Origin of the sequence: Bartonella sp. TS82HLJMH (genome assembly GCF_042193495.1) — a bacterium.
GTDB classification, from domain to species: domain Bacteria; phylum Pseudomonadota; class Alphaproteobacteria; order Rhizobiales; family Rhizobiaceae; genus Bartonella; species Bartonella grahamii.
Genome location: NZ_JBHILU010000012.1, coordinates 1 through 57671, shown reverse-complemented (window position 1 = coordinate 57671; position 57671 = coordinate 1). Strand labels below are relative to the sequence as shown.

The following is a 57671-nucleotide window of genomic DNA, read 5'->3' as shown; positions in this document are numbered from 1 at the left end:
CAGAAAAACGATGTATTGTACCATCATCGAGATTCCATGCCACAACCCCCGTACAAACCCCATCCGTCATGATAAGATCGAGTGCAAAATATTCAATAAAAAATTGCGCATTATGCTTTAAGCTTTGTCCATAAAGCGTATGCAAAATGGCATGGCCTGTACGGTCAGCTGCTGCACAAGTACGTTGAACAGGTGGACCTTCACCAAATTGTGTCGTATGTCCACCAAAAGGACGTTGATAAATTTTGCCTTCTTGCGTCCGCGAAAAAGGAACACCATAATGTTCTAATTCGTAGACAGCAGCAGGAGCATTACGCACCAAATACTCCATTGCATCGGTATCACCCAACCAATCAGAACCTTTCACGGTATCATATAAATGCCACTGCCAATTGTCAGGTCCCATATTTGAAAGCGATGCAGCAATCCCCCCTTGTGCTGCAACCGTGTGTGAGCGAGTTGGAAAAACCTTCGTAATACAAGCTGTTTTTAATCCTTGTTCCGCCATGCCAAGTGTTGCACGTAATCCTGCACCACCTGCCCCAACAACAACAACATCAAATTTATGATCTACAGTGCGATAAGGGGCGTTACCTGCTTTAGCACCCAGAGATGATCCTGTACCCGCCATACTTGTTTAACCCCCTAATGCAATTTTCAAAAGAGAAAAAATAATGACACCACCTATGAGAAAACAAAATGAAATATTTAAAGTCAAAAAGAATATCCGGAAACCTTCACGTGGAATATAATCTTCAATCACCACCTGCATACCAAGCTTCATATGATAAAGGACTGAAAAAGTCATTAATCCCATCAAAATAGCCACAACAGGATGTGCAAGCCGTGCACGCACAATACTATAATCCTTACCTACAAGCGAAAGAATAAGAACAATAAAAAATATCAAAAGCGGCAGATTGATAAGCCCAGTCAAACGCTGTAGCCAAAAATGCTCTGTTCCTTCATGAGCACTCCCACGCCCCCGTACTTTTCCAAGTTCCGTTCGAAAGTCTTTTTTCATATCTCTTTTCACCCCCAGCTAAACAACGCTATATCCAATAATCCAAATTACAACAGTAACAATAAGAGAGATAAACACTGTCGCCCAAGCAGTAACTGTTGCCTTTTCTTTTGCCAAAAGGCAAGGCATCATATCCCAAACAATGTGGCGAATACCACCAACCATGTGATGAACCCCTGCCAAAGTATAAAGAAACAAGATAAACAATCCAAACCAAGAACTATAAATCTCGTGAACCGTTCTGAATGTCTCCTCCCCACACGCAATAGCAATTAACCAAACAGCAAGAAAGACCATTCCAACATAAAGTGCCATACCCGTAACGCGATGCGCAATGGACATAGCCATAGTAATCGTCCAACGATAAATACTTATATGAGGGGAACGAGGGCGCTCTTTTATCCTAGTTATTTCTGTCATAAAATATCCTGACCTGGTTTTTACTGCAACCGCAATGAACGAGAAAGTCCGCATAAAACGACTAAATATATTATCTCGTTTTTACTTGTTTGGCATCTCAAGATACCAATATTACAGGTCGGTTGTCTCAAATAACGGATTAAAGGTCACGCATAAAAAAACCGATTACTCCACGGATATAATCCGCAAAACTCGCTTTAAACTAATACAATTTTATCTTCACGTCAAAGGTCTAACATCTTTTCTCAAATATAAATAGGCATTTTTTCAGATTAAACTTATCTTTTTGATTATCCACAATATATGCAATGATATCTAAATTCACCCGTTGTTAAGAATAAAAAGAGGAAAAAATTGATAGGTTAAACATTTTTATGTCCCCTTCAAGCCTTTTAAAAAGACAAAACGAATCACTAAAGACACAAAAAAGCGGCATAAAAGCCGCTTTTGCATAAAGTTTAGCCGATATAATCTTTACTCAGCAACTTGCTTGTCAACATCTGTGCTTATAGCTGCTGCTTCTACTTTCTCAACAATCCTTTCAGCTTTTTTTCGATAATCTCTCTTTTCAGCGATACGCGCAGCTTTACCTCTCAAACTACGAAGATAATAGAGTTTTGCACGGCGCACTTTACCACGGCGCACCAGCTCAACACCTTCAATCAACGGAGAATAAACAGGAAACACCCGCTCCACCCCTTCACCATAAGAAATTTTGCGTACTGTAAAGGTCTCATTCAACCCACCGCCTGAACGCGCAATACAAACACCTTCGTAAGCCTGAACACGCGTCCGCGTACCTTCCGTCACACGCACCATGACACGGACTGTATCTCCTGGCTGAAAGGCTGGAAATTGGCGTTTTTCTTCAATTTTTGCACATTGTTCAGCTTCAAGTTGTGCGATAATATTCATTTCTTCTATCCTTCATGTTCTTTATCGAACAGTCAGAGCGCTCAACTCTTACCCAAAAAGCCTTTATTAAGAATAAGGAGCTCTTTAGGCTATGCCTTACACAGGAGCGAATACACCATTCCTTCATTTTAATTTTGGAACTACAGAAAACCTTTTATAAAAAACTCTCTAAAAAGAGAGCCATGCAATACACCACCTTATCATATGAATCAAGTTTTCTGATGACTTTTATCATAACGCGCATAAAGATCAGGGCGACGTTGACGTGTTAACAATTCGGCTTGACTTTGACGCCAATCTGCAATCGCTTTGTGATGACCTGAGAGCAACACAGGCGGGATACCCCGCCCTTCGAAAATAGAAGGGCGTGTATATTGCGGATGTTCCAGCAAGCCATTTTCAAAACTTTCACTCTTTACAGAAGCTGCATTCCCCATCACTCCAGGCAGAAGACGTATAATAGCATCTAAGATAACCAATGCGGCTGTTTCACCCCCTGAAAGAATATAATCACCAATAGAGACTTCTTCTAATTCTCGTGCTTCTATCACTCGCTCATCAACCCCTTCAAAACGTCCGCAAACTAACGTTACACCCGTATCACGAGCCAAGCTATGCGCATAAGCTTGGTCAAAAGGGCGCCCACGTGGACTCATCAACAATCTTGGTGAATCCTGTGGACAAAAATCAAGAGCAGCCGCCAATACATCCGCCCGCATTACCATACCAGCCCCCCCACCAGCAGGTGTATCATCAACGCTATGGTGTTTGTCCAAAGCAAAATCCCTAATCTGTACCGTCTCCAGTGACCAAATTCCGCGCTCTAAAGCTTGCCCTGCTAAAGAATACCCTAAAAAACCAGGAAACATTTCAGGATAAAGGGTTAAAACGCGCGCCTGAAACTTCATTTTATTTCTCATCCTTATTTTCTTAAACAGACTCTTAATAGCACAGACAAACCATTTAACGCTATAGCGTTAATATGAATCTCCTTGATCTGCGCCATATTCAATACGATCCTTCTAAATACTTGCACTAACAAAGACTCTAAAAATTCAGGATTATCTCAAGATAAAGTGCTTACAACATCTGCTCAAAAGTGCATTTTTAATATTTCCACACTTTCCACCCTTTATTGACGAAATTCATCGGTTATTTTTTATCTTCATCTTTATTTAGATTCCAGCTATTTCCTTTTTATCATTGTCTCCCCTATCACTTAAACCAGCTGCCATGGGATCAACAACAAGAAAACCAGAATCCATACAAATTTCTGGTACCGCTGCCTTACTAAAGGGAATAAGAACTCTTTTACCCGTATTCAAACGCATTTCAAGCAAATCACCAGCCCCGAAATTAAAGAAACCACACACTTCACCTACGACTTTTCCCCCACAATCTTGAACACGCAAGCCTATTAAGTCAACTTGATAAAACTCATCCTCCCTCAAATCATCAATTAATTGATCACGCATCACATAAAGGCGAATACCTTTTAAAGACTCAGCAATAACACGATTTTCTACCCCTTTAAAACGTACAATCGCCTTATTTTTTTGTATGCGAAGAGTTACAATTTCATAAGAATGCCCCATATCATCATAAAGAGTACTGTAGGACTTGAAGCGCTGTGGCTCAGCACTTAGAATTTTAACAAAAACATCTCCTTTTATACCATGAGGCATACCAATAATAGCAAGATAGACTTTATTTTTAAGCTTTTCTTTATTATACTTCATGCAAAAATACTATCTCTCAAAAATGAGCCCTTCAATCTTATAGTTTTCTATTCAATCTTGTTGCCATATGAGACAATCTTCTAAAAGACCTTTTTTGGTAACAAAAACAAATTAATAAAGGAGAACGTCCTATGGCAAATATTATGCTATTTTACAAAGATATCACACCAATCAACAAAATTTCCCATAAAAATCTAAAATTTGCTCCTCCAAGTGATATGTCTTTTGCCAAGGATACTCACTGGGTTCCTTTAGCAAGTACTGAATATTTTCAAGCAGCCCTAGACTATCCTATTTTATTTATGTGCGCCGAAGATGAACAAAAAAAACGGCACTACACATCCGCAGCTCTCGTCGGTCTTTCTAATGACGAAAATGACTATATAGCTTCTGATAAAAGTTGGAAAACCAATACTTATGTCCCTGCTTTTGTCCGTCGCTATCCTTTTGTTCTAGCACAAATTAGCAATGAAAAAGAACTTTCTGTTTGCTTTGATCAACAGTCAGGTATGTTTAATGAAGTTGCAGGAACAGAACTTTTTAATTCCGACGGCTCTATTTCTCCTTTTATGGAAGAACGTATTCGTTTTCTTGAAAGTTTTAAAATCGCTATGGAGAAAACCTCTGAGTTTATTGATGCTCTTGTGGAAATGGATCTTCTAAGCCAAAAATCCATCAATGTGAAAAACGATAAAGGACTCTCAGCGCAATTGGAACATTTTTGGGTTGTTGATGAAGAAAAATTGAATAAATTATCAGCAAGCCAACTTGCCAAACTTCATAAAAATGGCTTTTTAGGATTAATTTTTGCGCATTTGATGTCAACGCACAATCTCTTAAAAATACTCTCTCTCAAAGGTGAAAAGCAACTTATCAATCGTGAAGAGCAACTCCAAAACAAGAATGGTCATTCTAACGATGAAAAATCTAAAAAGAAAGAAACTCTCAACTAGATAATGCCTATCAAAAACGACAAGAGAAAAGATGAAAATATTCCTCTCATTCCAGCTGACCATGCGATTTTAAACGCAAGGAAAAATTGGTTAGAGTGTCTCGTCCAAACACGTCGTATGTCGGCACAAACAGTGCAAGCCTATGAACGTGATACGCGGCAATTTTTGTCTTTTCTCTGTCAACACTTAAGCCATACACCAACCCTTAGAGATCTTGCTCATTTACGCATCAGTGACTTGCGTGCTTATCTTGCTTATCGGCGTACAAACAATGTAAGTGCTCGCTCTTTAAGCCGCGGAGTGGCAGGCATACGTTCTTTTTTCAAGTACCTATCACGTGAAGGAATCGTCAATGTTCCTGCGGCTCAACTTATCCGAAGCCCCAAACATCCAAAATCGCTCCCAAAACCTTTAGCGATCAAATCAGCACTTCACATAGTCAAACAAGAAAACCAGCTAGAAAATGAACCTTGGATTAGCGCTCGTAATGCCGCTGTCCTCATGCTTCTCTATGGCTGTGGGATGCGAATATCAGAAGCCTTAAGCCTCACACCAGAACAATTTTCTGATCCTGAAAAAACAAGTTTATTTATAACAGGAAAAGGCGGAAAAACACGCCTTGTTCCTCTCATCAAGATTGTTTACGAAGCTGTACAAAATTATCTCAAATGTTGCCCATATCCTTTAGTGGATAACCAACCCATATTTCGCGGGGCACGAGGCGGTCCCCTACAACCCGCCATTATTCAGAAAACTGTACGCAACTTACGAGCAAGCCTTGGTTTACCAGAAACTGCAACGCCTCACACACTGCGCCATTCTTTTGCCACCCATCTTTTATCACGGGGGGGAGATTTGCGCACGATTCAAGAACTTCTTGGGCACGCTAGTCTTTCCACCACACAAATCTATACCCATGTCGACACAGATCATTTGTTAAAAATTTATCAAAAGGCCCATCCCCGTTCCTAAAAAACGTCTCATTAAAAAAATTAAAGAGTTTCAACCTCAAGTGCCAAAGCATGGACACAAGTAGCTAACTCTTCTTGTAAAACTTTATAAATCGCGCGATGTATTTCTACGCGTGTCATATTAGAAAAAGAAGAAGATAGAATTTTCACTCGAAAATGTGTTTCTCCTTTACCATCAAAAGCATGTTCATTATGAGGATGCCCCTCATGAAGATAACTTTCGTTAATCACTTCAAGCTTTTGCGGATGAAAAGCATCCTGAAGCTTTCTCTTGATTATTGTTTCTATAAACATTTTTCATTCCTCAAACAAAATGAACGTGCAAAAACACACATTTTTCATAATAAAATAAGTGTGAAAACAAATTTTTCAAAAGTCAATTCTTGTAAAATTAATCAATTTTGCATAAACCAAGAGTATGACAATAACATCTAAATTATTCGATTCAATTCGCATAAGCTCAAATAAAAAACAAAAAGCTGAGCCAGAAGCGCAGCAGTGTCAGTGGGAAGGTTGTGAAAAAACAGGGTCCCATAAAGCACCAGCAGGTCGAAATCACGAAGGACAATATCTATATTTTTGTATTGAACACGTACGCGCCTATAATAAAAATTTTAATTATTTCTCTGGTCTTAGCAATAAAGATATCGCAAAATTTCAAAAGGATGCTCTCACAGGGCATCGTCCGACATGGCCTACAGATCTGAGCAATGGTACATCGAAAAAAACAGCCGCTAATTATGCAAAGATTCGCTCTGGAACAGCTGCCTATCAAAATCGCATACGCGATCCCTTCACGCTTTTTACTGAGCGGCATTCAAATTTCTCACGAAAATTAAAGCCCTTAGAAGCAAAAGCTTTTGATACACTGGGACTACAGTCAAACGCTTCAGCAGAAGACATCAAAATGAAATATAAAGAGTTGGTAAAAAAGCACCATCCTGATTCCAATGGTGGTAATCGTGCTTCGGAAGAGCGCTTTCGTGATGTTTTACATGCTTATAATTTGCTAAAAAAGTCTGGTTTGTGCTAAAAACATGTACTTGTATGAGCCCATTTTCATTTAGACCATCATTATTTGCGCAAGATATTATTTTTTTACAAAACATTATAGAATACGTAAAAATCTTCCTTCACATCTAAGGCTCTCATTATAGAGCATTGCATAAATGCTCTAACTCTTGTATCGTTTTCTAATGAATAAATAGCGTCCCTCCCTTCCAAAAACACAATGACAAATTTTACCGTTGAAAATTTACCCGATATTACACTTTGTGCTCGCGATCTATTTCATATTGAAACAGATATGGAAATCCCTGCTTTTAGCACAAAAAGTTCCCATGTTCCTGATATCGATCCTGATTATCTTTTTGATCAGCAAACAACTTTAGCGATTCTCGCAGGTTTTACCTTTAACCGTCGTGTAATGGTTTCTGGTTATCACGGTACAGGGAAATCAACGCATATTGAACAAGTTGCTGCACGTCTCAACTGGCCTTGTCTTCGCATTAATCTCGATAGTCATGTAAGTCGTATTGATCTTGTAGGAAAAGACGCTATCATTTTAAAAGATGGCTTACAAATAACTGAATTTAAAGAAGGCATTTTGCCATGGGCTTATCAAAATAATATTGCTCTTGTTTTCGACGAATATGACGCTGGGCGTCCCGATGTTATGTTTGTCATCCAACGCGTTCTTGAAACCTCTGGAAAACTAAGCTTACTTGATCAAAGCCGTGTCATCTCTCCACATCCAGCCTTTCGTCTTTTTGCAACAGCAAACACCATTGGTCTTGGTGATACAACCGGTCTCTATCATGGTACCCAACAGATCAATCAAGCTCAAATGGACCGCTGGTCTATTGTTACGATACTCAATTATTTACCCCATGATAAAGAGGTTAATATCATTTGTTCAAAGGTCAAGTCTTTTCAAACGGCTGAGGGGAAAAAGACAATTTCACAAATGGTTCATGTTGCTGATATGGTACGCCGATCTTTTATCAATGGAGATCTTTCAACTGTCATGAGTCCACGTACCGTCATTACTTGGGCAGAAAATACAACAATTTTTCAAGATGTCGGCTTTGCCTTCCGATTAACCTTTCTCAATAAATGTGATGAACTCGAACGTGCCACTGTTGCAGAATTTTATCAACGCGCCTTTGGACAAGAACTTCCCGAATCACTCGTTCATGGTGTTTCGCCTTAAGGAATCTGTCACTCATGGCTACCGACATTGGCGACAACAAAAATCTGGCAAAGGACTCTTCCAACAACACTCTTAATGCTGAAGCTTTTAAAAAAGCACTTTCCACCTGTATGCGTGCAATTGCAGGCACAAACAACCTTGAAGTTTCCTTTAGTCATAACCGACCATCTTTAAGCGAAAGTTGTGCGCGTTTACCAGAATTACCTCAATACGCAACGAATAAAGACATCACCATTACCCGCGGATTAGGTGATTCCATGGCTCTACGCAAAGCATGGCATGATAACCATATTCACATGCAATTTGCTCCACTAGAATCAGAAGCACGTGCTGTCTTTGATGCCCTCGAACAAACACGTGTTGAAGCAATTGGCACTTTAGCCATGGAGGGACTTGCAAAAAATCTTGATATCATGCTCGCCGATAAATACAAAAGAGCCCATTATCATAAAATTAGCAACCAAAGTGAAGCCCCCATCCAAGAAGCGATTGCACTTTTATTGCGTGAAAAAATAACAAAGCGCACAGCTCCAAAAGAAGCAGGTCCTGTCTTAGAATTGTGGCGTCAAGAACTCGAACAAAAAGCAGCAGCAGAACTCAATGAACTCCCACATCATATTTACAACCAACAAGCTTTTGCACAGATTGTTCGCCAAATGCTTGCTACACTCAAAATGACAGTGCAACAAGCTAAAGCTTCTAACAGTGAAAACAATAAAAAATTAAAAAACGAATGTGAACCTCAAGACCAAGCAGAAGAAGAGAGTAAAAACAAAAAACACGCTCAAAGTGAAGAACAAACCAGCACTGAACAAGAAAGTGATGTGCAAGACGACGGAAAAACACAAGCGACACAATCAAACAACAATGATCAAGCTGACGGCGAGCAAAAAAATGGACCTTGGCAAGAAAAGCCAAGCAGACCCAAACGCCTTTTTTCCGATTCGGAACAAATGGAAAGACTTGGTGATTATAAAATCTTCACTCGTCAATTTGATGAAATTTTGGAAGCAACAGATTTTTGTTCTGAAAACGAGTTGGATCACTTACGCCGTTATCTTGATAAGCAAATCAATCATCTTCAAAACATCGTTGGCCGTTTAGCAAACCGTCTCCAGCGCCGCTTGATGGCGCAACAAAATCGCAACTGGAGCTTTGACCTTGAAGAAGGATATCTTGATACAGCACGGCTTCCACGTTTAATTATTGATCCCATGCAACCCCTTTCTTTTAAAATGGAAAGCAACACCCAATTTCAGGACACGGTTGTTTCACTCCTCATTGATAATTCGGGCTCAATGCGCGGACGCCCCATTAGCGTCGCCGCAAGTTGTGCTGATATTTTGGCACAAACTCTTGAACGTTGTGGTGTCAAAGTTGAAATTTTAGGTTTTACCACTAAAACTTGGAAAGGAGGAAAATCGCGCGAACAATGGCTTACCCAAAACAAACTCCGTAATCCTGGACGCCTCAATGATTTATGCCATATCATCTATAAAAGTGCTGATACCCCATGGCGTCGCGCACGACGCAATTTAGGTTTAATGATGCAAGAAGGATTATTAAAAGAAAACATCGACGGAGAAGCTTTAATTTGGGCTCATCAACGCCTTTTATCACGGCGAGAACAACGTCGCATCCTCATGGTCATTTCTGATGGTGCTCCTGTTGACGATTCGACACTATCGGTCAACGCCAGCAATTATTTAGAAAAACACTTACGCGCAGTGATTCAAGAAATCCAAACACATTCCCCCATTGAACTCATTGCCATTGGAATTGGTCATGACGTCACACGTTATTATCAGCGTGCTGTAACAATTATGAATGCTGAAGAACTCGCTGACGCCATAACAAAACAATTAGAAATACTTTTTAGTGATAAAATGCCTCATATTCATAAGAAATAAATCTACCTTGAAACAGCCAACAGTTACATCTTAAAAAATTATCTCTATCATTAAACCATCGGAATTTGATGACTAACAACCTGAGAAGATAATCCCACAAATTGAATATCGAACTTTAAAGAAGCTTCTACTTTACTGGATGCATTATAAATTCTAAAAGAAATGCTCCAACCATCTTCAAAAATTATAATGAGTTTGTTTTTACTTTCTGGTTTTAGTGCAACTGATAAAATTTTGCTTGGAATTTTTCATTTACGACCATATCCCAGAGTGCCATTCAAATTAAAAGACTGAATAATAACCCATTTTTGTTTAGATCTTGTAACTATCATAATCTTATAAAAATCATAAGAACCTATAACATACTGAAACAATAGCTTCACAAATTTATCTTGATAATCTAAACAAAGCCTTTGAAGTTCTTTAGAAAAAGCTTCTAGGATTGGAAGATAAACTCTGCTGTCTTTATCCTCTATATCTCTAAAGAACATTTTCTTGTCTCTGAGCTCTGCTAAATAATCAAAAATAGGTCTAACTTCATTGAAATAAAGGCTGCTACAAGAATAACCTGTCCATTCTTTACCAAAATCTATTTTACCGGAAAGGCGAGGATGTTTGATAGCGCTATGATTATGTTTTGCAGAAATACCAATAGGATTTTCAGGAACTTTTAAAATAATATCACGGACATCTCCTTTGATCCCAACAGAATCTTCCTGAAGAACAATAGTTTTCGTGTTTCTAATATTTTTATCATGTAACTGTAAGAAAACAGCTGCTTCAATAGAAGCAAGATTTAAAAGCCTTTTTTCAGTATCATTAAATAAATTATAAAAAGACTCCGCTATTTGAAAGGACGAATTAAACTCTATAGAAGCTTTTGTTGCTTTTTTAAACCCCATGGCCAAAGCATATTCAAAGGCTTTTCCATTTTCTACCTGATTCATACAATTTCCTAAAGATCCTTACTCAAAATTACGAGTTCATTTGATTTTTTATTGTTTCCCATACCGTAAGTCCATTCAGGATTAAGTATTGTATGTCCTTTATAAAGTTCTCTAACTTCCACACAATCATTATAAGATAAAACCCATCTGTGATGCTTTCTCAAAAGTTCAGCAAGAAATTGATGATCAAAAGAATTATGTTTATCGCCTTTTTGACCATAAAGTTTTTGATTAATAAGATACGGAGGATCACAATAAAGAAAATCGTTAAAGTGTTTAGGAATACTTTCTGTAAAATCTCTGTGTCCCACTGTGAAATTTTCAATCTTAAAATCTTTAAGCCGTTCAATAGAACGATAATTGAATCGAGGGTGTCCTGGAGACATACCGCCAGAAAGTGTTGTTCCGGAAAAAGAAGAGCGATTAAGAACAAAAAAAACGGCAGCAATCTCTAATTGATTTTTAATATTCCCAAAAGTTTTTTGGAGATTATAAAACATTACGGGAGTCATATCTTCATATTCTCTCACTTTTTCTGCAAGAGCTGAAGCATCTTTCAAAAGCATCTGCCAAAAAATAACAAGCGGCTTAAAAGCATCATAAGCATAAACCTTTGTTCCTCTTTTTGCTAAGGTTGATTCAATTGACCCCCCTCCTACAAAAGGAGAACATAAAGCTTTTTTTTCCTTATATAGTTATTAATAATCATAGGAACAGGACGACTTTATCCCTCCCGGATAACGAAGAGATGATTTTACAATAGGCAACTCCCTAGTCTCTCTCTGTTTTTTCGAGGAAGTTAATAAAAAATTATCCAATAAAGCCTTTGTATGATCTCTTTGATTTATCATTTTGTTCATGTTATCAGCTCCAAGTATCGCATTTTCTAACCTACAATTATCTAAAATAAATACTCGAAGCGTTTGCCAAATTCTACAGAGATCGCATTTTAACAAATTGTAAATTCATTAACATATCTGCACAAACATTTGTTACTAAAATAATGATAAATACCAGTATAGCCAAATTTTAAAACTGTCAAAAAGGACCTGATACCATTGGTAATTTATTTTTCTATTTATATACTACCCAAATGTATATCGAAATGTTTTTCCTTTATAAGAACCAAGTTTCTTATAGCTCAAATAATCATAAGTAAAAAATCACAATTCTTAACAAGACATTTTTTTGCCTTTACTTTATAAGAACTTTATTATCTGTTTTTAATACTGATAAGATGCTCTTATCTCATACTGAATCAGTCAAAACTATCTCCTTACACATCATAAGCATAGATGATGTATGGATAAATACAACTTGAGAAAAGAAGCAAAATCCCTTTTTTGAATCCACTCAAATTCTGTTCTTAGAAGACATAACGCACAACCTTCTCTGCTTTAGCAAAACAAAAGGACAAAGATCATTATTTGTTACAAACAAAAGAAGAATCATCCTTTGAATGACTTTGATAAAGAGGAAGCTTTACAATATTAAGAATTGTTCCATAGGGAATCAACATAAACAGGCTCATAACAATTTTTACCGAAAAATCACCAAAAGCAAGCGAGAGCCAAACTGGCATGCCTATCCCTCCCAAAACAGTACTCTCCACCAGTGAACTATCAGCATAGCCTGTTATCTTATCAAGAACAGCAAAAGAGCTAGAAAAAGCAAGAGCAAAAAACAGCACTGTATCCAAAGCCGAACCAACCAACGCTGCTGCTAAAGGTGCTTTCCACCATGTTTTACGTCGCAAAGGAGTAAAAACAACAATATCAAGGAGTTGCCCAAATAAAAATGCAAAACTAGAAGCAAGTGCAAGCCGTGGTGTCGCCAATATCCAAGAAACAAAGATACCCGCAAAAAAACCAGCATAAACCACACGCCGCGCAGCAGATGGACCATAAAAACGATTGGTCAAATCATTGATCAGAAAAGCAAATGGATAGGTAAAAGCCCCATAAGTCAACAGCTCATTCAAATCAAACCAGTAGACAGGGTATTGAACAAAAATATTAGAAGCAGTGACAGCAAGGCACATTGCTAAAATAGAAAAAACAATATACCTCTTTTTTTGCTGTTCTCGTAAAGGACTGCTTGAGAGCATTTTTTAAACCTATGATACGGAACCAATAAAATAAAACGATCAACCTGAAAAAACTTAACTTTTAGAACAGAAAACCGGAACAAAAGCGTCAATAAACCAAAAAGAATGGCGCTAACGATTACGCTGCTTGTTCAGCCTTTTGCTCACCTTCTTGCTCAGCTTTTTTCTTAATGATTTGTCGTTTTAGCAAACGCGCACGTTGCGACAACTCTTTATCGTCTGCTTTGACCAAAAAACCATCAAGTCCACCACGATGCTCAACAGAACGCAACGCACTTGCTGAAATGCGCAAGCGATAACTTTGCTGCAACACTTCTGAAATCAATGTCACATTGCAAAGATTTGGTAAAAAACGACGCCGAGTCTTATTATTCGCATGGCTAACATTATTACCATACAGAACCGTCTTCCCTGTCAATTCACATGCACGAGACATAAACTTCACCCTTAAACTCTAAGAAACTTTCAAATCCCCATACCCAAAGGACACAATGAACGCAAAACACGCACAATGCAACCTTGAACGGGCATCATTGGGAAGTCTCTTTCTAATAGGGGGTCGACAACAAAAGGTCAAGTCTTTTATAAAACCTTTTTCATATCTTACTGGCTCATTCTTCATCTTTTTCCTCAATAAGGCGTGCAAATTCCACCAAAAAGCGTACAAAATGTTTTTTTTAAATACATACCATGTTAGAATAAAAATCTATTGTCCCGAAAGGAAGCATAAATCATGAGCAAAAAAGAGCCCCCCATGACAAAGCTTCAGGAAGATTCTTGCTGTTTTTCTTCTTTTTTGTTTGGGACTTTATGTATTTGTTTTTTTCTTCTCTTCAGTGCATTAGGTATATGGCAAGTACAACGGTTAAACTGGAAAACAAATCTCATCACCAGTGCCAATCAGCGCATTCATTTGCCCCCCATAAAAGCCCCCCCAAAAAATCAATGGTCAGATGTTACTTTTGAAAAAAACGAATATCAACCTGTTGTTACCACAGGAAAATTTTTAACAGATAAAAATATTTTAGTCACTGCTGCCGCTCAAAATACTACAGGCTATTGGGTTTTGACTCCTTTACAAACGGCTGATAATACACTGATCTTTATCAACCGTGGCTTTATCCCCATGGATGAACGTAACAATTTTCAAAACTCAGAGCAATCGCATACAAATGCCTCATCTCAGCAAAATTCGACCACAGACACAGAACAAACAACAATTATAGGTTTATTACGCATGAGTGAAAAAAATGGTTTTTTTCCGCGTAAAAATAATCCTGACAAAAATTTATGGTATACGCGCGATCTCCCCGCTATGGCACAAAAACTTGGTTTATCCACTGTTGCCCCCTATTTCATTGATGCCAGAAAAACATCTCCACAAGCAAACCTTCCCGTCGTTGGTCTTACGATTGTCCATTTTCGAAATAATCATCTCGTTTATGCAATCACGTGGTTTATTTTAGCTGCTGGTGTGTTAGGAGCTTTTCTTTTTCTGCTACGGCAAAAAAACTAAAAAAAGACCTCTTCCATCTCAAGTAACAGAAATTTTTAGAATCTTGGAAACTGATAAAGAGAACAGAATCTACTAACTTGCGCCTTTGTTAAATAGAGATCATAGGCATACAATGGACTTTATACCATCCACAAAAGATTTACGCGACACTCTTCAAAAAACCATCATAAAACGAGGGATGATTCATTAAAAATGTAATGCCCAAAAATGTGAAACAATGCATTATCTCCACTCTTAAAAAAAATTCATTCTAAAAAAACATTGTCATAAACGCTTTTGAAAAACATACAGCCAAATTTAAAAATGATAGGAAAGATAGGCACTCATTTTTGCCTTTATAATTTTATATTCTTGCTTCATTAGATTGTTTCCCATTTCAGAGATCACTCCAATTGATATACGCAATACTTTCGCCTTCATCTAGTATAAAAGCTAATATAGCAGAGAACATACGGATGCATTTTTTGTTTCAAAATTGCTATGAAGATGAGATGTTGAGTTACTAAGCAACAAAAAAACATTTAATGTCTCAATGATACTTTTACACCTACCACCACACCTCAAATGAGAGTGTTTTTACAGGATAATAAAAAAGGTGAGTCATCCTATATTCTAAAAAGACAGTTTATCCTTTCAGTGTATTTTGCTAAAGGCTTATGCTATAAATGTATAAGCGTGTTTTACTAGAATTTTAACTTTTTCATTTTTAAGGCTTCTGTTATGGGTGTTGTTGCCAAAAATTTTCCCATACCTGATCTTCATCGGGTTCGTCGTGTTCTCTTTTCTGTGTCTGATAAAACGGGTGTAGTTGCTTTTGCACAAGCCCTCCATGCTACTTACAATGTTGAATTGATTTCAACAGGGGGAACAGCCAAAACCCTCATAGCAGCTGGTTTACCCGTAAAAGATGTTGCTGAAGTTACCGGATTTCCTGAGATAATGGATGGGCGTGTAAAAACACTCCATCCTTTGATTCATGGTGCTTTGTTAGGGGTAAGAGAAGATCCTAGCCATAGGGAAGCTATGGAAAAGAACAGCATTAATGGAATTGATCTTTTGGTGGTGAATCTTTATCCTTTTGAAGAGACGATCTTATCGGGAGCCGATGGGCAAACGATTCTTGAAAATATTGATATCGGTGGACCAGCGATGATTCGCGCCGGGGCAAAGAATTATGCTTATACTGGTGTTGTAACAGCGATAAAGGATTATGATTCGATTCTAGCTGAATTAAAGCAGCATAATGGATGTTTAAGCTTATCTATGCGTCGTCAGCTAGCAATGCACGCTTATGCACACACCGCTGCTTATGATACGGCAATAGCATCGTGGTTTGCGCGGGATTTAAAAATTGAAATTCCATCGTGGCAGAGTTTTTCTGGTCATCTTGAAAATGTTATGCGCTATGGAGAAAATCCACATCAACAAGCAGCATTTTATCGCAATAATGAAAAACGTTTTGGTATTGCAACAGCAAAACTTTTACAAGGCAAAGCGCTTTCTTATAACAATCTGAATGATACAGATGCAGCCTTTGAGCTTGTGGCAGAATTTGATCCGCAAAAAACCGCTGCTGTCGCTCTTATTAAACATGCCAATCCTTGTGGTGTTGCGGAGGGAAAAAATTTGAAAGAAGCTTATTTGAAAGCTCTTATGTGTGATAATGTATCGGCATTTGGTGGAATTGTTGCTTTAAATCAAACCCTTGATGAGGAATGTGCTGAAGAGATTGTTAAAATTTTCACAGAAGTGATTATTGCTCCTGATGCCACAATGGCGGCACGTGAAATTATTGCCAAGAAAAAAAATCTTCGTTTGCTCATTACAGGTGGAGTTCCTGATCCACGCTGTGGAGGACTTCTTGCGAAAACACTTGCAGGAGGCATTTTAGTGCAATCGCGTGATAACGTGGTGGTTGATGATCTTAAATTGCAAGTAGTGACAAAGCGGGCACCAACTCAAGATGAAATGCGTGATCTTCAGTTTGCTTTTCGTGTAGCAAAACACGTTAAATCAAATGCTATTGTATACGCGAAAAATAGCGCAACAGTTGGAATTGGAGCCGGACAAATGAGCCGCATCGATTCAGCAAAAATTGCTGCAAGTAAAGCAGCAGAAAGTGCGCAAAGAGCAGGCTTAACAGAAACTCTCACAAAAGGATCGGTTGTTGCATCAGATGCATTTTTTCCTTTTGCAGATGGTTTATTAGCAGCAGCTGAAGCAGGAGCAACAGCAGTTATTCAACCAGGAGGCTCCATGCGTGATGAAGAAGTTATCACTGCTGCTGATGCGCAGGGTTTAGCGATGGTTTTCACAGGAACACGACACTTCCGCCATTAATAATTTTGCTGATTCTCTCTATTATATGAGACAAATGTTTCAAGGAATTGTTCATAATCATCGTATGACTATTGATAACTGTTGAAATGGAAGCAGTTATTCAATCCAAAGAATCTATTCGGGAAGAAGTTTATCACCACAGAAAATACACATAATTTAACCATTGTTTAGGGATAAGATACTGTTGTTGTTAATATTTTTAATTGTTTCCCTTTCACATGAGAAAAATATTAAAAGGATATTATCTTGTATGTAGATGCATACCTGTTATGATATTATAACACAACTATTTTTAGTAATATGCTCTATTCTTAAACCAAAGAGTGAAATGAAAAGTTTGAGTAGAGGATATGAATATTCTACGTTTTTATAGTAATTGGCGCCGTTATCGTCGAACCGTTAATGCATTAAGTTGTCTTTCAACATATGAACTCAGCGATCTTGGAATTTGTCGCGGTGATATTGATTCGATTGCACGACGTTATTCGCGTAAATCTTTATAAAAGTTGTTTGAAGCATTTGAGAGAGTGCTTTGCTATAAAAAAGCGCGCATTTTGTGGTTTTTTATTATGACTTCATTTTTAGTAAATAACAAAGAGTAGAAGGGGTATTTTTCTCGGGCGTTGCTATATATTGTTTCTCGAATTCTCAGTACTTATATGATGTACAACATTTGATTTATAATGATAATTTAGCGTTATTCATATTGAATTAGAATCCCGAATACCATAAGATTCTCTCATTTAAAATCTATGTATGTTGAATCAACCAAAACTATTCGCTTGCACGTTACAAGCGGAGGATTCTGTGTAAATAAAAGCTATTAAGAAAAGGCTAAAAATGCCTCTTATGAATCATCTCTAATGCCAAGAACTGTTACAAACATTGGACACTAATAAATAGTGTGATGGTGCCGGATTTCTCCTTCATAAGCGTAAATATGGGAGTGCTTCATGGGTTTACCGTTATACCCATCACGGGCATCGTCGCGAAATAGGTTTGGAAGTGTTAAGGGATTTTTCTTTAATATAAGTCCGTGAATATGCAATAAATAGCGCTCTGTTTTTCGTGAGGAACGTAACCCTATAATGCAACTCTCTCAGAGATAAATATTAATCCCAACAGCACACTTAAGAACTTATAGAAGATAAGCAACAGCTTTATTTTCTCTCCACATCTTTAAAGAATGAAGATCATTAACCAGTACTCATCTGTCAACAATGGTCTATCAAAAACTCTTTTTTCGAGAGCCAATCCCTCTTAGCATCACCTCATGAGATTCTACGAGCAAACCTTGCCTAAAAACATCCAACCTATACTCTAATAAAATGCTTCATGTATAAAATTTATATGATCTTCAAATTTTGAGAATATTACCACAATAAACGATGATGTTTTGCGACACGCAAAATAAAACGCAATATACTATGGATTGGAATAATGTTCTGATTTTTTATCAAACGCTTTACGGATAAAACGCCAACGAACTTTTTCCTGAAATGCAGGACGAAAATATAAAACAATCTGTTGTGTCCGCTGTGGACCTGTTAATTCTGCAAAATCAATCGAATCTTCAAGACAAATATCTGCGTCAGGCGATACAAAATACCATACTTGTTCGCTCTTCACGTTCTCGTTCTTTGCAGCTAAATACACACGTTTGCCATCATAGTTAACTTCAACTTGTGGATGAAGATGAAACCGAACAGCAACATGATCTTGTTCATTTTGCACACTCTTGTGCCTCTTTCCCACTTTATTTGGCATAAAAAAGCGATCAAAACCTTCGATCATATCTCCATTTTTCGCCAAAATAAGACCACGCTCATGAATAAGATTAAAGGGTCGCACATAACCATTATGACTCGCAATAAAACCCGTCTTCTCTGCATCCTCTATACGACGCACTTGAACATCTGTTGGTCCATCAAACAAAAATGGCGCGCCATTTTTCTTTTTCTGATAAAAAGCACCCACTGAACAATCATTAAGCGTAGCTGTTGAATGTGCTGCAGTAACACGCCCTAAATGTCGATAATCTTCCCGACCATCAGGATTAACACCGGTATTGATAATAAAACGGTGCCCTTGTGAAGACATTTCAAAAGACAAACACCCCGAACAGGCCTGCTGTGCTACAAAGCGGGGTGGAAACTTTCCTGTATCTGCAAGCACTGTTGTTTGATTGGCTTTTAAGCGCTGAAATCCTGAATAACGGGCATAACTAAAAGGATGCCCTCCTGTTTCATCAAGCTCCAAAAGGGACGATAACCGTTCCGACACAAGGGGACCAACCCCATTAAAATGGGCCAACGTTTGATCCTCATGGATAAAGAATCGTAAAGCTGGCAACATACGCTCAACAGAATCAATCAAAATACGTGGTGCTGTTTCGTTGCTACGCATAAAAAGATACCGTAACGACAATAAATCCGATAACAAATTCAGCAAAATAACAGGACTACGGGAAATATGCCCACCATCAACTAGGATTTGACGGGAAAGCTCTTTTATAAGTGTGGTTTGTACCTTTTTTTTCACTGCCACAGAAACAGGCAAAGCTAGAGATGCGAACGTCAAAGCCGCTGCTGCTTGTAAACGTTGGTCATCATGCTCCATACTGCAAATTGTTACGCGCAAATAACGAAATTGCAAACCAAGCGCACGTAAAAAGCGTTTTTCAAACCGCTCACTTGCTCCTTCTAACAACATTTTCGAATGACAAATCCATGAAATCAAGCGCCGCGCCACAACAGGACTACTCCAAGCAAGCCCTTTTACCTTCTTGCCAGCATGGTCAAACCAATCTTCTAAAAGGGAGCGTGCATGTGCAGAAGCTAAATCACTTCCTGCTGCCTCCATATGGCGCAACCAATGAAAATCATGTAGAGCCGCTTCCCATTCCAGCGTTGGTGGAACCAATGAAAACGGCGAAACAGCACCAGAATGAACAATGTGACCAGCAAAAGCAAAACGACCATGGTAAAATTCATGCGCCATCATAGGATCAGCCACATGCAAATCCATGGGATGCGCTAAAATTTTATGAGGACGAAACCCTGAAAACCGCCAACGAAACAATGGTCCAACCCATAAACGCCGCATAACATTCTGTATCGTATCGATACAGGCCGCCACTTTTACCTGAGGAGCTTTTACCGCAACCGCCAAAATTTCATCTCCATTTATGCTGAATCAAATACAATTTCGACCATTTTTGTAAATGAAGCGTTAATTAAGCAATTTTTCGTAAGCGCGCAGCAAAAAAACCATCCATTCCTAAAAATGCGGTTTTCTCAGCATCAAAATTTTTATGACAAAAATCCGCAGGCGTTGTCCGTAACATCCCCTCACAAAGCAAATGTTCCAGTGCTCCTATTTCCTCTGGATAAATAGGGTCTAAAACAATGTCATTGCGTGTCGATAAAATTTTTTCAATAAGATCTTCACCTTCTTCTCTTGCCAATGAACAATTGGAAAAAACAATCCGCCCCCCCACCTTCACCAAAGAAATTGCTGCGACAAGCAAATCATATTGCAACGCCGCTAACTTGACGATATCATCCCTCGATTTCGTCCATAAAATATCTGGGTGACGACGGATTGTCCCTGTAGAGGAACAAGGAGCATCGAGAAGAACGGCATCAAAAAGCTGTGTGGGATAGAAATTTCTCACATCGCCCTGCCAAATGTGAACTGAAAAATGAAGCCGTTCCATATTTTCTTTTAAACGCTTTACGCGGTTAGCAGAAAGCTCAATTGCTGTCACCTCTGCCCCCTGCAAAGCCAATTGTGCTGTTTTCCCCCCAGGGCTCGCACAAAGATCAGCAACGCGTTTACCCTCAATACTCTCAAGTAAACAAGCAGGCAAAGCTGCTGCAAAATCTTGAACCCACCAAGACCCTTCACGATAGCCTGGTAAATCAGAAACAGAACACTCCAGACGATTCAATCGAACAGAACCATTGGGCAATACCACACCACCAAGCCTTTCAGCCCATCCACCACTATCAGATTTCACTGTCAAATCGAAAGGAGGTTCCACACTTTGAATTGCGATAATCTGATGTGCCTTTTCTGTTCCATAAGTTGATATTAAAAGCTGTCCAAACCACGCTGGAACACCTTCAATGGTAGGAACTTGTTGGCGTAAAGGCTCTGCCTCACGCACAACATTGCGCAAAAGAGCATTCACCACCCCTGAAAAACGGCGCATACGAGGATCAAGTTTCGCCACACGCACAGCTAAATCAATAGCCGCATGATCGGGAATATCCAGATAAAGAATTTGTGCAACACTGATATGCAAAAGATGCTGAAGTGAAAGTGCTTGTGAAGGCAAAGAACGCGCCAAAAAGCGTGAGAGAGACGCCATAATCTGCCCTCGATGACGCAATGAAGCTGTTAAAATAGCCCGACATAACAAACGATCTCGTTGTGAAAGTTTTAAATATTGTGGATGTCCGTGTTCATTATCTGTCAAACCAGAAAGAGGCGTGTGCTTATCAACTACCGCCCCTAAAAGACGTACACACACCTGCCGAACAGCTAATCCTGGAACATTTTTTTCAGACACATGCCCCGCTTTTTTGTGTTTCAAAACACCACCTTTATATCACAGTTTTCTCAAGAGCTCCCTCAATAATTCTATGAACGAGATCTTTTTGAATTTTCATAACGAAGCCAAGAAGGACGTTTTGTAACACGCTGAAAAGAACTGTTTTCTTGCTCACCTAATACATGAGCCTGACCACTATGAAAATCTCCATAATTCATCCCGCTGCTTTTTTCATGTATAGCGTCTTCTTTATTCCATCCCACACTTTTTGTAAGAGCCCCTTTCATCTCTTCTGCTTGCCGATAAAGAGCAGCAATACGATTCGCAGTTGCTGGATGTGTCGAAAAAAGACTATCCGCTCCCTCACCGCTCAAAGGATTAATAATAAACAGATGCGCGGTTGCTGGATTATGCTCTGCTTCTTCATTATATACCCCACGTCCCCCATCAGCAATCTTACGCAATGCCGAAGCCAACCATAAAGGATTACCACATATTTCAGCCCCTCTCCGATCCGCAGCATATTCACGTGTACGACTAATCGCCATTTGCACCAGCATCGCTGCAAAAGGTGCCACAAGCAGTGCAATAAATCCTCCAATTGCCCCAGCGCCATGAGAATCTTCTGAAGAGTTACGCGGTCCTCCCATAAAGAAAGCAAAATTACCAAGCATTGAAATTGCCCCTGCAATCGTTGCTGTTAGAGTCATTGTTAAGGTATCACGATGCTCAATGTGTGCGAGCTCATGCGCCATAACGCCGGCAATTTCCTCTGAACTCAACCGCTCTAACAATCCAGTACTTGCAGCAACAGCAGCATTTTGCGGATTACGTCCCGTCGCAAAAGCATTTGGCTGTGCATTCTCAATAACATAAACCTTTGGTTGAGGAAGAGAAGCCCTTTGCGCTAAATCGCTTACAATCTTATAATAAACTGGTGCTGAATGCTGATCAACTTCACGCGCCCCGTACATGCGTAAAACGATTTTATCCGAATTCCAATAAGAAAAAAAGTTTAAACCACTTGCCATCAAAAGAGCAATGACCATGCCACCACCCCCTCCAACAAGATAACCAACTCCCATAAAGAGAGCAGTTAAAAAAGCCAAAAGCATAGCTGTACGCATTATATTCATTACTCAAAAAACTCCATGATAAAAGTCAATCAATACTATATGATGGTGTTTTCTTTCTGCTTCTTCAATGGAATAGGTGTAAAATGAATAAAAAAGATGAGAAAACAAGCAAAAAAAATGCAACTGTCATTAAACAGCAATCTCTTTCTCCCGCAGCACAACGCGCCCTTAAAGAAGCTAAAGAAAGACGAAAACGCGCAACAAAAAAAGAACAACCTTTAGAAAACGGCGGACGCGGCGGCAAAGATCCTTCCCGCTATGGAGACTGGGAAATTAAAGGCCGCGCTATTGACTTTTAAAACTATTGATTTTTAAAAAACCAGCGCTGTTTAAACAAGCAGCTTTTTAAAGAAAATCCGTTTTTGTCTATCAAAAACGGATAATATTTACTTTTCTAAGCTTTTAAAGACACGTCGATTAAACAATCACGCTTCTTATGCTGAGGCAGATTCTGCTTCCGCCGCTGCCGCTGCTTCTTCTGCCGCTTGCTTTGCTGCTGCTATACGTTCTTGTGCTTTTTTACCCGGTTCACCTTTATGTGGATTATTACGGGTTGGACGCTTTTTCAAGCCAGCTGCATCTAAAAACCGCAAAACGCGATCTGTTGGTTGTGCCCCTTGCCCAAGCCAATATTGGATACGCTCTTCATTAAGTTTTACCCTCGGTCCATCTTTAGGCAACATTGGATCCCATGCACCAACACGTTCAAGAAACCGCCCATCGCGCGGACTACGAACATCTGCAACGACGATATGATAGTAAGGACGTTTTTTTGAACCTCCACGGGACAAACGAATTTTCAATGCCATATTTTATCTCCTATTGTCAGCTCTGGCTTTCGTTTAAATTAACTTTTTTTGTTTTTTGCTCTTCAGCAATAACTTCATGATGATGCACAACTTCTTTAATAATAAACTTTAAAAATCTTTCAGCAAAATCAGGATCAAGATGACTATCTATAGCCAATTGCCGCAAACGCGCTACCTGATACTGCTCGCGCAGAGGATCTACTTTAGGCAAATCATAACGCGCTTTTAAGCGCCCAACAGCTTTTGTACAACGAAAACGCTCTGCTAAAATATGAATCAAAGTTGCATCAAAATTATCAATAGATGCTCGTAAATGTGCCAATTCGTTTAATACTGTTTCCTGCATCATATTCCTTTCCCTCTTTACATCTTATTTTTTCTTAGGATGCTGAGGAAATTTTCCCCTATCGGCCATGCCATTGGAAAAACTAGGAAATGTAGGTCCACGCTTAGGAAGTCCGGGCAATAGCTTCCCTCCATTACCATTTTCAATTTGCTTTTGAAGTGTTGAGAATTGCTTTGGATCCAATCCCGACAAATCAGGCATAGCTGGAGAATTCCCCCCCAAATTTCCCACACCACCAAAACCCATTTTGGAACCAAGTCCTCCCAACATTTTTCCCATCAAACCACTTTTTCCTTTACCACCCATAGCTTTTATCATATCAGCCATTTGGCGATACATTTTCAAAAGTTTATTAATATCAGCTGCCGTTGTACCAGATCCCTTAGCAATTCGTTGTTTGCGGCTATGTTTTAAAAGCTCTGGATTCGCCCGCTCTTGCGGTGTCATAGATGAAATAATGGCCAATTGACGATCAAACAAACGATCATCAAGCCCCGCAGCCGCAATCTGCTCTTTGACCTTCCCCATTCCTGGCAACATGCCCATAATACCGCCCATTCCACCCAATTTTTTCATTTTCTGCAACTGTTCTGCAAGATCATTCAGATCAAATTTTCCAGCTTGCATTTTTTTTGCAAAAGCAGCAGCTTTCTCATGATCCATTGTTTCAGCAGCTTTTTCAACCAAAGAAACAATATCCCCCATTCCGAGAATACGATCAGCAATACGGCTGGGATGAAACTCTTCTAAAGCATCTATTTTTTCACCAATTCCAATTGCTTTAATTGGTTTACCTGTAACCGCACGCATAGAAAGAGCAGCGCCACCACGCCCATCACTATCCATACGTGTTAAAATAATCCCTGTAATCCCTACACGCTCATCAAAAGAACGAGCAAGATGAACGGCATCTTGCCCTGTCAAACTATCAGCCACCAACATAATTTCATGAGGAAGGGAACAGGCTTTAATTTCAGCCAATTCGAGCATCAAAGCTTCGTCAATATGATTACGTCCTGCTGTGTCAAGAAGAAGCACGTCATAACCACCCAATTTAGCAGCCTGCACGGCACGTGATGCAATATCAACAGGAAGCTGTCCCGCAATAATAGGCAAGCTTGCAAGTTTCGCCTGTTCTCCCAATTGGCGCAACTGCTCCTGTGCAGCGGGACGACGTGTATCTAACGACGCCATAAGAACTTTTTTATTGTGCTTATCAGTGAACCGTTTCGCAAGCTTTGCTGTTGTGGTTGTTTTTCCGGAACCTTGCAAACCAATCATCATGATAACAACTGGAGCTGGTGCATTTAAATCACTCAGAACGCTTTCATTTCCAAGAATATGAACCAATTCATCATGAACAATTTTAACCACCATCTGGCCTGGTTTAATTGATTTAACGATTTCGGCCCCAACAGCTTTTTCCCGAACCCTATCGGTAAAAGAGCGTACAACATCAAGAGCAACATCCGCTTCCAATAAAGCGCGACGAATTTCACGCAGCGCCTCTGCAACATCCTGATCCGATAAAGCGCCACGTCCCGTCAAATGAGACAGGATAGAACCAAGTCGCTCTTGCAAGGATTCAAACATCATTTACCTCATTGTTGCATAACAAACAAACCAAAATAGCATCCGAGAACGCATCGCGCCATCGGATGTTGACCTCTGAGATCTCTTTATACCCTTAAACTGGGGTCTCAGTCGGTGGCTCCAAGTTAATTTTGTCACTGAAAGCTTGCTCCTTCAAACAATAAAACCCCAGCTTTGTCAAGTTTTATCATAAAATGTCTTTTTATACGAAGAAATAAAAACAGCAAACACTATACTTCAAAACTTTCAACTTCAACCCGCATAAAACAACCTGTTTCCTGTTCCATACTCCATAATTTCCCGCTAGAGATATCAAACCAAACCCCGTGCAATGTCAAAAAACCTTGATCTTTGCGAAGCTTTATCCACGGAAACGTCTCTAAATTTCTCAACGAATGGCGAATAGAAAGCTGCTCTAATGCCGTCTGTTTTTCTGGCCAAGACAGCGACTTATTATTCAAAACGATTTCTGCTGCTGGTGCTAAAAGACTTATCCATTGACCAATAAAATCATTTGATGATAAAGATTTACATGTCTCCTTAAGAGCAGTACGAATGCCTCCACAATGGGCATGACCAAAAACGACAATATGTTTCACCTCGAGCAATTGCACAGCATATTCAAGAGCTGCTGATGTTGCGTGGTATTGGTCATCAGGAGAAAAAGGAGGAACCACATTTGCCACGTTGCGCAAGGTGAAAATTTCCCCTGGCTTAGCATCAAAAATCATTTCTGGCACTGCACGCGAATCACAACAAGCAATGACCAAAACTTCCGGTTTCTGCCCTTCAATCGCCAATTGCTGATAATGTGCTATTTTATATAAAAAATGATTGTTTATAAAATTTTGGTAACCACTTAAAAGCCTTGCTGGTAAACGCGCCATTCTCTCTTTACTTCTGCTTCTTTTTTTACTTTCATTTTGTATATTTAAAAAAACAAACTATTAACATACAAAAATACTAAAAATGCCCTTTCTCTGACGCAAAATATTTCTTTAAAGTACAAACTATTACTAAAAAATAGCAAAAACAAACTCATTCTTTCCAAATAAAGAGCTGTTTTCTTCAGGAAGAAGGTGTTACAGTATACAAAAATATGATGGTCTGCTTTAAAAAAGAGAAGGCCCCTAAGAGCAAAAAGGGAGAGTGGATGTGTTGCAACCAAAAAAAACAGAGACAAAAAACACCCAAGATAAAATAGAACAAATCCTTTTTGCTCAAACCGATGAAGAAGATATTGTTTATTACGAAAATAAAGAACTTCAAAAAGCCGCAGCCGTCGCAGTAAAAGCTTTTAATCTCCACCAGACGGGAAAAAATACTATCTACTTTGAACAAAATTTGACCCGTAATAACAAGCCTATAACCGCTATCACGCTTGTCAATGATAACAAACCCTTTCTTCTCGATTCTATTTTAAATGTTTTCAATCAACACAAAAACCATATCTATTTGATTGCGCACCCTATTCTTGATTGTGCTTCTGGAAAACGCATCAGTCTGATGCAAATTCACATCGAGTCATTAAACAAACAGCAAATACAAAAACTTGAAAATGAACTCACCTTAGTTCTTGAACAGGTTAATGCTGCTGTACAAGACTGGAAGCCTATGCTTGAAGAAGTTAAAAAGCATATTCATGCCTACCAAATAAATCTTCCCCCGCACTACAAACAAGAAGGCGAAAAAGCTATTGAATTTCTTCACTGGCTAATGGACGATAATTTCATTTTCCTTGGTATGCGCACCTACAACTTCATCAAAGACCAAAAACCCCTAAAATCCTTTACAGCAAGTAATATTGAACTTGGTATACTCACGGATGCTTCTATTCATATTGTTGACGATGAAAGTATGAAAGAACCTCCTCAAGAAGTTTTATCCTTCATGGAAAGCGATAATCTGTTTATCGTGACAAAAGCTAACAGCCGCTCCAAAATTCACCGTTCTGTCTGGCTCGATTATATTGGTCTTAAAATCTTTGATAAAGAAAAACAACTCTGTGGAGAATTACGCATTGTAGGGCTTTTTACCTCCTCAGCTTATACACGTTCTATTTTGCAAATTCCTTTCTTAAAAGAAAAAGCCCAAACTATTATTCAACGTCTTGGACACAATCACGCGGATTATTCAGGAAAAGCACTCATCAGTGCTTTAGAAACCTATCCAAGAGATGAAATGTTTCGCTCTGATGTTGATACATTGACAGAAAACACTAAACTTATTCTACAATTAGATGAGCGCCCACGTTTACGGGTTCTTGCCCACACTGATTCTTTTGGGCGCTTTGTTTCTATCCTTGTCTACGTACCGCGTGACCAATATAGCAGCAGCCTGCGTGAAAAAGTTGGCGAACATTTTGTTGAGCTCTATAAAGGCGACTTTTTTGAATCTTATCCGCTATTTTTGGAAAGCACCCTTATACGTGTCTATTATATCATCCATCGCAAAGGAAACGAAACTGTTCCCCTTCACGAGCGCTCCACACTTGAACAACATGTACGTTCGATTGCACGAAGTTGGGAAGACAGCGTTCAAGCCATCGCTCTTGCCCAGAAAACAACAGAGCAACAAACACGTTTAGCCAGCGAATTTCCCAACAGCTATCGTGATTTATTTTCAGCTGAAGACGCTATTAACGATGCCGGACATATTTTAAATCTTCATGATGAGAAGCCGCTTTTCGTGAATTTTTATCACGCACAAAACAAAGAAAAACGTACCATTTCTCTTCGGCTTTTTCACCGCCATGAAGCTCTTGCCCTTTCCAAACGTGTACCACTCCTTGAAAACATGGGGTTTCGCGTTATTGCCGAACAAACCCTTGAATTACCAGATGGCTATGGGCACTCTGTGTATCTTCATGATATGCAGCTGGAAAGCACTTTCCAGCTCTGTATCAATTTTGAAAAAAACGGTCAAAAACACGCCGAAACCTTTGAGGCCATTTGGGCACAAAATGCTGATAATGACGCCTTTAATGCGCTCACCCAAACAGCTGAACTTGATTGGTATGAAATTGTTATTTTGCGCCATTATGGGCGCTATCTCCAGCAAGCTGGTATTCCTTATTCGCAAGATCGCGTTGCCCAAACTTTAAATGCTTATCCTGACATTACCCAAGATCTTTATGCTTTATTTCATTTAAAATTTCACCAAAGCCATACAGAAAAAGAACGGAAAAAAAACCAACAGATTATTCAAAAGCGTATTGGAGAAAAATTACAGAAAGTGTCTGGTTTAGATGATGATCTCATCTTACGCCGTTATTGCAACCTTATCGATGCGAGTTTACGAACGAATGCCTTTACGCCTCTTGACGATGGAAGTCCACGGCGTATTTTAGCCACTAAATTAAATCCGCGCCAAATTGAGGGGTTGCCTGAACCACGCCCTTACCGAGAAATTTTTGTTTATGGACCGGAAGTTGAAGGGGTGCATTTGCGTTTTGGACCTATCGCTCGTGGCGGTATTCGTTGGTCTGACCGTGCATTAGATTATCGCACCGAAGTCCTCAGCTTAGTCAAAGCCCAACAAGTTAAAAATGCGGTTATCGTTCCTGCAGGTGCAAAAGGTGGTTTCTATCCCCATCGGCTTCCCCAAACAAATGACCGTGCTCTCATCGTAGAAGCAGCACGACAAGCTTATACAGACTTTATCACAGCTTTGCTCTCCATCACAGACAATCTGATTAACGGAAAAATCAGTTCTCCCCCCAATGTTATCTGTCATGATGACCCTGACCCCTATTTTGTTGTCGCAGCAGACAAAGGAACAGCAACTTTTTCTGATACCGCCAACGCCATCAGCCAAGCAAATCACTTTTGGCTCGATGATGCTTTTGCCTCTGGAGGCTCAGCAGGTTACGACCACAAAGCCATTGGTATTACAGCCAAAGGTGCATGGGAAGCTGTCAAAAGACATTTTAGAGAAACATTTGATCAGGATATTCAAACAACGCCCTTCACCTGTGTCGGTGTTGGAGACATGTCTGGCGATGTCTTTGGTAATGGGATGCTGCTTTCCAAACAAACAAAATTGATTGCTGCTTTTGATCACCGCGATATCTTTATTGATCCAGATCCAAGCATAGATGAAAGCTATGCAGAGCGTATGCGCCTTTTTAAACTTCCTCGCTCCAGCTGGCAAGATTACGATCAAAGCAAATTATCAAAGGGCGGCGGTATCTTCTCACGAAAAGAAAAAAACATTACTCTCTCACCTGAAGCAGCACAAGCCATTGGTTTTGAAAAACAAACAGGAACACCTTTTGAAATTATCTCTGCTCTTCTCAAAGCCCCTGTTGATCTTTTATGGTTCGGCGGCATTGGTACTTATATCCGCGCAGCAACAGAAAATGATGCCCAAGTAGGTGATCGTGCAAATGATGCAATACGCATTACCGGAGAGCAAGTGCGTGCAAAAATTATTGGCGAAGGGGCTAATCTTGGTGTTACACAACGTGGACGGATTGAATATGTCTTAAATGGTGGTCGATGCAATACGGATGCCATTGACAATTCTGCTGGTGTAAATTGTTCTGATATTGAGGTTAATCTCAAAATTGTTCTTGCATCAGCACTACGCGCCAAAACGTTAACCCGCGAAGAACGCAATAAGCTCTTGAAAAAAATGACCCCTCAAGTCGAACAACTTGTCTTGCGCAATAATTATCTACAACCCCTTGCTCTTTCTTTGGCGGAAAACCAAAGCACTACTGATTTACCCTATCAAATACGCTTTATGCACGATTTGGAACAAAAAAAGCTTCTAGATCGTAGAGTTGAAATACTCCCTGATGAGCAAATTTTACGACAAAGAACAACCCAAGGCAAAGGTCTTCTCCGTCCAGAACTCGCCGTTATTTTTGCATATGCTAAATTAACCTTAAAAGAAGAAATTGCTAATAGCCCCATTGTTGATGATCACTATTTCAATACAACCTTACTGAACTATTTTCCAACCCAAATTCAAGAAAATTTTAAGAAGGAAGTCATTAACCATCAATTGCGTCGCAATATTATAGCAACGCTGATTGCCAACGATATTGTAAATCGTGGAGGCCCCACTTTTGTTAATAGACTACACGATGCAACAGAACAAAAAGCTGAAAATATTATTCGCGTTTTCATTGCCATTCGCGATGGTTTTGAAATTCCTCAATTGTCTGAGCAAATTGATAAGCTTGATAATAAAATACCCGGCCTTGTCCAAAACAAATTATACGCAGCAATGACTTCAATGCTCTTTGAAACAACCAATTGGGGTTTACACAACATAGATCTCTCACGTCCATTAGAAGAAATTGTAAAAACAATAAAGCAAGCCCGTAGCGTTATTGAAAAAGAGCTTATGCATTCTCACGACAACGATATTAAGAAAAAGATTGAAGAAAAAGCATTACACTACAGCGAAGAGGGAGCACCAAAAGCATTAGCGAAACAATTAGCTCTCTTGGAAGCTGCTTCAACAATTTGTGATATTTCTTTAATTGCAAAAAAAAGCAACCGTGATCTTATTAAAACCGCAGAGATCTATTTTTCACTTGCGCAAATCATTCGTATAAACCGCATTAACGAAGCAAGTCGTATAATTCCTGTAGTAGATTATTATGATAGTATGGCTTTAAGCCAAGCCAAAGAAAATGTTTCTGAAAGCTTACGGCAAATCGTTATGAAAATCCTCAAAAATTATGGAAAGAAAAAAGATCCTTTTGACACTTGGAAAAAAACAGAAGAAGATCATATTCACAAAATTACAAACCACATTAGTGCCCTTATTGAAAATGACCTCAATATTTCTCGTTTTACTTTTGCAACAGGATTGATTTCTCAACTACAAAATACTGGCTTTAAAACCTAAAGCAAATACAAAACGACCCATTCAATCTCCCGTTCTATCCATTCATGACTAATCAGTAAGGGAAGAACGGAAGCGCTATTCCGCATTTTTAGACAAAGTACTTAAAATAAAAAATAAATTCAAATTTTTATGTTGAAGGAGAATCTGATATTCTAAGTTTGTCTCATTTCAAATCTGTTTATATTCAATCAATTAAACGCATTTCCCCTTGCATATTGCAAATGGGAAAACCTATAGGTAAAAAACATTAAAGAAAGAACTAAATGCCCCTCATAAACCGCCTCAAATGCCAAAAGCTGTAAAAATATTAGGAGTGGGTAAATATAAATATGATGATGCCCCCTCTAAGCTTCTTACTCCATAAGCGAAAAGATGGTGGTGCTTAATGACTTTATCATTATACCATTCATAGGCAACATCGTGAAATAAAAAATACTGAGAAATATTTTTTTAACAAATGCGTAAATATGCAATACAAATATATTCTGTTTTACGTGGAAGACATATGGCTTCATTAAAAAACATCAGAAACAAAAGGATATACAATCCATTATTTAAAAGATATGACTGTAACTGCTTTTGAAATGCGTAAAATCGAATAAAAAATGACAGTAAAAACGGACGTCCATTCTCCTCTTTACAACTTCATATTCTCATCCAACTAGGCTGTTTACCTATTTCAAAGGTCACTCTAAACAGACATATGCAATATGCTCAAAATTCCATACATAAAGAAAAAAGGTTCCTAACACGGCACCACACTACCTGTATAAAAAGGCAATTCAGCATACTTTAAAATGCCACTTTTTCCACACAAACACTGTTGCTATATGTAGTTTGACATAAGATTTTGTACTAAGTGAAAAGAGGTGGGATTAGTTAGGAGTAAGTGGTAATTTTTTATTTTTACAGCTATTTTTTACCATTAAATACGCATTTTGTTAAAATAGATTTTGACACTCTAAAATTGCAAAAAAGTGTGAAAATCAGAAAAAATCGAAATTTGGTGGTAAAAATGAAAAAAGGCTTGGGTACAAAACCTAAAGTGGAGCGAGACGACCAAGTTTTAAAAAACCTAATTTTACCCACCCATTGTTAATGAGCAAGGGAAGAACGGGAGCGCCATCGGCATTTTTAGGCAGTGCACCCAAAATAAAAAATAACGCTTGAAGATTATTGTCCTGCGCGGGAAATAAGCGCTGCAAAGTGTTAAGAAGCTTCATGGGCTGAATATGGACAAGTTCGAATTCTGCTGTCAAATATCCTTCTTCATCAAAAGAAAAAGGTCCACTAATACGTAACCCACCACCTGTATGAAAAGTCAATTCACCTTGCTTTAAAAGCCCACTTTTTCCATACAGTCGCTGTTGCCAATTTTTTCCTTCATCTTCAGACAAAAAAGAGATGTCATTTAAAATCACTTTCAAGTTGCCATCAATTTTTGGGACATCAACAAAAGAAGATGTAAAAACTAGAGAAACATCAAAACCGTCAAAAGTTATATTTCCCAATAAATCATTCTTTTCATGTTTCAAATCAAAGCGCAAAAATTCTGCCGTTATTTTTTGAGGCGTATCTTTTGTCTCTAACGGCTGAGTAATCACGTCATGCGTATTTTGCAAAGATGCCTGATCTTTTACATTTTCTTGTGTCGTTTTTTTATCTGTTGTTTGTGCTCCTAATGCTTCTTGAGGCTTTTGATCTTCAAGGGAAGAGGAAAGAGGTGAAATTTCAAGCCCTTCAGCTATAAACTTCAATGTTTTACCCGTTTTCCAATAAGGTTCTGTTTCAATAACCAAATTGCGCCAATGCGATACTATGGAAGTTTGTCCGGAAAAAACAATTGATGCAGGAGAATGAACATTAAACTCGACCAAATGAGGTGCATAAATTGGTGCACCAGCTGTCAAACGCCCCGTCGATACAGAAACCCCATGTAAAGGCCAAGAAAATTGAAAATTATCGCAAACAACACCGATACGTAAAGGATAACCATCCTTGCGCACATTCTCACATACCGCCGCCATATTATAGGAAGATGCTTTTGCAAATATACCAGAAACTTGGTTTTCTATTTTACGTGAAAAAAAAACCAGAGCGCGCTATAAATAAATATCAGAGCAAGACAAAAGAGCCCACAAATTAAATAGCTCAAAGAAAATCTCTTTTGTGATGACGATATTTGAAAGGATTTAGACAACATTAAAACTTTCTTTATCTCTTAACTTCCTCCCCACCCTAAAAAGGACAAAGATTCTTAACCACGGTCAGTTTATAAACAATCCAACTTTTTAATAGACCGGATTTTATCTACTGATCACTTCAAGGAGTTCCTATACATCGTTCTAAAGTACAGTATCTCATAAGTCCACCCACCAAGATCTTTTTAAGAAAATCCATTACACTTTCTAACAAAAAATACCTCATGTGTAAAGTTTTACATGAGTTTTCTATCTCTGCCTTAAACGATACTGTTTTACAGCACAACAAGAACGATAATGAATAGTGTTTCTAACACTCACACAAATGCGGTCGGTACACAAAAAATCTGTCGTAATGCACCTTCAAACCATTGGCTTAAAGCTTTATCATAAATTAAACGACCTTTCAAATGTGCACAAGCAGGTTGAGCACCTTTTTCAGTCAATTTATGTGCCGAACGCACGACTAACCGCCGCATCATAGCACGTGTAAACTCAGCATGAAATTGCAAACCCCATGCATTGTTTCCATAACGAAAAGCTTGTGTAGGATATGTATGCCCTGTTGCCAAAAGCATTGCCTCTTTCGGTAAATCATAAATACCTTCATCATGAAAATGATAGACCATTTCTGGCCAATTCATCAATTCCTTCCCTTGAGGGGTTGCTTCTAGTGGATACCAGCCGACTTCAACAGTCCCATCACTTCTTGTACCAACGCGCCCCCCTAGATTTCGCGCTAACATTTGTGCTCCAAGACAAATACCCAAAAAAGGCTTATTTTCCTTTAGTGATAACGAAATCCAATCAATTTCCTCACCAATATAGGCTTCGCTGTCATTCACACTCATCGGCCCCCCTAAAATAACAACACCGGCATAATGCTCTAATGTATCAGGGAGTTTTTGTCCAAAAATAGGACGATAAATATCAAGAACAAAACCATTTTGTTGTAAAAATTTTCCTAAACGACCAGTATAGGTAGACTGCCGATGAATAACAACAGCAATCCTTGGTTTCTTATTTTTTTGTTTTTTATCAAGACATCTCTGATTTAAAAACATTTTTTAATCAATCACCTCTGCAACTAAGCAAAACTTCATTTTTAAAGCATAAGAGAATAATTTTATTGGACAAGATTAACGATGTTTTTTTCTTCTAGGTTCATTGTTTCTTCTGAGAAAACACTCATATATCATATTGACTCAATTTAAAATAAACGAAATTTTTTCCTCGATAAAGATGTTTCTTCTTCTGTTTTCACCCCTGGATCATCAACATTTAAGTGAGTTTGACTGAACATTTTTACATCTTGTTCTTTTATATCTTGTTTCTCCACCTGCACATTATGCAAAAGAGAATCGTCTATAGGTGTTAATTTTTCAAGCTTCTTATCTTCAACACCATCACTTTTTCCCGTAACATACTCTTTGTCTTGCTTTTTCGGCACAATATTGTCCGCCTCTAATGTGAGAGAAGGCATACAGGGAGGCGCCTTCCATTCAAAACCGCCCAAACGTCCACTGATTGGAGAAACCGCTGACCAAGAAGAAAAAATTGACCCATCACACATCCATACTGGATCACGTTCAGCACGAAGTGCTAAAGAAAGCCATTGACGCACAGCACCTTGATTGTTTCCCTGTGCCTCTTCAATATCTGCCAACAATAAATAAACACTTTCCCGTGGATGATACTGTAATGCTTTTTTTGCCTGCTCTCTCGCTAATGCTGTTTCACCAGCATCTAAAGCTGCTTTAGCAATAAGGAAAGCCGATTCAAATGCATCTTTATTATAAGAAGCAAGCGTCTTAGCCCTTTTCAATCGCCCAATGGCTCCTTCTTCTCTTTCGAGATAAAGGAACGCCAAATCAGGATGAGGATCCTTTTGCCAAGCCGCTATAATCATTTTATCCGCTTTACGCGTTTCATTTAACTTATAAAGAATATCAGCAGCAATAACTATAATTGGAACAAAATCAGGCGCCAATTTATGGGCTTTCAAAATGGCTTCACGTGCTTGTACAGGATGTGTATCAAACAAAGAAAGTGCCTGCCCACTTAATAGTAAAACCTGTATATGCTGCCGCTCTGGAGTCGAGCGAACCGAACGCGGGAGAGCTTTTTGCGCTCTTTCAAAAATAGTAAGTGCCTTATCCCATTTACCCTCAGTACTTAACCGATCAAGCACCGCCTGATGCGCCCATAAAAGTGCTGGCGATAAAGTCAGCGCCTCTTCGGCATATTGTTGTGCTGCCTCATAAGCTTTACTCTTCATCGCTTCACGAAACAAACCATAAAGTCCAACCAATTTTGTCGGATCTTCCTTTCTCATCTCCTCATAAAGACCGATGGCGCGAACAGAATTATTTTGTAAAGATAAGGTTTGCGCTTGTAAGAGTTTTACCAATGGCTCTTGTTTTCCTACAAGATATTTAGCAACCTGTGCTTCCATTTTTTGCGCAACCATACTATCACCAGCAAAAGTTGCAAGAATCCCCTTTGAAAGAGCTTCATAACCGCGCTTTTGATGGCGTTTATACAAATAATTGGAAAGAGCACTCGGTAAGGAAAAAAAGAAAGACAATAACCACCATAAAAGCACCAGCGTTACAAAAAGCAAAATAAGCACACTTAACACTGTAAGCAATGAAGCAGAAAATCTGAAATGCAAAAATGTAAGAACAAAAATACCATTGTGATTAGCAACCCACGCGAAAGCTAAACCGAGGATACAAACAACAAAAGTATAAATAAAAACACGTATCATCTTGGGCCTATTTACATCTTTGTTGCCTTAAAAGATCCTTGTTGCACAGACAATAACAATTGCTGCAACAACTGTTGAATAGCAATATGTCTTTCAAGCTGCTTAACAAAATCCATTGAAACATCTTTTGCACTTTGTGGCAATGATTGCCATTCGCTCAAAGCCTTTTCGTAATCACCAGCTTGAATAGCAACTTCCATGCGTGCCGCAATAGCCCCCAGCGTCGTCCCTTCAACATTGCCAATCGGTCGCGAAACAATAAGCCCTTTTATCCACGCTAAAATTCGGTCAAAAAAACCAGCATCTGACGCAACAATATTTTGCGTACCAACAATTGCATCGGCAACATGAGAAAAATCAACAGAAAGTTGTGCTGAACTTGGAAGACCCACAGTAGCTGTTTTTTGCAACACATCAAGTCCATCAATTGAAGGCGATAATTGCTGTAACAGCTTTAATTCATTATTATAAGATCCACCACGCTCTATAGCATTTTTTAATGAACTAATTGCTGTAAAGAGTGCGGTATCTATTTCTCTTTTCTCACTATTTTTAACAGCAGTTTCTTCCTGTATAGCTTTTAACTGTTGTTTTAACGCAGCAAGATCATTTGCATTGCTCTGCCCAACAGACAAAGCCGTCTCTATCTCTTTCGACTCTCTAACAAAAGTTTGTACAGTTTCTTCAAGAGCTTTTACTTTTTCCTCTAAAATCGCAAAAGCTTTTTTGCTTTCTTCTTTCGATAGTTCATCGTTTTTCGTTGTTTTAAACTGCTGTGATGAAAAAGAAGAAAACTCTGTTTTTAACGCATTGATTTCTTGAAAGACCCGCCTCAATTGTTCCTTTGTGTCTTCACCCTGACTTTTTGCGGATTCAGCAATCTGTAAAGCTTTTACCCCTCCAGCAGAATTTGCCACAAAAGGAGAAGAAAAAAAACCGGCCCATTGAAGCCCCATAAAAATTCCCAAAGCAACGAATCCCCCCAAAATCCCAGAAAGGGACAAGAAAAGCCAAGTTGTACTAGAGCTACTTTTATCCTGACCTTGCATATTCTGTTTTTCTCGCGCATGAGACTCTACAGAATTGTGGATTTTTTCCTCTGAATCATGGGGAACAGCTTCATGTTCAATAACTGGTTTCTTACGGCGTGTACCAGCATAATGTGGTTTAACTTTTGGTTTTGAAGAATCGACCATCTCTGTCACTTTTTGTGTACAATTTTTTTAATGATAAAATAATAAAATGAAAAAAGTTTTAAAAATGAAGCTTTTCTCAAATATCTTCATTTGCTTTACATTCTTTTTATAAAGAGTATAACTTTATAGAAATTTTCCAAATCTCATTTTTCTCAATAATATTTACAATTATAGAATTTAATAGACAAGTTTTAAAAAACACATTTGCGTTTTATACTCAAAAATACAGCTTTACTTTTTAATAAACAATATCATGAAATTCAAAGAAAATGCCAAAACACATATTTTTTCATAGAAAAATCAATTCTAAGAGAAACACTTTGCATCTTTTTCTGTTCATGATACGCACACAAGAAAGAAGCTTCAATATAAGGTTTTGTTTAAAATGCGTCTGCTGGGAATAGAAACAAGTTGTGATGAAACGGCAGCGGCTGTCGTTGAATATAACAATGAATCAAACAGCCGAATTCTTTCCAATGTTGTTTGGAGCCAAATTGATCACCATGCACCTTACGGCGGTGTTGTTCCTGAAATTGCTGCTCGTGCCCATATTGAAGTTCTTGATCATTTAATTCTGCAAGCACTAACAGAAGCTAACACAAAGTTAAAAGATATTGATGGCATTGCAGCCACCAGTGGACCAGGTTTGATAGGAGGATTGTTGGTAGGCGTTATGAGCGCAAAAGCACTCTCTCTTGCCACTGGCAAACCATTTATTGCGGTAAATCACTTAGAGGGACATGCTTTAACAGCTGTGTTAACGCACAACGTCAGCTTTCCTTATTTATTACTTTTAGTTTCAGGAGGTCATACACAAACAATCATTGTTCATGGAGTAGGCAACTACCAACGTTTAGGAACCACCATTGATGATGCATTAGGAGAAGCCTTTGATAAAACTGCAAAACTTTTAGGTCTTCCTTATCCTGGTGGACCAGCGCTTGAAAAAGCAGCTTTATTTGGTGATAAAAATCGCATCCCCCTTCCACGCCCTTTAAAAGGTGAAAAACGGTTAGATTTTTCTTTTTCAGGACTCAAAACTGCTGTTCGACAAGCCGCAACAGCCATAGCTCCTCTTACGGAAAATGATATTGCTGACATTGCCGCAAGTTTTCAAGCCGCCGTGACCGATACACTACATGATCGTATTCACCTAGCCCTACAACACTTTACCCACCAATATCCTCTCTCTCATGATCAAGAAAGGCGTTCTCCTGCTTTAGTTGTCGCAGGCGGTGTTGCCGCAAACCAAGCCATTCGCTCTACATTGCAAGAACTTGCCCATCAACATGGTTTTGAATTTATAGCTCCTCCTCTTTCCTTGTGTACCGATAATGCTGCAATGATTGCTTTTGCCGGTGCACAAAAACTCGCACGAGGAGAAACAAGCTCTCTTGAGATTGCACCCCGCTCACGCTGGCCATTAGATGAAAAAGCCATGCCCTTGATCGGGATGGGACGCCGTGGAACAAAAGCATAGTAAAACTGACGTCCCCCACACACATCTTAAAGAACGAAGATTTCTACTCAATCCGGTCTGTAGATAGTCCGAATTCCCTATCGACCGGAATCCACCTGCTTCCCACTCACACAATTCACTTAACCCAAAGCTTGACACGCAAACCTAAATATTCACCACACATTCTAAAAAATTTCATGTTTCAAAAAACTGCCTTATATCATTAGACTTCAAATAGCGGTATTTTACGGCATAATAAGATCTACTCCCTCCCACGAAGCATAGATATGAAAGCCATTCTTTGATCTCATCATCTTTGATCATCTATTCGTTTCATTGCCGTTGTAATCTTAAAGCTTTTTAGAATCAATTTTCTTAATTTTCTCCAAAAAACTCTTATAGTGACCGCATTTCAAACCATAGCTGAAAAGATAAGCAAAGAGCAAAATACCTTTATACAACATGAAATATCAATGGATCGCGTTTCTCTGCTACACGTTATTTTGAAACAAGAAAAAACAGATAATGCCCATTCTTTACCTCATTTTAAAAATCATCGTTGATGGTGTTACAAAAATGCACATGATGAATGCATAACAGTCTATGAAAAAGGAGAACTCATGGCTTATTGGCTTTTTAAATCTGAACCCCATAAATGGTCATGGGAGATGCAAAAGAAAAAAGGAGCTGATGGCGAACAATGGGATGGTGTACGCAATTATCAAGCCCGTAATAATATGCGCGCCATGAAATATGGCGATAAAGGTTTTTTTTATCACTCAAATAAAGGTTTAGAAATTGTAGGCATTGTAGAAATATGTGCTGAAGCACACCCTGATTCTACAAGCTCTGATCCACGCTGGGAATGTGTGGATATCCGTGCACTTTGTGACATGCCAAGACCTGTTTCATTAAAACAAATTAAAGCCAATCCCAAACTAGCAAATATGGTACTGGTTAAAGCCAGCCGCTTATCAGTACAACCCGTGACAGAAGATGAATGGAAAGAAGTTTGTTTGATGGGCAACCTTAAGAGGGAAATGCTTGTATCTTAAAACAATAATTTTTATTCATTAACTCATATAAAAAGATACTTCATAGCGTTGCACAAAAAATCTCTTTATGATGCATCTTTTCAGCATTGCTAAAGGAAAAGCTTACTCAACGATTATAATAAGCAACACCACGAACATCACACACAAAACCCCCTCGCACACAAATGCAACGAAAAAACAAAACTGAACGTGGATAAAAAACAATAAAAATGACCGTGAAATTCTCCTAAACAGTGGATATGTGTTAGGTGTTGCACAGTTCTCCTCATGCTTAAAACACGCTTAAAAACGCATCATATTGAGTGTTCATTGTTTTGCATGTGGATGAGAGCCCCTCATACCGCAGGATTCTCTCATTCCAAACCTGTTTATATTGAATCAATCAAAAGCTATTTTCTTGCACATTACAAGCGGGAAAAGTCCCGTATAGATAAAAAACGTGAAAGAAAGGACTAAAAATTCCTCTTATGAAGAGTCTAAAATGCCAAAAACTGTCCACAACACCCACGAGCTGGCAAAGTGTATGATAGTGCCGACTTTGTTTCTCCATAAGCGTAAAGATGATAACACTCAATGGCTAAAACACGTTCTAAAGCATAAAAAACGCTTCCAACCAATACGTAAAACACTCTGCAGACGGAAATACCTTCTTTTCAGCAAGCAACCATAGAAATTATATAAAGTGTATTTTTTAGAAACGCGCTTTTTTAATTTTCCTCTTTTAATTTTTCTTGCATGAAATCTCATTTTTCACGAAACTACTCTTTACTAATCAGTGCATTAACATGCCTATAAGGAAAAACATGAACCACTATACTCTTTTAATTGTTGAAGACGACGATCTACGCCCCGTTTTAGTAGAACAATTGCAAATGCATCAAGAGTTTGAAATTTTCCAAGCAAAAACAGCAGAAGAGGGAATGAAAATAATCCAAGAAGAAAATATTGATCTTGCTATTTTGGGACTTGAACTTCCTGATCTTGATGGTTGCAAAGCCGTGAAACAATTACGCACCCAAGGATTTCGCGCCCCCATTATCATGATAACAAATTATGATACAGACTGCGATAATATTTTAGATCTTGAAACAGGCGCCAATGATTATGTAACAAAACCCTTTCGCTTTGCGGTGTTATTAGCGAGAATTCGAGCACAGTTGCGCCAATATGAACAAAATGAAGACGCAACCTTTCATATTGGCCCCTATACTTTTAAACTAAGACAAAAACTTCTTCTTGATCAATGCAACAATAAAATCTGTCTCACAGAAAAAGAAGCAGCAATTCTTAAATGTCTCTATTATGCCAATGATAAAATTGTCAGCCGTGAAACATTGTTAGAACAAGTTTGGGGTTATAATGAAAATATTGTCACCCATACTTTAGAAACCCATATCTATCGTTTGCGACAAAAAATCGAAAAAAATCCCTCCAATGCACAAATTCTCATGACAGATCAAAATGGTTATCGTTTAAATCTTTAATTCGAGATTTACTGTTTCAAAAATAATTTTAGTATCTTAAATAAAAACAAAAACGAGATGAAAAAAACCTTCACATATAATGTGCAAAAATTGAAATAAGAAAATCCTTCTATATTTGCGGTTCTTATGCCAATGGCAAAATGATTAATTATCTTTATAAATTAAAATATTTCTCACTTGTGGAGATAAAGCAGGAATAAAAACACGTCGCGATTGACGACGCTGTACCAGCAAACCCTGATAAACACGTTTTTGTGCCTGACACATTAAGAGTCCCCCAAAATAAGGCAAAAGATAGCGTGCAAATGGCTCATAAAAAAATGAGAACAACCGCGAAACATAACCCGTAGAGGGCATATAATGTACAATTTCTTGTATTGGCCCAGAAACAAAATTTGTTTTTTCGAACAAACGAGTAATTTGTTGCCGACTATAAGGCTCGCCATAACCAAAGGGCGTAGTAATATTGCGCGCCCAAAAGCCAGAGCGATTAGGTACAATAACGATCAAGTGGCCATTGGGTGCTAAAACACGCCATATTTCATTCAACGTTTCAAATGAATTTTCTGTGTATTCTAATGCATGTACTAATAAAATACAATCAACTGACGCATCAGGAAGCGGCAAATCTTCTTCAAAAACAAGCGCTGTAGCAACCTGTTCAGCACAAGGCCAGGGTGAAGCACCCTGGGAAGCTGGCATAAAAGCAAAACATTGTTGGGCACGCTCACGCAATGTAGAAAGATAAGGAAGCGCATAACCCAACCCCATAATTCGTTTATCCGTAAGATCAGGCCACCATAAATTCAATTGGTCACACAGCGTCTTTTGTACACGCAGCCCAAGTGCAGAAGCATAAAAATCTTTCAGCGTAACGATATCCAACTCAACATACCATGTAGAAACAAATTTCAAACATTACAGATTTTCATATACCCAACTTATATGGACTTCTGCTCTCTTTCCGCAATAGCGAACATTTCAATATTTCATATTTTAAACTTAAATGATCAAAAAATCAGTACAGCAAGATGATTATTGCGTCACAAGCGCTTTAATCATTTTCTTGAAGATGAGCCCCTTAGAGGTTCTTCGTACACTGTTTCTGACATCAATTAAGAAAAAAGCCAACACTGGTTAATTAAAATGAAGCAATCTTTCAAGATAGTTTTTTTCTTCTTCTGGAATATGCTCTTTACCAAGACGTTTGCGAATTTCATCCAAAATCTGCCGCGTACGCATTTGATCACTTTCTTGCAGTAGTGCCTCACCTTCTTGTTCTTCATCTGTTTTTGAAGAAAGTGGACGTCCTAACGGATCTTTAGGACCAGAATCAGCATTTTGATCATTTCCCGTTTCTTTGAGTGTTTCGCGCATTTTTTTCAAAACATTCTGTGCACCTTGCCTCAAAGATTCCAAAGCATCAGACTGATTTTGTATAGATACCTGATGATTTCCATTATCAAGAGCATTTTCCGCAGAATTCATTTTTTCTTCTGCTCTTTTCAATGCACCCCCTGTTTCAAATCCTTGTTCTGATAATTCTTTTTCTAATGTTGATAATTCAGACTGCAATTCAGCTTGACGTTTTTTTAAAGATTTTTTCTGTGTTTCCGGCACATTTTCTCCGCGTTTTTGTTCCATCTCTAACTGATATGTTTCATTGAGAATTTCTTGTTGACGACGCATTAAATCTCCAAGCTGATCCATCTTTTCTTTCATTTGTGCAGATTGGCTTTTTTCTCCCTCATTTTGATTGCCTTTTTGCACATGCAAATGATCAAGCGTTTGTTCAACTTCCGCTAAGAGTTGTTCAGCTGCTAAAGAAGAGCCCGTTTTAGCCATTTCCTCAATTAAATTTAGCTTTTCTTGTAATGTAGCTTCAGAAAGATTGGGGCTTTTTGAGCTTTTAGAATTTTTAGAAACTTGACTATCTGGTGCTTTTTCAGCCAAAGCACGAATATACTCATCCATAGCTTGACGTAAATCTGACATAAGCCGTTCAATTTCTGCCGCTGAAGCACCGTAACGCAATGCATCACGTAAAGCAGCTTGTGCTTGTTTTAAATTTTTTTGCACCGATTCAAGCTGATTATCTTCAATACCCAAAGCAATTTGCCATAAATAATCCACCACACCACGCAAATCCTCTTCTGTTTGCGCTAAAGAAAGTCTTGTCCACGCACTTTGTAGAACAAGAAAATGCTTCAAATTTTGCAAACCTTTTTCTGGACGCACAAGCAAAGCAGAAAGCATATCCAATACACGCTCTCTCGCAGAAGCGTCAAGCGCTAATAAACGACGCAATTCACTCACCGCACGCGCAACAGGATTTGAAAAAACGTGTTGCGGTAATGTCATAACAAAAGTTTTGCTACGCCCTTTCTGCCCGGCACCATCTTCTGCCACCAAAGTAATTTTGACTTGCGAACCTGCCCATGGATGCGCTGATATATCTTGCACCATCCGCATTTTCCCCTTTCCACCACGCGGAAGAAGAAGCTCTATTTCCGGAGCATTATAAAGAGAAGAAGCACTTTTGTTCTGAGAAAGAAAAGGCTCTATTTCAACAAAAGCCTTTGTCACACCATAATCATCATCCACCACATATCGTAACTCTAACGATCCCGTTAAAATCCGCCCTGGTTTTTCCAGCCAATGAATTGTCGGAAGCGTGTCCTTGATCATCTGCAAATGCCACTGCTGTTTTTTACGACGTGATGATACAAATAAATTCATTGAATGCTTTAAATGTGTTTCAAAATGAGCGATTGGATCATTCAAAGCTGTTTGTTCCGTTTTCTCTGAAAACGAAACTTCCCTCCCATCTTCTACAGACTTTGCTTTTACTGTAACGCCAGCCCCATTGACAACACGCACAACAACATTACTCCCTTCAGGGATTTCTAGTTGTGTTTTCTCATCTTTTGTCAAATAAATCGGTGCCACACCGGTATAAGCAGGTGGTGTTACCCAAGCATCAATCCGCATGAATTTTTCATCAACAACAGGACGAAAATCAAAGGCATCAGCCAAACGCCCCCCTTGTGAACCAAAAGAAAAACTAAAAGAGCACACAAAAAGAAGAACACACAAAGCCCTCAAAGCCAAAGGATCATAATTCGCACTATTAAGAGAGATAAATCCTGTTTTTAAATGGTATAATTGTTTTGCCATTCGACGTTTATGTTCACGCCAAATAACAGCACTAAAATCTTCATCATTTTCAGAACATAAACGATCTGTCTGAGTATTCAAAGGCTGGTGTCTAAGATTATTGACGCGTTCAAGACGGCAATTCACTTCCCGTATTGTGGGAAAACGAAAACGAATAAGAAAAAATAAACTCGCCCCAGCACAAACAAGTATAACCCCAAGTAAGAGCAAATGTGACCAATAGCCCAAAATACCAAAAAGTCCCAACCAGCTAAACGAACAAAAGAGACTAACAACGAGGAAAAATGGCAACAACCGTACCCACATCCGTTCAAATGAAAGGATTACCCACATCAAAATGCGCACACCCAAAAGCTTCATTGCAAAGCCTTTGATGTTTTTATTTTTCATAAACAAGCATTTATCCCCTTTTATCGTGGTGCATTAAGATCATAAACCCCATACAAGACAATTTCTAGAAGTTTCATCAAAGTTTAGTAAAAATAAGACCAAAAACACTTAAGAATGCTCAACCCAATCAGGAATATGATCACATCCCATCAATTGAGCATAATCAAGACGTGGACGAATAACCGCATAACACGTATCTTGAACGAGAACTTCTGGGACCAAAAGTCGGCTGTTATAAGTACTCGCCATCACAGCACCATAAGCTCCAGCTTGCGTAATTGCTAAAAGATCACCAGGTGCCAAAATCGGCAAGTAACGATCTAATGCTAAATAATCGCCAGTCTCACAAACAGAACCAACAATATCTGCACGAATAAAAGGAGCGTCTTTTGCTACTTTTTTCACAAGGACGACATTCTGCCAAGCATCATAAAGCGTTGGACGCATCAGATCATTCATCGCCGCATCTACAATAACAAAATTCCTCCCTTGTCCCTTTTTTAAATAGAGAACAGATGTCATCAGTACACCAGCTTGCCCCACAATACTCCGCCCCGGCTCCACAACAATATTAATCCCCAAAGGAGCAATATATTTCTTTACCAGCGCAGCATAATCAAAAGGAGAAGGTACAGTATGTTGTTCACAACCATAGGCAATACCAAGCCCACCACCGATATCTATATGCGTTATTGCATAGCCATCACTCCACAATTGACGCACACAATCTGCAATAAGAAAGAATGCCTCTTCAAATGGCTTTAAGTCACAAATCTGACTGCCAATATGCATATCAATACCGCAAACCTGCAATCCAGGTAAAGAGTCCGCTTTTTTATAAGCCTCTCTTGCCAACAACAATGGAATACCAAATTTATTTTCAGATTTTCCTGTTGTAATTTTCTTATGAGTCTTTGCATCAACATCTGGATTAATGCGCAATGAAACACGTGCTATCTTTGAAAGCGCAACAGCACGTTGAGATAACTGTTCAAGTTCCGGCTCTGATTCAACGTTAAAACAATAAATATCCTGAGCAAGAGCAAAATCTATCTCTCTCATGGTTTTACCAACACCAGAATAAACAATACGATGTGCCGGAATACCAACAGCAAGGGCGCGCCGTAATTCCCCTTCTGAGACCACATCAGCTCCCGCTCCATTGTTCGCTAAAAGCCGTAAAACTGCTTGATTAGAATTGGCTTTAACCGCATAAGCAAGCAGACTAGGAATCCCTTGAAATGCCTTTTTATAGTCTTTAAAACGTGTAACCAATGCATTGGCGGAATAACAATAAAAAGGAGTCCCCACCTCCTGCGCAAGAACAGCAAGTGAACAACCCTCAGCATGAAGCATCCCCTGATGGTAAGAGAAAAAATCCACACTTTCCTCCTACTTTATCAAACGATCAAGAATAAAAGGTTTATCATCTTCACTTTGAGTAACAGATGTTCCTTGCACAGACTTTTCCACACTTGTAAGAGGCATTTCCAATGACCCTTTACGCCCACACCCAGCGACACAAACGCCTCCTAAAAGGACAATCATCAACCCCTTTAATATAATTTTCATCTGTCCTCTTTCCTCATCTCGATCTCTTTTTTACCTTTAAAATACAATCACTCAAGCGCTCACAAGACGCTTTTTCCAATACGCAATTTGCCGAAGAACCTCTGAAGGTGCTGTTCCCCCAAAGCTTTTGCGACTTTCAACAGATTTTTCAACGGTCAAAACATCAAAAAGTGTCGCATTGATATTAGGACAAATTGCTTGAAGTTCATCTAATGATAAATCCTGAAGGCGACACTGTTTTTTTTCTGCCAATGCCACAGCACACCCTGTGATATGATGTGCTTCGCGAAAAGGAATCCCTGATTCGCGTACAAGCCAATCAGCAAAATCTGTAGCTGTTGCATAGCCAGAATCAGCGACTTGTTTCATAGCTTCTTTATTAACTTTCAAATCAGCAATCATCCCTGTCATTGCTGCTAGTGATAATTCCAAACTCAAAGCCCCATCAAACACATATTCTTTATCTTCTTGCATATCCTTTGAATAAGCAAGGGGTAACCCTTTCATCACCGTTAACAGCCCCATCAATGCGCCATTCAACCGTCCTACTTTAGCCCGCACAAGTTCGGCAGCATCAGGATTTCTCTTTTGCGGCATAATAGAGGAACCCGTTGAAAAAGCATCTGATAAACGAATAAAATAAAACTGTTCACTTGACCAAAGAATTATTTCTTCTGCTAAACGTGAAAGATGTGTTGCACAAAGAGCGCCAGCGCTTAAAAATTCCAATGCAAAATCACGATCCGAAACACTATCAATCGAATTGCGTGTAGGTTCTCGAAAGCCTAGCGCTTTTGCTGTCATAAAACGGTCAATTGGAAAGCCTGTCCCCGCTAAAGCAGCCGCCCCTAAAGGCGATTCATTCATGCGCTCAATGGCATCACGCATCCGCGATAAATCTCGACCAAACATTTCAACATAAGCCATCATATAATGGCCAAATGTTAACGGTTGAGCCAATTGTAAATGCGTAAAGCCTGGCATAAAGGTATCAACATGTTGTTCTGCTCGAATAAGTAATTGCTCTATCAATCCTTTTAAAGCTTGTGCTATCTTTTGCGTTGCTTCACGCACCCACAAGCGAAAATCAACAGCAACTTGATCATTGCGTGAACGCGCCGTATGCAAACGCCCTGCGACAGGACCAATCAATTCGCTCAACCGCGCTTCAATATTCATATGAATATCTTCAAGCTTTCGTGAAAAAACAAATTTACCGTCTTCAATTTCTTGGCGAATAAGTTTCAAACCATGAACAATTTTTTTATAATCTGATTGTGAAATGATTTTCGTTTGCGCTAACATAGCCGCATGAGAAAGGGAACCTTCAATATCTTGTCGATAAAGTTTTTGATCAAAATCAATTGAGGCATTAATTTCTTCCATAATTGCAGAAGGACCTGCCGCAAACCGCCCACCCCACATTTGGTTCTTTAACTTCTCGTCTGTCATATTCTGATAACACCCATACAAAGGACAAAATTATGATTTCTCAAATTTTCATCAGCGAAAAAAACAATAAAAAAAGGCAATTCTTCCTTGCATTCTTTATCATTGCATTGAGTTTATACGCAACCATAAACTACGATAACAAAAGAGAGTTTTTCCTTTTCAATTTCATTTCAGCAGCAAAAGCACAAAAAATAAACATTGACAAAACACGAGCAGAAAAAACGATGGCGATCCGAAAAGCAGCAAAAGGCTTTTTTAGCCACATACGATTTGCTGATACGCCCTCAGATATGAAGAAACTCTCTTTCAAGGATATTCAAGGAAAAGAGCACACACTCAGCGAATTTACTGGAAAACCGATGCTGGTCAATCTATGGGCTAGTTGGTGTGCACCTTGCCGCACAGAAATGCCAGAACTTGCGCAATTAAAACATGAATTAGGTGGAGAAAACTTTGATGTCATAGCTATTAATATCGATAAAACTGCTTCTCCTGAAAAAATTCAGCAATTTTTACAGAATATTCATGCGGATAATTTGCTTTACTATCGCGATGAAACAATGGATATTTTCAACAATGTTAGAAAACAGGGGCTTGCTTTAGGACTCCCCATTACATTTCTCATCGATAAAGGGGGATATCTCATTGCTTCCTTCAATGGTGCAGCTCCATGGGCCAATGACGATGCCAAAGCACTTATAAAAGCTATTATAAAAGAAGCTCTATAACCTAATAACCGCACCGTTTTAAACGTTGTATAACGAGATCCAATGCTGATAAAAAAGCAGAACGGTCTTTACGACAAAAAGAGCGGGGACCACCTGTTATACTGCCCTGTCCCCGCAAATCTTCCATCAAATTGCGCATCGCCAAAGCTTGACCAATTGAATTTACATCAAAAATACGCCCCGTTGGCGAAAGACAAAAACCCCCAGCTTGCACAACCCGTGCTGCTAAAGGAATATCACTGGTAATAACAATACTTGCCTCATGCACATGTTCTACGATCCAATCATCAGCACAATTGAATTCACCAGCAACGACCACTCTTTCAATGAGTGCTTCATCTGGAAGGGACAAAAAACGATTTGCCACAACAAATGTCTTAAGCTGATAACGATTCATCACACGATAAACTTCATCTTTTACAGGACAAGCATCCGCATCAATCAACAAAGTGATAGCAGGCTTTATTGGGATATTCATACCTTGGCTTTCACGCAATAGTTAAGTTCTTTCATTCATCTGAATGTTGCAAATGCTTGCGATAAAACATTATCGCCGCGTTTATTTCTCCTCCCAAAATAAAAATAGCACTCAATATGTAAAGAAAAATAATAGCAACCATAATAGATGCTAACCCTGCATAGGTAGAAATATAATCAAACATTGTTAAATATTGAGCAAAAGCAATTGAAGCCATAAACCATACAAACATTGTCAGTACAATTCCTGGTAAAATATCTATAAACTTCCGCCGCTCTGCTGGTAGCCATTTATGAACAATCAAAAGGCTTACGAAGAGAACAACCGCTGCGATTATGTAACGCCATAGACGAATGAAACCGATATATTCTGTAATGAAAAAAGAATGATTTTGCATAATCTTGATAAGCAGAGGTGTTAAAATCAACAAAACGCTGATCACAATAAGACCAATAGCTCCAAGAATCACAAAAAACAAACTTTGAAAACGACAAAACAACAAGCTACGCCGATCAACAACACGATAAGCTCTATTTAAAGCTGTACGTAACGCTTCTATCCCATTAGAGGCAAAATAAGCCGCCCCAATGACAGAAACTGTCAACACTCCTCCCCGCTGTATGGTTAAAACATTGATAATTTCCTGAGATAAAGGCTCTGCAATGACATCTGGTAATAACTGCACCAAAGCTTTGATTTTTTGCGGTGTATATGTAAAAGCACCAAGAAAACTGGCAAGAGAAGTTCCAAAAATAAAAAAAGGGAAAAATGCTAAAAGCCCAGAGAGCGCGACATGGCTTGCAAAAGCACTCCCGTTATCACGCCAATAATGGCTTACTGCATCAACAAGGATACGATAGCTATACCAAAAGATATTTCTTAACAAATCTCAATACTTTCTGGTAAAACTCTTCCTCTGTCTATTTCAAGCTTTATAAAAATCATCAAAACTCTGCAAACAAACATTTCCCAATTTTGCAATATAAAGGGCAATAATCAATACGGTCAAGCCTGACTTTATACTAAAACTCAAACTCACTATATGAAATTCTACAGCGACTTCATTTTTTTGTCTCTTCTATAGATCCGTAACCTCTTCTGTACATCACATGCCCTATAGAAAGCTAAGCACGATAATCTTGCACACATAAAACCTTTTGAAGTCATGGTTATCTGTATAAAAGCAATCTCCACTCTTTTTTATTGTAATTTATGACTGAATAGAGAAAAAACTTCTTATCGATTTCTAGAAAAAACCAATGAAATTCAACAAAAAATCTTGCTTTTACTCACCCTTTTTTAGAAACACTCTGACGTCCAAAATCAGGAGCATCAATTTCCTGTCCAGCATCAATAATATTGCGACGTACAGCACGCGTACGTGTAAAAAAGTTAAACAATGTCTCACCATCTCCTAAACGAATTGCCTGCTCTAAAAAAGCAAGCCCCTCACTAAAACGGCTCAACATTTCTAAAATAGCATCCTTATTATGCAAACAAATATCACGCCACATAACAGGATCAGAAGATGCTAAACGCGTGAAATCACGAAAACCGGAAGCGGAATAAGCAATGACTTCTGAATTTGTCACTTTTTCTAAATCACTCGCTGTCCCGACAGTATTATAAGCAATCAAATGCGGCAAATGCGAAACAATAGCCAAAACAAGATCATGGTGTTTAGGATCCATCTTTTCGACACGCGCACCACAAGCTTCCCAAAACGCTGTTAATTGTGCGACAGCAGTAGCATCACTCTCAGCAAAAGGCGTTAAAATACACCAACGATTCATAAATAAATCAGCAAAACCAGCATCCGGTCCTGAATATTCTGTTCCAGCAATTGGATGCCCTGGAATAAAATGAACCGTTTTTGGCAACAAAGGTGCCATTTCCGCAATAACCAACGCTTTCGTAGAACCAACATCACTCACAATCGCTCTAGGTTTTAAATGATCACGAATGTTTTTTGCTACTTCTGCACTAGCCCCAACAGGAACAGAAATAATAATCAAATCTGCTCCTTCAACAGCTTTTGCATTATCTGTCGTATAAAAGTCCCCAAGCTCCAATTCACGCGCTCTTTTCAGAGTTTCTGAACGACGCGTTGCAATAGAAATCTGAGCCGCAAGATTTTTCTTTTTAATAACTCTTGCTAAAGAAGACCCAATCAGACCGATTCCAATGAGTGCTATTTTTTCAAATTGAATATGGGGCATCTTTCACCTTCAAAGATTCTTTGCAAATGGCAATAAAGAATAACGCAGTTTACCAATCATCACCTGCACAAGCTGACAACAGATCCTTTTACATAGAAAACACATAAAAAATAAATGACGAGAAATCTAACATCACGCTCTAAAACTCCCACTTAGTTACTGATCAAAGCGCATCACTGAAACAAAAATTAAATGCACTCTCAATTAAGATAACAACGACTCTACATAAAATCTCATCAGTTTACTTTATCTTACTAAATTACTCACAAAAAACACATCAAAAGCGTAAGCAGACACCAACTCTTTCCCAATTATCCCGATACGTTCATTAATTTGTACATTAGACCTATATAAGAACGTATTACGCCTCTACCTACAACATCAACACAAGTTTTGTGAATATTGAAAACACCGTAAAACAACGCATACAAAAAATACCATTAAAAACATTTTCCTCTCCCGATTCCTGATACCGTAAATTAAATAAATATGAGAAAAACACGCCCTCTCAATAAAGAAAAAGCTTGATAACAAAACACCAAACATCCCTTTAATGGAGTCACACGCCTCACGTAAAACAAAACGCTTTAACAGAATAGATTTGGATTACAAATTCATGCGTTTGTTTTAAAAAGACATCTCTCCCCCCAGCCTATCTCACGACAGTGTTCGTAAATATTATAACTATAAATCCATTAAGCACGACCATCTTCACACTTAATAAAACACTATCATTATATATCCCTACCCCCAAATGTTGCAAAAACCCTTGGAATTTGAGAGCATTTATAAGAGGCATTTTTAGTGCTTTCTTGCACAGTTTTTATCCACACGCCCCCCACTTATGACGTGCAAAAAACATCGTTTTGATTGATTCAATATGAAAAATGATGAGTTATTAATAATAAACAATGGCTTGCTCTGTTTATGAGACACCTTCATTGCTAAGATAATCATCTCTGTATCAAACATAAAAGTCTCCCCATAGGTACTGTCGTTTTCATCATAATCTATTTTTATTTCTCCTCATCCCACGAAGATTCTTAATTCATACCGATCTGCAAACAATTCATTTTCTTGTCTAAAAGGTTCCACTGATTCACTATTTTAAGTGATTAAATTAATCTATAATATATTGATTTATAAATATAATAATTGTTTTTCAATTATGAATCATAACTTCAAGTACGGTAAAATTCTTCCATCACAAATCCTCTTATCAATTAAAATCTCGTGTCTGCACGTCACAAGAAGACATGTGAGAAAAAAATGATGCAAAACGCTTTCTAATGCCAAAAACTGTAACAAATTAGAGACTAGACAAATATATGATGTTGCTCTGGCTTGCACTTTTATTAAGCGTAAAGATAGAGATGCTCTATGGATTTTATATTCTTCACGTAGCACTTTACCATTATACCATTCACAAAAGCCGTCGCGAAATAGATATGACGCGCATTGAGAAATATTGCTAAGAAAGCGTATAAATGTGTCTTCTGTTGTTTGAGATGCTCTGTTTTGCCTGAAGGGTGTTACCCCATTAAGGCACTACACACCAGCCTAATATTCACCACATACTCACACAAAAACACCGAATGCGTAAAATTTTACCTGGGCTCTATATCACGAACCAACAGTGTTTTACGACACAACAAGATAATAAAACGGTGTAAAAACTGCCTTTCGAAGATAAATAATTTTTCTGAAGAAAAGTTTCTATAAAACTTTTAAGCTCTTCAAGAGCATCCTCAAAACCACAACTAACCTCTACTTGATAACACAACAGTTTTAATTGCTGAAAATACCTCTTTGCCATATTAAAAAAATAAAAAATCATCATATTTCTAAACTGTTAAGCTACTATCTGGCGTCGTGCAATAATTGTAAGCCCTAACAAGACTTGACGAATGATAGCTTCACCTAAAAGTGGATTTTTACGACTGTCTAAAACAGCACTCTGAATTCTTTCCATTGCATAAGAAATCTGTTCTAACTTCCAATATTTTAAAGCTTGTTCAACTGTCTTTTTCCGTTGAAAAAAAATGGGAGGCCGTGCTTGAGAAACCACCGTAAAAGGCGATTTTCCTTCAACCTCTACTTGATAACGCAATAGCTGTAATTGCTGAAAATGCCTTTGTGCTGCACTCAAAATAAAAAAAAGCGCCCCATGCAATGCTGCATGTCGGTTAAAATGCACTTCAAAGCCTGATATATTGCCCAATAAAAGAGCATCAATGACTTCATCTTGAGAAAGAGCACTGACATCGCTTACAACAGCTTTCACATCTTCAAGAGTAATATGAACATTTGCAGCGTAAAGACAAAGCTTTTCTAATTCACTTCGTGATACAAGGCGATCCGCCCCTAAACTTTCATGCAACCATCTACGTGCATCCAAAGAAAGAGTCTTCTTAAACTGCCCTAAAACCTCATCAATCAAACCGTCAAGAGAACGCATATCATCTGCAAAACAGGGCAAAGCCATTGCTTTTGACGCCGTTTCAACAGCATTGCGCAACCCTGTTCCTTTTTTTAAATCCCCTGATTCAATGAGAATAAAACAGGCTTCTGGTGGCTTCTCAATTAAAAGTTTTAAGGCAGAAAGAAAACCTTTTTGGTTAGCAGCATTAGCGATCCATATCAAACGATCTCCCCCAAAAAGCGATAACGTACGCGCTTCATTTTCCAAACGTGCAGGATCTTTATCAATTTCAGCAGCATCTAAACGAATTGTCGAAAATGGATCTTCTATTGCTACCTTTGTAAGTTTTGCAAAACATTGTGCACGCTCACAAACAAGACCACGATCTGGCCCATAAATGAGAACAATAGGAAAAGCACGTGAAAAACGCGTTAAAAACTGATCAACTTCATGTGCTTTTTTCTGAACCACATTATTAATCCATTAACAGTTCATCATCATCAAGAACTTCCCCGCGAACTTTCTGAAACATGCCAATTAAATCATTGACATCCAAGCCCTTACGCTCTTCATGACAGACATCCAAAATCACTTTTCCACCATGCAACATCAAGGTGCGATCGCCATAATCAAGAGCCTGACGCATAGAATGAGTCACCATAATAGTCGTTAACTTTTTATCTTTAACGATTTTTTCAGTCAACCGCATCACAAAATCAGCCATTCCAGGATCAAGCGCTGAGGTATGTTCATCAAGCAATAAAACATCCGCATGAGCTAATGTTGCCATCACAAGGCAAACAGCTTGGCGTTGCCCACCTGATAAACTGTCCATGGGATTATGAATATATGCTTCAAGACCAATGCCTAATTGAGCAATTTTTTGTCGAAAAAATTGCCGTTTCACATGGTTTAAAGCCGAACGCAAACCACGACGACTTCCTCGAAGAGCAGCAAGAGCCAAATTTTCTTCAATTGTTAAAGAACCACAACTGCCTATCAAAGAATCTTGAAAAACACAAGCAACCTTTCCAGCGCGTTCACTGACTGATTGCCTAGAAACATTTTGCCCATTGATAACTACTTTCCCTGTTGAGGGAAGCGTTGCACCCGCTAAAACACTGAGCAAAGTTGATTTACCAGCGCCATTTGAACCGATAACCGTAACAAAACTACCCTGATCAATTTTAAGGTTAATATCAATTAAAGCCTGTTTTTCCAAAGGTGTTTGTGGTTTAAATGTAACCCCAACATGAGAAAACTCAATCACGTTTACGCCTCCTCCAATAGCGTGGCACAATAAGGGTTAAAATAACCAACAGTGAAGTAATCAACTGAAGGTCTGTCGACGTATCAATACCAATTCCATGTGCTTCAAATGCAAATTGCACCGCCACACGATAAAGCACAGACCCCACAATACAGCTGACTATAATCCAAAAAATATTACGCGTACGAAATAAAGTTTCACCAATAATCACAGCTGCCAACCCAAAAACAATTGTTCCAATTCCACCGGTAATATCCGTTGCAATCGCAGTTTGAATATAAAGAGAACCACCAAGTGCAACACAGGCATTTGAAAGCCCCATACCAAAATAAATTAACGCCGACGTATGAACTCCTTGAGCTGTAGCCATCCGTGGATTAGCTCCCATTGCACGCATAGCAAGACCTATTTCACTTTCCAAAAAACGCCAAATCAAAAACGCCACAACCAGCAATACAGTACCAATGAAAAGAGGACGCACAAAAATATCAGACAAACCAAACAGATTATAAAAGGGCGTTAACGCCGTATCAGCAAGCGCTAAATTAACATTAGATCCTCCCATAATTCCCATAATACGAAGATTAACCGTATAGAGCGCTGACATTGTTAAAATAGAAGCCAAAAGATTCAAAATACCAAAACGCAAATTCAACATAGCTGTTAATAAACCAGCTACCATGCCTGCACAAAAAGCACATGCCATAGCTGCCCATGCATTAAAACCTAAAAGAATCAAGACACCACAGACACAAGACCCAAGAAGAAATGAGCCATCAACTGTTAAATCAGGAAAGTCCAAAACGCGAAAAGAGAGATAAACCCCTATAGCCACAAACGCATAAATAAGACCTAATTCCACAGCGCCAGAAAACGCAAATATATTCATGTAAAGACAATCCCCATGAAAACTTAACGTATTTTATTGTATCAACACCCTATCTAATGAACGTCATTGAATCACTTTTGTCGCACGATCAATAACTGCCTGCGGAATAACAATCCCCGCTTTTTCTGCTGCTTTCATATCAATTCGAATGTCATTATTAGCCGCCTGCACAACATCAATATCACCAGGCTTTTCACCCTTTAGAATACGCACAACCAACTTCCCAGCATCAACCCCTACATCATAGAAATTCACACCTTGCGTCATAAAAGGACCGCGTCCAATAGAATTAGCATCAACAGTAAATATAGGAACATTTGCTTCCTGTGTAACCTTTACTGCACCCTCTAAAACAGAAAGAACCGTATTATCAGCAGGAATAAAAATGATATCTACCTTACCAATTAAAGCCCGTGTTGCTGCCTGAACATCTGAAGGCTTTGGTGCTGATGAAGGAATGATTTCAATTCCAACTTTTTTTGCCGCATCCTTTAACACCTTAAGTGTTGAAACAGAGTTTGCTTCAGAAGCATTATAAAGATAACCAATTTTTTTCAAATCTGGTTTTACTTCTTGTAAAAGTTTAACACTTTCTGCAACATCTATACGATCAGAACTTCCCGTCATATTACCGCCAGGTTTGGTAAGCGAAGAAACGATTTTAGCTCCTATAGGATCAGAAATCGCCGCAAAAACGATAGGAATTGTTTTTGTTGCCGCAAGCATTGTTTGTGCTGAAGGCGTGGTAATTGCTACAATAACATCAGGTTTATCACCAACAAATTTACGTGCAATTTGCGTCGCTGTTGAAATATTGCCTTGCGCTGATAAAAAGGTGAGTTGAAAATTTTTACCTTGCTTATAACCATTTTCTGCAAGAACATCTTCCACACCTTTACGAACTGCATCCGCAGCAGGATGGACCATAATTTGTGTTAGTGCAACTTTAATGTGTTTAACTTGGTCATCCGCTTTTGCAACACTGTTCATCATAAAAACAGCTACAATGATAATCCCTAATATATTTATTCTCTTCAACATTACACTCCACCCCTCTCTATGCAAAATTAAAAAAAGAATAATCTATTACTGAAGAATCTTCTAAAATCAATCTTTATTTCAATTTATTAAAACATGGACAAAATAAATCAAACTAAAATGATATTTTTTTGTTGCAATTCGTAGAAGCCTACGCCATACAGGCAAGATATATATCGAATCGGTAAGCGGGTGTAGCTCAGGGGTAGAGCACAACCTTGCCAAGGTTGGGGTCGTGGGTTCGAATCCCATCGCCCGCTCCATTGAATTTTGTATTTATTCGTTCTTGCGTGGAGCTGTAGCTTGCCAGCAGGTTTTGTATATTTTGCCACTAAGTTTTGTACCAATTTATTTTTTTCAAAGTTTTTTTTAAGATTCGTAATTCCTTGTGAAGCATCTATTGGATTTGGGTTTTAGATTATCAGATAACAATTGTAGCTTGTCAGCGGGTTTTGTATATTTTGCCACTAGGTTTTGTACCAATTTATTTTTTCTCAAAGAGTTTTAAAG

The 57671-nt window shown here is 38.6% G+C and carries 46 protein-coding genes, 1 tRNA gene and 2 pseudogenes (1 of these 49 running past the window's edge); 15 read left to right on the top strand and 34 right to left on the bottom strand.

The window, feature by feature from the left end; all coding sequences use genetic code 11:
* From sdhA to rimM, 6 genes are all read right to left on the bottom strand, one after another.
* Nucleotides 1-631 carry the start of a succinate dehydrogenase flavoprotein subunit gene (gene sdhA, locus ACFIKO_RS06925; protein ID WP_375619115.1) on the bottom strand. It extends 1214 nt beyond the left edge of the window, so only the first 631 of its 1845 coding nucleotides appear in the window; its start codon is at nt 629-631; the stop codon falls past the left edge of the window.
* 6 nt (nt 632-637) lie between these two features.
* A complete protein-coding gene (gene sdhD / locus ACFIKO_RS06920; protein ID WP_375619116.1) occupies nt 638-1024 on the bottom strand; it encodes a succinate dehydrogenase, hydrophobic membrane anchor protein in 387 nt (128 codons plus the stop codon).
* An 18-nt stretch (nt 1025-1042) separates the two neighbouring features.
* Nucleotides 1043-1444 (bottom strand): succinate dehydrogenase, cytochrome b556 subunit, encoded by a 402-nt coding sequence (sdhC, locus tag ACFIKO_RS06915; protein WP_375619117.1) that lies wholly within the window; start codon nt 1442-1444, stop codon nt 1043-1045.
* A gap of 474 nt (nt 1445-1918) precedes the next feature.
* Complete coding sequence (gene rplS, locus ACFIKO_RS06910; protein WP_375619118.1) at nt 1919-2359, bottom strand: 50S ribosomal protein L19; 441 nt, start codon at nt 2357-2359, stop codon at nt 1919-1921.
* A 209-nt stretch (nt 2360-2568) separates the two neighbouring features.
* Nucleotides 2569-3267, bottom strand: coding sequence for a tRNA (guanosine(37)-N1)-methyltransferase TrmD (gene trmD / locus ACFIKO_RS06905; RefSeq protein ID WP_375673579.1), 699 nt, complete (start codon nt 3265-3267; stop codon nt 2569-2571).
* Nucleotides 3268-3534: 267 nt separating this feature from the next.
* Nucleotides 3535-4098 carry a ribosome maturation factor RimM gene (gene rimM / locus ACFIKO_RS06900; protein WP_375673578.1) on the bottom strand — a complete coding sequence of 188 codons (564 nt, stop codon included), beginning with the start codon at nt 4096-4098 and terminating at the stop codon, nt 3535-3537.
* A gap of 131 nt (nt 4099-4229) precedes the next feature.
* Here rimM and ACFIKO_RS06895 point away from each other — a divergent pair, with 131 nt between their 5' ends.
* Nucleotides 4230-5051 (top strand): SapC family protein, encoded by an 822-nt coding sequence (locus tag ACFIKO_RS06895; RefSeq protein WP_375619120.1) that lies wholly within the window; start codon nt 4230-4232, stop codon nt 5049-5051.
* Between the two features lie 3 nt (nt 5052-5054).
* Nucleotides 5055-6023 carry a tyrosine recombinase XerC gene (locus tag ACFIKO_RS06890; RefSeq protein ID WP_375619121.1) on the top strand — a complete coding sequence of 323 codons (969 nt, stop codon included), beginning with the start codon at nt 5055-5057 and terminating at the stop codon, nt 6021-6023.
* Between the two features lie 20 nt (nt 6024-6043).
* Here ACFIKO_RS06890 and ACFIKO_RS06885 read toward each other — a convergent pair whose 3' ends face one another.
* Entirely contained in the window at nt 6044-6316 is a 273-nt protein-coding gene (locus tag ACFIKO_RS06885; protein WP_375619122.1) for a BolA family protein, read from the bottom strand.
* A 124-nt stretch (nt 6317-6440) separates the two neighbouring features.
* Here ACFIKO_RS06885 and ACFIKO_RS06880 point away from each other — a divergent pair, with 124 nt between their 5' ends.
* The 3 genes from ACFIKO_RS06880 (at nt 6441) to cobT (ending at nt 10144) form a co-directional block, all read left to right on the top strand.
* Complete coding sequence (locus ACFIKO_RS06880) at nt 6441-7055, top strand: J domain-containing protein (protein WP_375619123.1); 615 nt, start codon at nt 6441-6443, stop codon at nt 7053-7055.
* Nucleotides 7056-7253: 198 nt separating this feature from the next.
* The gene (gene cobS / locus ACFIKO_RS06875) at nt 7254-8234 is read left to right on the top strand and encodes a cobaltochelatase subunit CobS (RefSeq protein ID WP_375673577.1); all 981 of its coding nucleotides are present in this window, start codon (nt 7254-7256) and stop codon (nt 8232-8234) included.
* A 14-nt stretch (nt 8235-8248) separates the two neighbouring features.
* Nucleotides 8249-10144 carry a cobaltochelatase subunit CobT gene (cobT, locus tag ACFIKO_RS06870; RefSeq protein WP_375673576.1) on the top strand — a complete coding sequence of 632 codons (1896 nt, stop codon included), beginning with the start codon at nt 8249-8251 and terminating at the stop codon, nt 10142-10144.
* Nucleotides 10145-10194: 50 nt separating this feature from the next.
* Here the strand turns inward: cobT and ACFIKO_RS06865 are convergent.
* From ACFIKO_RS06865 to rpmB, 4 genes and pseudogenes are all read right to left on the bottom strand, one after another.
* Nucleotides 10195-11091: pseudogene (locus ACFIKO_RS06865) on the bottom strand (HaeIII family restriction endonuclease).
* A gap of 8 nt (nt 11092-11099) precedes the next feature.
* Nucleotides 11100-11762, bottom strand: a pseudogene (locus tag ACFIKO_RS06860) (DNA adenine methylase); the annotation flags it as partial.
* Nucleotides 11763-12514: 752 nt separating this feature from the next.
* On the bottom strand, nt 12515-13198 hold the full coding sequence (locus tag ACFIKO_RS06855) for a VUT family protein (RefSeq protein WP_375619128.1): 684 nt from the start codon (nt 13196-13198) through the stop codon (nt 12515-12517).
* Between the two features lie 118 nt (nt 13199-13316).
* Nucleotides 13317-13634 (bottom strand): 50S ribosomal protein L28, encoded by a 318-nt coding sequence (rpmB, locus tag ACFIKO_RS06850; protein WP_273787609.1) that lies wholly within the window; start codon nt 13632-13634, stop codon nt 13317-13319.
* Nucleotides 13635-13931: 297 nt separating this feature from the next.
* Here rpmB and ACFIKO_RS06845 point away from each other — a divergent pair, with 297 nt between their 5' ends.
* The 3 genes from ACFIKO_RS06845 to ACFIKO_RS06835 all read left to right on the top strand — a co-directional run bounded on the left by ACFIKO_RS06845 (nt 13932) and on the right by ACFIKO_RS06835 (nt 17557).
* Complete coding sequence (locus tag ACFIKO_RS06845; protein WP_375619129.1) at nt 13932-14714, top strand: SURF1 family protein; 783 nt, start codon at nt 13932-13934, stop codon at nt 14712-14714.
* Between the two features lie 720 nt (nt 14715-15434).
* Nucleotides 15435-17054 carry a bifunctional phosphoribosylaminoimidazolecarboxamide formyltransferase/IMP cyclohydrolase gene (gene purH / locus ACFIKO_RS06840; RefSeq protein ID WP_375619130.1) on the top strand — a complete coding sequence of 540 codons (1620 nt, stop codon included), beginning with the start codon at nt 15435-15437 and terminating at the stop codon, nt 17052-17054.
* 350 nt (nt 17055-17404) lie between these two features.
* On the top strand, nt 17405-17557 hold the full coding sequence (locus tag ACFIKO_RS06835; protein ID WP_273787606.1) for a DUF1127 domain-containing protein: 153 nt from the start codon (nt 17405-17407) through the stop codon (nt 17555-17557).
* A 922-nt stretch (nt 17558-18479) separates the two neighbouring features.
* On the opposite strand, the gene ACFIKO_RS06830 is transcribed toward ACFIKO_RS06835, so the two are convergent.
* From ACFIKO_RS06830 to htpX, 3 genes are all read right to left on the bottom strand, one after another.
* Nucleotides 18480-20225, bottom strand: a complete 1746-nt coding sequence (locus ACFIKO_RS06830) for a heparinase II/III family protein (RefSeq protein WP_375619131.1) — start codon at nt 20223-20225, stop codon at nt 18480-18482.
* A gap of 64 nt (nt 20226-20289) precedes the next feature.
* Entirely contained in the window at nt 20290-21654 is a 1365-nt protein-coding gene (locus ACFIKO_RS06825; protein WP_375673575.1) for an RsmB/NOP family class I SAM-dependent RNA methyltransferase, read from the bottom strand.
* A 47-nt stretch (nt 21655-21701) separates the two neighbouring features.
* A complete protein-coding gene (gene htpX / locus ACFIKO_RS06820; protein ID WP_375619133.1) occupies nt 21702-22748 on the bottom strand; it encodes a zinc metalloprotease HtpX in 1047 nt (348 codons plus the stop codon).
* Nucleotides 22749-22831: 83 nt separating this feature from the next.
* On the opposite strand from htpX, the gene ACFIKO_RS06815 reads away from it, so the two are divergent.
* Nucleotides 22832-23047, top strand: a complete 216-nt coding sequence (locus ACFIKO_RS06815) for a DUF1674 domain-containing protein (protein ID WP_375619134.1) — start codon at nt 22832-22834, stop codon at nt 23045-23047.
* Nucleotides 23048-23182: 135 nt separating this feature from the next.
* On the opposite strand, the gene rpsP is transcribed toward ACFIKO_RS06815, so the two are convergent.
* The 4 genes from rpsP to ACFIKO_RS06795 form a co-directional block, all read right to left on the bottom strand.
* On the bottom strand, nt 23183-23557 hold the full coding sequence (rpsP, locus tag ACFIKO_RS06810) for a 30S ribosomal protein S16 (protein ID WP_273787601.1): 375 nt from the start codon (nt 23555-23557) through the stop codon (nt 23183-23185).
* A gap of 16 nt (nt 23558-23573) precedes the next feature.
* Nucleotides 23574-23903: a chorismate mutase gene (locus tag ACFIKO_RS06805; RefSeq protein ID WP_375619298.1), complete on the bottom strand. Its 330-nt coding sequence runs from the start codon at nt 23901-23903 to the stop codon at nt 23574-23576.
* Nucleotides 23904-23927: 24 nt separating this feature from the next.
* Nucleotides 23928-25496, bottom strand: coding sequence for a signal recognition particle protein (gene ffh / locus ACFIKO_RS06800; protein WP_375673580.1), 1569 nt, complete (start codon nt 25494-25496; stop codon nt 23928-23930).
* 230 nt (nt 25497-25726) lie between these two features.
* Nucleotides 25727-26383, bottom strand: a complete 657-nt coding sequence (locus ACFIKO_RS06795) for a carbonic anhydrase (RefSeq protein WP_208439374.1) — start codon at nt 26381-26383, stop codon at nt 25727-25729.
* 268 nt (nt 26384-26651) lie between these two features.
* On the opposite strand from ACFIKO_RS06795, the gene ACFIKO_RS06790 reads away from it, so the two are divergent.
* Nucleotides 26652-31361, top strand: coding sequence for an NAD-glutamate dehydrogenase (locus ACFIKO_RS06790; RefSeq protein WP_375673574.1), 4710 nt, complete (start codon nt 26652-26654; stop codon nt 31359-31361).
* Nucleotides 31362-32401: 1040 nt separating this feature from the next.
* Here the strand turns inward: ACFIKO_RS06790 and ACFIKO_RS06785 are convergent.
* From ACFIKO_RS06785 to ACFIKO_RS06770, 4 genes are all read right to left on the bottom strand, one after another.
* Nucleotides 32402-33457, bottom strand: a complete 1056-nt coding sequence (locus tag ACFIKO_RS06785; protein ID WP_375619300.1) for a DUF2125 domain-containing protein — start codon at nt 33455-33457, stop codon at nt 32402-32404.
* 422 nt (nt 33458-33879) lie between these two features.
* Nucleotides 33880-34626 carry a glutamine amidotransferase gene (locus ACFIKO_RS06780; RefSeq protein WP_375619136.1) on the bottom strand — a complete coding sequence of 249 codons (747 nt, stop codon included), beginning with the start codon at nt 34624-34626 and terminating at the stop codon, nt 33880-33882.
* Nucleotides 34627-34772: 146 nt separating this feature from the next.
* Nucleotides 34773-36332: a heme biosynthesis protein HemY gene (locus ACFIKO_RS06775; protein WP_375619137.1), complete on the bottom strand. Its 1560-nt coding sequence runs from the start codon at nt 36330-36332 to the stop codon at nt 34773-34775.
* Nucleotides 36333-36343: 11 nt separating this feature from the next.
* Complete coding sequence (locus ACFIKO_RS06770) at nt 36344-37528, bottom strand: COG4223 family protein (RefSeq protein ID WP_375673573.1); 1185 nt, start codon at nt 37526-37528, stop codon at nt 36344-36346.
* A 385-nt stretch (nt 37529-37913) separates the two neighbouring features.
* Here ACFIKO_RS06770 and tsaD point away from each other — a divergent pair, with 385 nt between their 5' ends.
* From tsaD to ACFIKO_RS06755, 3 genes are all read left to right on the top strand, one after another.
* Nucleotides 37914-39008 (top strand): tRNA (adenosine(37)-N6)-threonylcarbamoyltransferase complex transferase subunit TsaD, encoded by a 1095-nt coding sequence (gene tsaD / locus ACFIKO_RS06765; RefSeq protein WP_375673572.1) that lies wholly within the window; start codon nt 37914-37916, stop codon nt 39006-39008.
* Between the two features lie 599 nt (nt 39009-39607).
* Entirely contained in the window at nt 39608-40042 is a 435-nt protein-coding gene (locus ACFIKO_RS06760) for an EVE domain-containing protein (protein WP_375673571.1), read from the top strand.
* Nucleotides 40043-40845: 803 nt separating this feature from the next.
* Nucleotides 40846-41526: a response regulator transcription factor gene (locus ACFIKO_RS06755; protein ID WP_375619141.1), complete on the top strand. Its 681-nt coding sequence runs from the start codon at nt 40846-40848 to the stop codon at nt 41524-41526.
* A 144-nt stretch (nt 41527-41670) separates the two neighbouring features.
* Here ACFIKO_RS06755 and ACFIKO_RS06750 read toward each other — a convergent pair whose 3' ends face one another.
* From ACFIKO_RS06750 to argH, 5 genes are all read right to left on the bottom strand, one after another.
* Nucleotides 41671-42441 (bottom strand): class I SAM-dependent methyltransferase, encoded by a 771-nt coding sequence (locus ACFIKO_RS06750; protein ID WP_273787593.1) that lies wholly within the window; start codon nt 42439-42441, stop codon nt 41671-41673.
* A 222-nt stretch (nt 42442-42663) separates the two neighbouring features.
* Nucleotides 42664-45093 (bottom strand): TIGR02302 family protein, encoded by a 2430-nt coding sequence (locus ACFIKO_RS06745; protein WP_375673570.1) that lies wholly within the window; start codon nt 45091-45093, stop codon nt 42664-42666.
* Between the two features lie 108 nt (nt 45094-45201).
* Nucleotides 45202-46476: a diaminopimelate decarboxylase gene (gene lysA, locus ACFIKO_RS06740; protein WP_375619143.1), complete on the bottom strand. Its 1275-nt coding sequence runs from the start codon at nt 46474-46476 to the stop codon at nt 45202-45204.
* A gap of 9 nt (nt 46477-46485) precedes the next feature.
* Nucleotides 46486-46665: an LPS translocon maturation chaperone LptM gene (locus ACFIKO_RS06735; RefSeq protein ID WP_015857071.1), complete on the bottom strand. Its 180-nt coding sequence runs from the start codon at nt 46663-46665 to the stop codon at nt 46486-46488.
* A 51-nt stretch (nt 46666-46716) separates the two neighbouring features.
* Nucleotides 46717-48117: an argininosuccinate lyase gene (gene argH / locus ACFIKO_RS06730; RefSeq protein WP_375619145.1), complete on the bottom strand. Its 1401-nt coding sequence runs from the start codon at nt 48115-48117 to the stop codon at nt 46717-46719.
* A 32-nt stretch (nt 48118-48149) separates the two neighbouring features.
* Between argH and ACFIKO_RS06725 the strand changes: the two genes are divergently transcribed.
* Entirely contained in the window at nt 48150-48845 is a 696-nt protein-coding gene (locus ACFIKO_RS06725; protein ID WP_375619146.1) for a TlpA disulfide reductase family protein, read from the top strand.
* 1 nt (nt 48846) lies between these two features.
* On the opposite strand, the gene ACFIKO_RS06720 is transcribed toward ACFIKO_RS06725, so the two are convergent.
* The 7 genes from ACFIKO_RS06720 to ACFIKO_RS06690 all read right to left on the bottom strand — a co-directional run bounded on the left by ACFIKO_RS06720 (nt 48847) and on the right by ACFIKO_RS06690 (nt 57164).
* Entirely contained in the window at nt 48847-49323 is a 477-nt protein-coding gene (locus tag ACFIKO_RS06720) for a YaiI/YqxD family protein (RefSeq protein WP_375619301.1), read from the bottom strand.
* Between the two features lie 31 nt (nt 49324-49354).
* On the bottom strand, nt 49355-50209 hold the full coding sequence (locus tag ACFIKO_RS06715; RefSeq protein ID WP_375619147.1) for a YihY/virulence factor BrkB family protein: 855 nt from the start codon (nt 50207-50209) through the stop codon (nt 49355-49357).
* A 403-nt stretch (nt 50210-50612) separates the two neighbouring features.
* Complete coding sequence (locus ACFIKO_RS06710) at nt 50613-51542, bottom strand: prephenate/arogenate dehydrogenase family protein (protein WP_375619148.1); 930 nt, start codon at nt 51540-51542, stop codon at nt 50613-50615.
* Between the two features lie 1852 nt (nt 51543-53394).
* Nucleotides 53395-54435 (bottom strand): DNA polymerase III subunit delta, encoded by a 1041-nt coding sequence (holA, locus tag ACFIKO_RS06705; RefSeq protein ID WP_375673569.1) that lies wholly within the window; start codon nt 54433-54435, stop codon nt 53395-53397.
* 4 nt (nt 54436-54439) lie between these two features.
* Nucleotides 54440-55234, bottom strand: coding sequence for an ABC transporter ATP-binding protein (locus ACFIKO_RS06700; RefSeq protein ID WP_375619150.1), 795 nt, complete (start codon nt 55232-55234; stop codon nt 54440-54442).
* Nucleotides 55227-56123 (bottom strand): ABC transporter permease, encoded by an 897-nt coding sequence (locus ACFIKO_RS06695; protein WP_375619151.1) that lies wholly within the window; start codon nt 56121-56123, stop codon nt 55227-55229. The genes ACFIKO_RS06700 and ACFIKO_RS06695 overlap by 8 nt, the downstream gene beginning before the upstream one ends.
* A 63-nt stretch (nt 56124-56186) precedes the next feature.
* A complete protein-coding gene (locus ACFIKO_RS06690; protein ID WP_375619152.1) occupies nt 56187-57164 on the bottom strand; it encodes an ABC transporter substrate-binding protein in 978 nt (325 codons plus the stop codon).
* Nucleotides 57165-57349: 185 nt separating this feature from the next.
* Between ACFIKO_RS06690 and ACFIKO_RS06685 the strand changes: the two genes are divergently transcribed.
* Nucleotides 57350-57424 (top strand) — tRNA-Gly (locus tag ACFIKO_RS06685).
* Nucleotides 57425-57671 lie beyond the last annotated feature (247 nt).

What these genes read in the sequence shown, in the direction of transcription:
- ACFIKO_RS06835 (WP_273787606.1), top strand. Translation starts at nt 17,405, where the DNA reads ATGAATATTCTACGTTTTTATAGTAATTGGCGCCGTTATCGTCGAACC.
- ACFIKO_RS06815 (WP_375619134.1), top strand. Translation starts at nt 22,832, where the DNA reads ATGAATAAAAAAGATGAGAAAACAAGCAAAAAAAATGCAACTGTCATT.
- rimM (WP_375673578.1), bottom strand. Translation starts at nt 4,098, where the DNA reads ATGAAGTATAATAAAGAAAAGCTTAAAAATAAAGTCTATCTTGCTATT.
- tsaD (WP_375673572.1), top strand. Translation starts at nt 37,914, where the DNA reads ATGCGTCTGCTGGGAATAGAAACAAGTTGTGATGAAACGGCAGCGGCT.
- ACFIKO_RS06890 (WP_375619121.1), top strand. Translation starts at nt 5,055, where the DNA reads ATGCCTATCAAAAACGACAAGAGAAAAGATGAAAATATTCCTCTCATT.
- rpmB (WP_273787609.1), bottom strand. Translation starts at nt 13,634, where the DNA reads ATGTCTCGTGCATGTGAATTGACAGGGAAGACGGTTCTGTATGGTAAT.
- argH (WP_375619145.1), bottom strand. Translation starts at nt 48,117, where the DNA reads ATGACAGACGAGAAGTTAAAGAACCAAATGTGGGGTGGGCGGTTTGCG.
- ffh (WP_375673580.1), bottom strand. Translation starts at nt 25,496, where the DNA reads ATGTTTGAATCCTTGCAAGAGCGACTTGGTTCTATCCTGTCTCATTTG.
- cobS (WP_375673577.1), top strand. Translation starts at nt 7,254, where the DNA reads ATGACAAATTTTACCGTTGAAAATTTACCCGATATTACACTTTGTGCT.
- ACFIKO_RS06855 (WP_375619128.1), bottom strand. Translation starts at nt 13,198, where the DNA reads ATGCTCTCAAGCAGTCCTTTACGAGAACAGCAAAAAAAGAGGTATATT.
- sdhC (WP_375619117.1), bottom strand. Translation starts at nt 1,444, where the DNA reads ATGACAGAAATAACTAGGATAAAAGAGCGCCCTCGTTCCCCTCATATA.
- ACFIKO_RS06880 (WP_375619123.1), top strand. Translation starts at nt 6,441, where the DNA reads ATGACAATAACATCTAAATTATTCGATTCAATTCGCATAAGCTCAAAT.
- ACFIKO_RS06690 (WP_375619152.1), bottom strand. Translation starts at nt 57,164, where the DNA reads ATGTTGAAGAGAATAAATATATTAGGGATTATCATTGTAGCTGTTTTT.
- rpsP (WP_273787601.1), bottom strand. Translation starts at nt 23,557, where the DNA reads ATGGCATTGAAAATTCGTTTGTCCCGTGGAGGTTCAAAAAAACGTCCT.
- sdhD (WP_375619116.1), bottom strand. Translation starts at nt 1,024, where the DNA reads ATGAAAAAAGACTTTCGAACGGAACTTGGAAAAGTACGGGGGCGTGGG.
- ACFIKO_RS06775 (WP_375619137.1), bottom strand. Translation starts at nt 36,332, where the DNA reads ATGATACGTGTTTTTATTTATACTTTTGTTGTTTGTATCCTCGGTTTA.
- ACFIKO_RS06710 (WP_375619148.1), bottom strand. Translation starts at nt 51,542, where the DNA reads ATGCCCCATATTCAATTTGAAAAAATAGCACTCATTGGAATCGGTCTG.
- ACFIKO_RS06780 (WP_375619136.1), bottom strand. Translation starts at nt 34,626, where the DNA reads ATGTTTTTAAATCAGAGATGTCTTGATAAAAAACAAAAAAATAAGAAA.
- ACFIKO_RS06805 (WP_375619298.1), bottom strand. Translation starts at nt 23,903, where the DNA reads ATGCAGGAAACAGTATTAAACGAATTGGCACATTTACGAGCATCTATT.
- trmD (WP_375673579.1), bottom strand. Translation starts at nt 3,267, where the DNA reads ATGAAGTTTCAGGCGCGCGTTTTAACCCTTTATCCTGAAATGTTTCCT.
- ACFIKO_RS06745 (WP_375673570.1), bottom strand. Translation starts at nt 45,093, where the DNA reads ATGAAAAATAAAAACATCAAAGGCTTTGCAATGAAGCTTTTGGGTGTG.
- ACFIKO_RS06885 (WP_375619122.1), bottom strand. Translation starts at nt 6,316, where the DNA reads ATGTTTATAGAAACAATAATCAAGAGAAAGCTTCAGGATGCTTTTCAT.
- htpX (WP_375619133.1), bottom strand. Translation starts at nt 22,748, where the DNA reads ATGAATATAATGCGTACAGCTATGCTTTTGGCTTTTTTAACTGCTCTC.
- purH (WP_375619130.1), top strand. Translation starts at nt 15,435, where the DNA reads ATGGGTGTTGTTGCCAAAAATTTTCCCATACCTGATCTTCATCGGGTT.
- cobT (WP_375673576.1), top strand. Translation starts at nt 8,249, where the DNA reads ATGGCTACCGACATTGGCGACAACAAAAATCTGGCAAAGGACTCTTCC.
- ACFIKO_RS06755 (WP_375619141.1), top strand. Translation starts at nt 40,846, where the DNA reads ATGAACCACTATACTCTTTTAATTGTTGAAGACGACGATCTACGCCCC.
- rplS (WP_375619118.1), bottom strand. Translation starts at nt 2,359, where the DNA reads ATGAATATTATCGCACAACTTGAAGCTGAACAATGTGCAAAAATTGAA.
- ACFIKO_RS06695 (WP_375619151.1), bottom strand. Translation starts at nt 56,123, where the DNA reads ATGAATATATTTGCGTTTTCTGGCGCTGTGGAATTAGGTCTTATTTAT.
- ACFIKO_RS06720 (WP_375619301.1), bottom strand. Translation starts at nt 49,323, where the DNA reads ATGAATATCCCAATAAAGCCTGCTATCACTTTGTTGATTGATGCGGAT.
- ACFIKO_RS06795 (WP_208439374.1), bottom strand. Translation starts at nt 26,383, where the DNA reads ATGGCGCGTTTACCAGCAAGGCTTTTAAGTGGTTACCAAAATTTTATA.
- ACFIKO_RS06735 (WP_015857071.1), bottom strand. Translation starts at nt 46,665, where the DNA reads ATGAAAATTATATTAAAGGGGTTGATGATTGTCCTTTTAGGAGGCGTT.
- ACFIKO_RS06895 (WP_375619120.1), top strand. Translation starts at nt 4,230, where the DNA reads ATGGCAAATATTATGCTATTTTACAAAGATATCACACCAATCAACAAA.
- ACFIKO_RS06725 (WP_375619146.1), top strand. Translation starts at nt 48,150, where the DNA reads ATGATTTCTCAAATTTTCATCAGCGAAAAAAACAATAAAAAAAGGCAA.
- ACFIKO_RS06845 (WP_375619129.1), top strand. Translation starts at nt 13,932, where the DNA reads ATGAGCAAAAAAGAGCCCCCCATGACAAAGCTTCAGGAAGATTCTTGC.
- ACFIKO_RS06760 (WP_375673571.1), top strand. Translation starts at nt 39,608, where the DNA reads ATGGCTTATTGGCTTTTTAAATCTGAACCCCATAAATGGTCATGGGAG.
- ACFIKO_RS06770 (WP_375673573.1), bottom strand. Translation starts at nt 37,528, where the DNA reads ATGGTCGATTCTTCAAAACCAAAAGTTAAACCACATTATGCTGGTACA.